The sequence below is a fragment of the Streptosporangium sp. NPDC001681 genome (assembly GCF_040298085.1).
In the GTDB taxonomy this organism is placed as follows: domain Bacteria; phylum Actinomycetota; class Actinomycetes; order Streptosporangiales; family Streptosporangiaceae; genus Streptosporangium.
Genome location: NZ_JBEOZN010000077.1, coordinates 1 through 47,776 on the forward strand (window position 1 = coordinate 1; position 47,776 = coordinate 47,776).

Sequence of the window (47,776 nt, forward strand, 5' to 3'; positions counted from 1 at the left end):
AGTGGTCGGGGATCTTCTTCCTGGTCGCCTTCGCGATCATGTCCCTGGTCTGGGACGCCGGCGCCCGCCGGGCCATCGGCCTGCGCAGACCGTACGGCGGGGTCTTCGGCAAGGACCTGCCGAGCGCCCTGCCCGCGCTGGCCCTGCTGCCGGCCCTCACCTACATCGCCTCCTGGGCCGGCTGGTTCGCCTCCCCCGGCGGCTGGGGCCGCAACTGGGCGCAGGCGACCTCGCAGGGCCCGGTGTTCTTCGTCTTCGACTCCTTCCGCTCCTGGCTGAGCTACCACTTCCAGGTGCTGAGCTTCCACACCGGGCTGGCGACCCCGCACAACTACCAGTCGGACCCCTGGTCCTGGCCGCTGCTGCTCCGCCCCGTGGCGTTCTTCTACGAGAGCCCCAAGGGCGCCTGCGGCACCGACAACTGCTCGCAGGCGGTCCTGGGGGTCGGCACCCCGGTCATCTGGTACGGCGGCCTGGCCGCCCTCATCGCCATGGTCGCCTGGTACGTCGCCACCCGCGACTGGCGCGCCGGGGCCGTGCTCCTCGGCTACGTCGCGGGCTGGCTCCCCTGGTTCTACTGGGCGATCGCCGACAACCGGACCATGTTCCTGTTCTACGCGATCCCCATGGTCCCGTTCATGATCCTGGCGATCGTGCTCGCGGCCGGAATGATCATCGGCCCGTCCGGCGCCCCGCCCGGACGGCGGATGACCGGTGCCGCGATCGTGGGGGCCTTCACCCTGCTGGCGCTGGTCAACTTCTGGTGGCTCTACCCGGTGCTCACCGCCGAGATCATCCCCTACGCCGAGTGGAGTTCACGAATGCTTTTCAAGAAAGGCTGGATCTGACAGCTCGCATATGAGCCACTTAGAAGACATTTCCTAGGGTAGGCACCGTGCAGGATCCATTACGTCACGTTCATCGTCAGAGCAGGCCCGCATACGGCAGACTTCGAGGCATGCCTGCACCGGACGTGGCCGCACTCCTGTCGGAGCTGGAGCGTTCCGAACCCGCCTCCGCCGAGCACGCACGCAGCGCGATCGACTGGCTGACCGGTGGCGAGCCACTGGAGACGATCACCGAGCTCAACGTGTGCGAGTTCCTCTGGTACACGTTGCCCTCCAAGGTCACCGGAGACCGCACCGTGATCGCCCACGCGCTGGGCCGGCTGCTGCGGCTGGGCGGCCTGGAGCGCTACGCCGCCCTCTGCTCCTCCCCCACCACCGCCCACATCCTGCGCACCTACGCCCGCCTGGGCGAGGACGCGGGCATGGCGGCCTACCAGAGCGCCCTGGACGCCACGGGCGTGCTCCCGCCCGACGTTCCCGAGCTGCACTGGAGCTCGATCATGGGCCCCGAGGAGCTGGGCGCGCACGGCGCCTGCTCGGCCGCGCTGGAGCTGGCCATCGTCTCGGGAAGGCTCACCCCCGACTCCGCCGAACGGCAGACGCTCACCAGCCACTGGCTCACCGCGCCCCGTCCGGAGCTGGGCGGCGACAACTGGCTCCACCGGGTCCAGGGCGAGCGGCTCAACCGCTGGGTCCTCGGCCGGGGCACCGCCTGGCGCGAGCTCGCCCAGCCCTTCGAGGTGCGCCTGCACGCCCCCATCCCGGCCCCCGACGAGGCTCACCTGGGCGCGCTGCGCTGGCTGCTGACCGTGGGCCGCCGCCCGGGAGGCATCCCGCTGACCCAGCGGGACAACCTCGCCCGTTCCGTGCTCGCGGAGAGCACCTGGAGCGGCGCGGAGCTGGCCGCGGTCCGCGAGGTGGCCCAGGGCCACATGGGCGCGCTGCGCCAGAGTGGCAGGCGCCTGGTGACCACCCCGGCGGGTGAGCGCCTGCTCGGCGACGCCGACCTGCTCTGGGAGACCGCCGCCTCCGCGCTGCTGGCCCCCGTCTCGGGGGAGAGCGGCTTCCGTACCTCGGCCAGGGAGGTGGCGCTGATGCTGCTCGCCGACGGCGCCCCCGCCGACCGCGACCACGTCACGGCGGTGATCGACTGCTCGGAGTGGCAGACCGTGGAGGTCGACGCCTCGCTCACCGAGCTGAACAGGCGCCTGGACGCCTTCGGCCTGCGCGTCGACGGCAGCCTCACCCCCGCCGGACGCTCAGCCGCCCTGGCCGCCCTCCGCAGTCACGCCCTCCGGCCCCGCCAGTACGTCAACCTGACCTGATCTCCCTTCGCGTGCTCCGGCGCCGCGGCCGACCGGAGCCGTACGAGGGACACGGGCGGGCGTGGCGCCGGAGCCCTGCCCAGTGGCGCGCTGCCGGGCATCCCGATCGCCGCGGCCGTCCTGCTCATCCTGCGGGAGGTGGTCCTGCCCCGGCAGGAACGCACCCGAGGGCACCCGAGAGCAGCGGTCACCGGCGCTCGCTACATCGCGCCGGGCTGTGCGGCGCCGCGAAAATTTATCACTTCTTCGCCACGAAATCTCATAGATCACAACAACATGCGATAGAAGATCACATGCACCTATTGTCTCCTCTTGGGGTACACGTGAAGAAGCACCTTCGACTCCTCGCGGCCCAACTGTTCGCCGCGGCCCTTGTCATCACCGCCTTCTCCAGCCCCGCCAGCGCCGACACTCCGGCGAGCGACGCCCAGCTCGCCGCCGAGTGGCAGACCGCATGGGACACCCAGAAGTTCTACGACACCACGCCTCCCGCCGCCGGCTCCGGCCGGAGCCGGGCCCAGAGCAGCATCTCGATCACGATCAACGCCCCCGTCACCAAGGTGTTCGCGGCATATTCCAACATCAACAACCACGTCGGCATGCACTCGTTCCTGAAGCGGGTCGTCACCCACAAGGACTGGTTCAAGTACGGCAAGCGCCACATCAACTTCACCGCCGTCGAGGAGATCCCCTACGAGGGCGCGATCGTCACCAGCAACACGCACGCGCAGCAGCGCATCCACGCCGACGCCCTCTACTACGAGACGGACACCTGGTCGCTGCCCGGCGTCGTCACGCACCAGAAGATCGTCTTCACGAAGCTGACCGGCGGGAAGACCAAGGTCACCGAGTACCTCACCTTCGACGCCGACACCTCACTGATCGACTTCGTCGTCGCGAACGGCGTCGCCTCCCACGAGGTGACCCAGGCGGGCCTGAAGCAGGCGATCGAAAGCGGCTCCATCTGATCCACCCCCCGGCCGGGGCCCGCTTCCACGGCGCGCCCCGGCCGGCTCACCACGCCGGCCCTGCATTCCACACATGACCCCGATCGACCTGCGTTGATCCCCGGCGGCTCGCGGGTGTGGCCCGCGCCGTCCCTCACCCACCCCACGAAGACGCCGTCCTCCGGCTGCCCGGTGTCGGCGAGCCCACCGGCGGTCAGGTCGCTCACGACCGTACGGCCGCTCGTCCACCTCACGGTGCCGATGACCCCGGCCGTGCGGAAGACGGCGACGCTCGCCGCGATCTCCGCCTCAGGCAGGATGATCTCCCCATGCCGCGCCCAGGTTGTCTCCGCTCCCTTGACCAGTGCCGGAGAACACCGGCATTCCGCCCATTCTCGGACTGGCGCACAAGTTTCCACATCCCCGGTAGCCCCGGGAACCTCGCAGGTCACGAACGGGATGCGGGCCGGCGAGACCCCACCCGGCGATCACATTCGGGGGATGACCTTCTTGACGTAAAAAATTACAAATGTCAAAGTCTCCCTCAAGAGAGCGCTCTCACGCCTCGTCCACCCCCCAACCTCAGAGGACCTGCCGTGAGATTCACCGTGCTGACCGGCGCGGCGGTGGTCGCCGCCGCGTTGGTCTTCCCAGCAGCCCCCGCACAGGCCGCCCCGCCCGGCCCGAACCCGTCCGCGTCCGCCTCCCCCGAGCAGGCGCTACAGCGAGATCTCGGCCTGACCCCCACCCAGGCCCGCATCCGGCAGGCCCACGAGGCCGGGGCATCGGTGGTGGAGCGGAACCTTCGCAAACGCCTCGCCGACCGGTTCGCCGGCGCCTGGTTCACCCCCGCCGAGGGACGGCTCTCCGTCGGCGTTCTGAACGGCCAGGACGCCGAGCTCGTCCGCAGGGCGGGCGCGCTGCCGGTGATCGTGCCACGCAGCGAGAAGCAGCTGGACGCCACGAAGGCCACCCTCGACAAGGCCGCCGAGGCCGCCGGCAAGAACATCTACAGCTGGCACGTGGACCTGGCCGCGAACACCGTGGTGGTGTCGGCCGCCGACCGCGACGCGGCCCAGAGCTTCGTCAGGAGCAGCGCCGTCGACTCCGACGCGGTGAAGATCGCCGTCGGCCAGACCCCCAGGCCGCTCTACGACATCCGCGGCGGCGACCAGTACGTCATCAACGGCAACACGCTCTGCTCGGTCGGCTTCTCGGTCAACAACGGCGGCTTCGTCACCGCCGGGCACTGCGGTGGCACCGGCAGCCCCACCCTCGGCTACAACAACGTCAGCCAGGGCACCTTCGCCGGTTCGTCGTTCCCCGGCAACGACTACGCCTGGGTCCGTACCAACGGAAACTGGACACCCCGCCCGTGGGTCAACAACTACGGCGGCGGCAACGTCTCGGTGGCGGGCTCCCAGGAGGCCGTGGTCGGCGCCTCCATCTGCCGGTCCGGGCGCACCACCGGCTGGCGCTGCGGCGTCATCCAGGCCAAGAACGTGACCGTCAACTACTCGGGATCGCTGGTCTACGGGCTCACCCAGACCACCGCCTGCGCCGAGGGCGGCGACTCGGGCGGCGCCTGGATCACCGGTGACCAGGCCCAGGGCATCACCTCCGGCGGCTCCGGCAACTGCTCGACCGGCGGCAACACCTTCTACCAGCCGGTCAACGAGGTCCTCGGCGCGTACGGCCTGACCCTGACCACCACCGGCGGCGGGAACACCAGCCGGCTCATCGGCTGGCAGGACAAGTGCATCGACGTGCCCAACAGCAACGGCGCCGACGGCCAGCGCCTGCAGCTGTGGGACTGCAACAACACCAACGCCCAGAACTGGACCTTCCCCGGCGACGGCACCGTCCGCGCCTTCGGCCTCTGCATGGACGTGGCCTGGGGCTCCACCGCCAACGGCGCCGCCATCCAGCTCGCCAACTGCAGCGGCAACCCGGCACAGCAGTTCGTCCTGAGCGGCGCGGGCGACCTGGTCAACCCGCAGGCCAACAAGTGCGTGGACGTCACCGGCTGGGGCGGTGGCGGCACCCCGCTCCAGCTCTGGGAGTGCAACGGCGGCGCCAACCAGAAGTGGCGCCGCGGCTGACCCGCACCTTCACATGACCCCGTCGGGGCGGTGAGCACCCACCGCCCCGACACCGACTCAGGCCCACCGGCCGGCCGCCGGGGAGCGCGGTCTCCCGGCAGCCGGCCGGTGGGCCGGCTGCCGTTCACCGCGACCGCCATCCGCACCGGGCGACAGGAGATCACCCAGGCCCTGGCCCCCCTACAACGGAGAGGGCCGCGGCCGCCCTCACCCCCGGCACGCCGTCCCGGCTCCGGGACATCAAGCGGCGCCGTGACCCCCGGAGGGGTGTGCCGCGGTGACTTCCCGGTGCTCGACCGATCACGTCGACGGAGCGCGGCTCGCCTGGATGCCGTCGAGGAGCCAGGTGAGGCCGAGGGCGAAGCCGGTGTCCCAGTCGCCGTCCACGACGAGGGGGCCATGGGCGGCGAGCGCGGGATAGCGCTCGCGGTTGGCACGCAGGTGCTCTCCGGCCGCCTGCCGCACCGCCGGCTCCTCCTTGGTAAGCCAGGTGGCCTGCATCAGGGCGGAGCCGATGACGTAGTTGGAGAGCCCGTACGCCGCGGCGGTGAGGTGGGGCTCGACGACCCCGGCTCCCAGCAGGGTGGCGTACAGGAACTCGCTGCGGGCGAGCACGTTGGGGCCCAGCATCGGCCGGCCCAGCAGCGCCGCCGACCAGGGGTGCTCCAGGAGCGTGGCGCGCCAACCTCCGATCAGCGCGGTGATGCCGGCACGCCAGTCGCGCTCCCCCTCCTTCGGGATCTCGACCTCCGCGAAGATCGCGTCGAGCGCGAGGTCGAGGACGTCGTCCTTGGTCTTGACGTGCCAGTACAGCGTGGTGGAGCCGGTACCGAGCCGCTCGGCGAGCCGTCGCATGGTCAGGCGGCCGGCGCCCTCCTCGTCCAGCAGGGCCACGGCCTCCTCGACGATCCGGTCCCGGCTGAGCGGGGGGACGTCGCGCCCCGCGCCCCCGGACGATCGCAGCCACACGTTTCCCGCCTTGCTCTTCTCCACGAGGGCGAGTCTAGTATGTTGATCGAGCACCGGATCATTGATCCGGTCACTGGAATAACGATCCGGCACCCGTACCAAGCCAAAGGGGGCGGCAGTGGCGGGACATATCGAGGTGGACCGGCTGACCTACGTGCTGCCGGACGGACGCCTGCTCCTGAATGAGGTGTCGTTCCGGATCGGCGACGGGGTCAAGGCCGGTCTGGTGGGACCGAACGGCGCGGGCAAGACCACCCTGCTGCGGCTGATCGCCCAAGATGTGCAGCCGGACGACGGCCGCGTGGTCCACTCCGGCGGGCTGGGGGTGATGCGGCAGTTCATCGGCAGCGTCCGCGACGGCCGGACCCTGCACGACCTGCTGCTCTCGGTGGCACCCGACCGGGTCCGCACGGCCACCGCGAGCCTGGAGCGGGCGGAGTCGGCGCTGGCCGCTCACGACGACGAGAAGACCCAACTGGCCTACGCGCAGGCGATCACCGACTACACCGACGCCGGCGGCTACGACATGGAGGTCGTCTGGGACACCTGCACCACCGCGGCCCTGGGCCTGCCCTACGACACCGTTCGGGACCGTCCGGTGAACACCCTGTCGGGAGGTGAGCAGAAACGACTGGTCCTGGAGGCCCTGCTACGCGGCCCGGACCAGGTCCTGCTGCTGGACGAACCGGACAACTACCTGGACGTACCGGGCAAGCAGTGGCTGGAGGACCAGCTCCGGGCCAGCACCAAGACCGTGCTGCTGGTCTCCCATGACCGGCAGCTGCTGGCCGGCGCCACCGACCGCATCGTGACCGTGGAGTCACGTGGCGTCTGGGTGCACGGCGGGGGCTTCGCCACCTACGCCCAGGGCCGCGAGGCCCGTATCGCCCGGCTGGAGGAGCGACTCCGGCGCTGGGACGAGGAACACGCCAAGCTCAAACACCTGGTGCGCACCCTGCGGCAGACCGCCGCCAACAACGACGCGGTCTCCTCGGCCTACCGCGCCGCGCGCACCCGGCTGAGCAGGTTCGAGGAGGCCGGCCCACCGGAACGCCCGCCCAGGAAGCAGAACGTGCGGATGCGACTGCGCGGCGGCCGCACCGGCAAGCGTGCCGTCATCTGCGAGAACCTGGAGCTCACCGGCCTGATGCGGCCGTTCGACACCGAGATCTGGTACGGCGAGCGCATCGGGGTGCTCGGTTCGAACGGCTCGGGCAAGTCCCACTTCCTGCTCCTGCTCCAGGAGGCCGCGGGCGACACGGCGCCCACGGTGCGGCACACCGGCTCGGTGCGGCTGGGAGCGCGGGTGGTGCCCGGTCGTTTCGTACAGACCCACGCCCGCCCCGACCTGCACGGCCACACCCCGGTCGAACTGGTCCTGGCCGGTCACCCGCTCACTCTGAACGACGCGATGGCCGCCCTCGCCCGCTACGAACTCGCCCCCGCCGCGTCCCAGCGCTTCGAGACCCTGTCCGGCGGCCAGCAGGCCCGCCTGCAGATCCTGCTGCTGGAGCTGTCAGGCGCGACCCTGCTCCTGCTCGACGAGCCGACCGACAACCTGGACCTGGCCAGCGCCGAGGCCCTGCAACAGGGCCTGGCCGCCTTCTCCGGCACCGTCCTGGCCGTCACCCACGACCGCTGGTTCGCCGCCGACCTCGACCGCTTCCTGATCTTCGGCGCCGACGGAACCGTCTACGAGAGCCCCGAACCGGTCTGGCACGAGGGCCGAGTGGAGCGCTCCCGCTGAACTCGCCTACCGCAGGAGCTTGACGAGCAGGGCGCGGAGGTCCTGGGCACCTTCGGGGCCGAGGGTCTTCTCGATGTCGTGCTCGACGCCGCGCATCGCGTCGCGGACCGCGGGGAGGCGGACGCGGCCGAGGTCGGTGAGTTCCAGGGCGTAGCGGCGGCGGTCGTGCGGGTCCTGGCCGCGGACCACGATCCCGGCCTGGACGAGTTCCTCGACCAGCGACGCGGCGGCCGGTTCGGTGAGGTCCAGATACCGGGCGAGCTGCTGCTGGGGGCAGGGCCCGAGCCGGTCCAGGGCGGGCAGCAGGCCGAAGTGACGGGTGCGCAGGCCGTACTCCGCCAACCTGTGGTCGCCGAGCCGGCGCAGGTGGTAGTGGGCCTGGGCGATGAGGTGTTCGGTGCTCGCGACGGTGGACCGCTCGTCGTGGGCGACCAGCCTGCTCAGCAGCTCGGTGAGGCGCCGCCGTTCGGCCGGGGTCAGCGGGGCGGTAAGCCGGACGTCCCGGTCGGCGACGGCCTGACGCATGTCCTTCAGCGCGGTACGGCCCTCGTCGGTCAGTGACAGGACATAGGTACGGCGGTTGGCCGGGTTGCGGGTCCGGGTGACGTAACCGGCCTGCTGGAGCCGGTCGAGCAGCTTGACCATGATCGTCCGATTGATACCGAGGCGGTGCGCGAGGTCCTGCTGCGAGGGCGCGTCCTCGTCGGCCAGCACGTCGAGCACCACGAAGTCACGGGACTGCGGCCCGCCCCGTACGGCCTCGCCGGTGATGCCGGTGAAGACCCGCCGCAGTAGATGGCCGATGGTCACGCGCAACGGCCCGGACCCCTCGCCGACGGCCCCTCCCCGCTGATCGGACACGGCCACCACCTCCCCGAACAAGCCTAGCGGCGCTGATTGTTCAGCGAGTTGACGTATGGCACTGCTGACGGTTGAAGACCGTGCCGACCACCGGCAGGAGTCAGATCGCGGCCCTCGACACCGCCCTCCGTGACGGCCGGTACCCCCCTCGCGCGAGGGGTCTTGGGCCTCTTCCCCGCGGAACGAGACGAACGACAAGGCCGTTCGGATCCCATCGACTCCCGAAGACGTGCCACAGGGGAGGTCTCCGGAAAGTCCAGGGCTACTTGAAGGATTCGGACGATCGGTGTCATCCCAGGTCAGCAGGGGTAGGGACGAGAACTACCGCGGGTGCGCCGTAGACCGGAGGGACGACCGTCCGGGCTGGGTGCCCCTACCGCGGATGGGGCGGCGAGAGCGGTCGTGGCCACCGCTGGAGCGGCGGGAAGCCACCACCCAGGTGAGGAAGATCATGGTTGAAGAACACGAATACCCGACTCCCCCTCTCGTTCGCGCGCTGGGCTGGACCAGCCTGGGACTGGGCGTGGCGCAACTCGCCGCACCGGGTGCCGTCAGCCGCCTGGCCGGGATCGACGACTCGCCCAAGGCGTTCGGCGCGGTGGTGCTGGTGGGCGTACGGGAGTTGTTTCACGCGGCGACCCTGCTGAACAGCCGCGATCCCGCTCCCTGGGTGTGGGCCCGGGTCGCGGGTGATGCCCTGGACCTGGCTCTGCTGGGCCGGGCGATCGCCGGCCGCACCGGCCGGAGACGTGGCCGCGTCACAGCGGTGGCGGCGACGGCCGCCGTCGTCACGGCCGCCGACCTGTGCGCCGCGATACGCGCGAGCCGGCACCGTCCGGAGGAGGGGTCCGCGCGCTGGATGAGCCTGCACGCGGCCGTCACGATCAATCGCCCCCGCGAGGACGTGTACCGGTACTGGCGCGACTTCGAGAACCTTCCCCGCTTCATGGCGCACCTGGAGTCGGTGCGGACCATCGGTGATGGGCGATCGCACTGGAAGGTGAAGGGGCCCGCGAAGAAGGCCATCGAGTGGGAGGCCGTGATCGTCGAGGACCGCTCCGGCGAGGTGATCACCTGGCGCTCCACCGGGAAGGCCACCGTCGACAACAGCGGTTCCGTGCGTTTCACCGACGCGCCCGGCGGACGCGGCACGGAGGTGCGGGTGAACCTCAGGTACGCCCCTCCGGGCGGCAAGGTGGGCGCGGCCTTCGCCAGGCTGCTGGGCGAGCATCCCGAGCAGCAGGTACGAGACGACCTGCGCCGGTTCAAGCAGGTCATGGAGACCGGAGAGGTGGTCCGCTCCGAAGGGAGCCTGGAGGGCCCCCACGCCCTGCGGCACGCCGTACAACGCCCCGCCCAGCCCGTGATGTCAGGGAGTGCCTCATGAAAGCCAACTGCTGGATGGGTCGCAACACCGTCGAGGTCCTGGAGGTTCCCGACCCCACGATCCTGAACGCTCATGACGCTGTCGTCCGCATCACCTCGACCGCGATCTGCGGCTCCGACCTGCACCTCTACGACGGCTACATCCCGACCATGAAGAAGGGCGACATCCTCGGCCACGAGTTCATGGGCGAGGTGGTGGAAGTGGGCCCCGAGGTGCGAAAACTGCGGGTCGGCGATCGCGTGGTGGTGCCCTTCCCGATCGCCTGCGGCGCCTGTGGCGCCTGCGAGCACGGCATGTACTCGGTGTGCGAGAACTCCAATCCCAACGCCGGTATGGCGGAGAGGCTGATGGGTCACTCTCCGGCCGGGATCTTCGGTTACTCCCACATGCTCGGTGGCTACCCCGGAGGTCAGGCGGAGTACGCGCGGGTGCCGTTCGCCGATGTGGGGCCGATCAAGATCGAGGACGACCTACCGGACGAGCAGGTGCTGTTCCTGTCCGACATCCTGCCCACCGGCTGGATGGGCGCGGAGATGTGCGACATCAAGCCCGGGGACGTCATCGCCGTCTGGGGCGCCGGGCCGGTCGGCCAGTTCGCGATCGCCAGCGCGTTCCTGATGGGCGCTGAGCGGGTCATCTCCATCGACCGCTTCCCCTACCGGCTGCAGAAGGCCGAGCGCGCCGGTGCCGAGCCGCTCGACTACGAGAAGGTCGACGTCCTCGACGCGCTGCGGGACATGACCGCCGGCCGGGGTCCGGACGCCTGCATCGACGCGGTGGGCATGGAGGCCCATCACCCCGCCGGCGTCGCGCACGCCTACGACCGAGCCAGGCAGGCGACCCGGATGGAGACCGACCGGCCGTATGCCCTGCGCGAGGCGATCATGTCCTGTCGCAACGGTGGAGTCGTCTCCGTGGTCGGCGTCTACGGCGGCCTGATCGACAAGTTCCCGATGGGCTCGCTGATGAACCGGTCGCTGACGATGCGCAGCGGCCAGTGCCACGTGCAGCGCTATCTGAAACCCCTGCTGGGCAGGATCCGCAACGGCGACATCGATCCCAGTTTCGTCATCAGCCACCGCATGCGGCTGCAGGACGCCCCGCGGGCCTACGAGATGTTCAAGCACAAGCAGGACGAGTGCAACAAGATCGTCCTCACCCCCTAGCGGGGTCCTCCCCCCGGTTCCTGACGGACACCATCTGACCGCGATTGATCCTACGGTCGCGCTCATGACAGAGAACACATCCGTTGTCCCTTTCCGTATCGACGTCCCGCAGGCCGAACTCGATGCCCTGCGGGACCGTCTGGCCCGGACGCGCTGGCCCGGGGAACTGCCCGGTGTCGGCTGGAGCCGGGGCACGCCGGTGGCTTACGCCAGGGAGCTGGTCGAGCACTGGCTCACGGGCTTCGACTGGCGGGCACAGGAGCGCAGGCTGAACGAGCTGCCGCAGTTCACGACCGTCATCGACGGACAGACCATCCACTTCGCACACGTCCGTTCGGGTAATCCCGACGCGCTGCCGTTGCTGCTCCTGCACGGCTGGCCCGGCTCGTTCGTCGAGTTCCTCGATGTGATCGAACCGCTGACCAAGGAGTTCCATCTGGTGATCCCCTCGCTTCCCGGGTTCGCGTTCTCGACGCCGCTGGCCGAGCCCGGCTGGACGGCCGCCCGCATGGCCGGGGCGTTCGTCGAGCTCATGGCCGTGCTCGGCTATGAGCGGTATGGCGTTCAGGGCGGCGACACCGGCGCGTTCGTCGCCCCGGAGATGGGTCACCTCGCCCCCGAGCGCGTCGTCGGCATCCACCTCAACGGCGTCCTGTCATTCCCGGCGGGGGTCGAGGGAGAGGACGCGCGACTGTCCGAGGCGGAGCGGCAGCGCTCGGCCGAGCTGGAGGAGGCCACCGCCGGCTACGTCCCCATCCAGTCGCGATCGCCGCAGACGCTCGCGTTCGGCCTGACCGACTCGCCTGCCGGGCAGCTGGCATGGATCGCCGAGATCTTCCACCGGTGGGCCGGGACGCCCATCGACCGCGACCGGTTCCTGACCAATGTCAGCATCTACTGGTTGACGGGCACCGCGGGCTCCTCGGCCCAGATCTACTACGAGCAGGTGAACGACCCGATGGCGTGGGTGCCGAAGCCGCGCGGCACCGTGCCCACGGGCGTGCTGCTCGCCGGGTCACACGAGTACGGCATCCGGCCCTACGCGGAACGCGACCACAACATCGTGCACTGGTCGCAGAAGAACAACGGCGGGCACTTCTTCGCCATGGAGGAGCCGGAGGTGTTCGCCGAGGACGTGCGGCGGTTCTTCGGGAACCTCACGTAAGGGCGTTGGTATTCGCGGTCATCTCCTGACCGCGATCGGTGTCAGCATCATCGTGTGTTGGAAACCTCGGCCCGGCTGCTCCGTCTGCTCGGCCTGCTCCAGGTCCACCGCGACTGGTCGGGGACGGAGCTGGCCGAGCGTCTCGGGGTGAGCCCCCGGACCGTCCGTCGCGACGTCGACAAACTGCGGGTTCTGGGCTATCCGATCACCGCGATCGGCGGCGTCGGCGGCGGCTACCAGTTGGGGGTCGGCGCCTCGCTGCCCCCCTTGCTGCTCGACGACGAGGAGGCGGTCGCGGTGGCGGTCGGGCTGCGCACCGCGGCCGGCGGCGCGATCACGGGTATCGCCGAGACCTCGGTGCGGGCGCTGGCCAAGCTGGACCAGGTGCTGCCCTCGCGGCTACGCCACCAGGTGGACACGCTCAGCTCGGCCATGGTGATCATGCCGATGCCCGGTTCGACGGTCGATCCGTCGACGCTGATCGCGATCGCCTCGGCGGTGCGCAACCACGAACGGCTGCGCTTCGACTACATCTCGCACGACGGCTCGACGACCGTACGGGACGTGGAGCCGTACCGGCTGGTCCAGCACGGACGGCGTTGGTACCTCTTCGCCTGGGACACTGGCGTCTCGGACTGGCGGAGGTTCCGGGCCGACAGGTTGTCGATGCGCGTCCCCACCGGACCTCGGTTCGGCCCGAGACCGTTGCCCGCCGAGGATCTGGCCGACCACTTCGCCATGGGGCCGACTGCGAACGGCCACCGCTACCGGGCGGTGCTCACCATGTACGGCTCGGCTGCGGAGGTGGCCGAGGAGGTGCCGCCCACGCTCGGTGTGGTGGAACCCGTCGACGACCGCACCTGCACCCTGCGCATCGGCTCGGACAGCCTCGACCACCTCGCGGTGTGGGTCGCCGCGTTCGGCTTCGAGTTCGACGTCCGCGAGCCGCCCGAGCTGGTGGAGCACCTTCGCACACTGACCGCCCGCCTGCAGCGGGCCACCCGGCCGTAGAGAGAAGCTCCCAGACCTGTGGAAACCCTGACCCGCCGACATCTCAACCGGGCGACGCTGGAGCCGTCGTTCTCAAGTCCGGCCCCGAAGGCGCCGCCGATCATCGCGATGGAGACGGGTCACCGTGCTCCGGCGGAACGCAGGATCGCGGCGATCTCGCTCTGGCCCCTGTCGAGTGCGTGCTGGAGCGGGGTCGTGCCGTCCTTGTCGGCCAGGTTCACGTCGGCGCCTCCCGCGATGAGCAGACCCACGATCTCCCGGTACGGCGCGGAGCCGTCGCCGAGGATGACCGCCTCCAGCAGTCCGGTCCAGCCCAGGTCGTTGACGTGGTCGACGTTGATGTCCGTCTTGAGCACCTCGCGCACGTAGTCCACATGGCCGCGCTCACATGCCGGGATCAGCGAGACCCCGCCGTACCGGTTCCTGATGGTCAGGTCCGGCCTGGCCGGGAGCAGCGCGTGAAGCATGGCCACGCTGCCGGTCACCCCCGTCACCAGCCAGGGCGTGTCGTGCTGAAAATCCAGCGCGTTCGGGTCCGCGCCCGCGGCCACCAGGACCTTGGCGACCTCCACGTGGTCGGCCGCCGCGGCGAGCAGCAGGGCGGTACGGCGCTGCGGGTTCCGGGCCTCGATGTCGGCCCCGTTCGCGATCGCCTCGCGGACCTTGGCCACGTCGCCTTGGGCGGCGGCGGTCAGTGACTGTTCGTTGAGCACAGCGGATCCCTTCATGCCGGAGGGGCCGCACGCGGTGAGGGCCAGGGCGAGCCCGGCGAGCAGGAAACCACGGCGGTCCACGGTCACATCCTGCCAGTGCTGCCGAGGGCGTCAGCCGAGCTGCCCGGCGACGGCCTCGTCGATGGCGAGACCGGTGAGGACACCCACCCCTGACGACCGCTCCGCAGCGGGCCGCCGGGCGGGATTCCAGATCGCAGGACAGACCATGCTGAACGGCCCGCCGCCATTCATCTGAGATTTACCTGGTTGGGCCAGGGTGCCCAGGTAGCCGAGGCGAAGCCGCCCGGCGGGACGAAAGGCACGGCATGGGACACGACCACGGGCACGACCACTCGCACCCGCATCACCACGATGCGACCCACCCAGGCGATCAGGGCGAGATGGCCCCGGTCGTGGACATGTCGGTACCCGACGCGGAACTCTCGCCGGGACAGCTGTCGCGGCGCCAGATGTTCCGGCGTGCCGGACTGCTCGGCGCGGGTCTGGGCGCTGCCGGTGTCCTCGGGACGCCCGGCCTGGCCGCCGCGGAGGCGACGACGGCGCGCAGCCGCGGTGACCGCGAGCCTCGGGACGGTTACCTGTGGCTGGCCGGTGACCACCACATCCACACCCAGTACAGCTCGGACGGCATCTACCGGGTGATCGACCAGGTGCGGCACGCCACCGCCTACGGCCTGGACTGGATGGTCATCACCGACCACGGTGGCGCCACGCACGCCAAAATCGGCGTGGACAAGGTCAACCCCGACATCGTCGCCGCCCGCGCCCAGGTCAGGGATGCCCTCATCTTTCAGGGCCTGGAGTGGAACATCCCGGCCGCCGAGCACGGCACCGTCTTCGTCGCCCCGGGCCGGAACGAGGTGAGCACCCTCAAGGAGTTCGAGAACTCCTTCGACGGGTCGGTCAAGAGCGCCACCTCCAGCACCCCGCAGAACGAGGTCCTGGCCATCGCCGGCCTGAACTTCCTCGCCGACGCCGTCCGGCGCCGCCGCGTCGAGGACGCGCTCTTCCTGGCCAACCACCCGGCGCGCAAGGGCCTCGACTCCCCGCACGAGATCCGAGGGTGGCGCGACGCCCAGCCCTCCATCGCGGTCGGCATGGAAGGCGCCCCCGGCCACCAGGCGGCCGGCATCCCCAAGCCGCACGGCCCCGGCTCCGGACGCGGCTTCTACGACAGCACTCCCGGTGCCGACTCCTGGCCCGGCTATCCTGCCGAGAGCTACAAGACCTTCGGCGGCTTCGACTGGATGACCGCCACCGTGGGCGGTCTGTGGGACAGCCTCCTGGCGGAGGGCAAGGGCTGGTGGATCACCGCCAACTCCGACTCCCACACGGTCTACGCCGACACCAGCGAACGCGGCCCGAACAGCGACTTCAACGCCAACGGCAAGTACGAGGACCCGATCTACAAGGGCGTCCAGAACCTGACCGCGGGTGACTTCTGGCCCGGCTACTACAGCCGCACGCACGTTGGGTCGCAGGGATTCTCCTACGGCGCGGTGATGGACGGCATCCGGCAGGGCCGCGTCTGGGTCGACCACGGTGGCCTGATCAGCGGCCTGGTCGTGCGTGCCCGGATCTCCGGCCGGGGGCAGCGCGGCGTCACCCTTGGTGACACGCTGCACGTACGGCGGGGCGACCAGGTAGAGCTCGCCATCGAGATCACGTTGGCCAACCAGCCGAACTGGGCGCAGTTCGTCCCCACCCTGGCCCGGGTGGATGTCATCCAGGGAGATATGACGGGCCCGGCCGCCGACAAGGACGCCTTCACGACGCCCGCCACCAAGGTCGTGCAGTCCTTCGAGGTCGGCAAGAACAGCGGCACCGTCACCTTCACCTACCGGCTCGGCGCCGTCGACCGCCCGGTCTACCTGCGGCTGCGCGGCACCGACGGCAACCGCAGCGCCCCCGGCCTGCTCGGCGCCTCCATCGACCCGCACGGCCCGCAGATCGACGTCTTCGGTGACGCCGACCCGTGGAAGGACCTGTGGTTCTACAGCAACCCGATCTGGGTTCTGCCGCGCCGATGACGATCCTCGGTCTCGACGCGGGATCCTCCACCCTCGGCGAGGCCGAGCACCTTCTCCACCAGGTGGTGAAGGTGCTCGGCCTGCCGGGGGGCACGGTCGGCTGCACACACTTCGTGCGGACCGGCCGGCCACATGTCGCCTGCTCCCTCGCCGTCTCCGGACCGGTCGATCCGGCCGGGCTGCCCGAAGGGGTGTCGGCCGCGATCGGCGAGAGCCGTACCGGTCCGGAGTCGGAGGGCGCCGCGCTCGCGGCGGCCGAGCACGCCACCGGGGCGAGCGGACGGCTCATCACCTATGCCGGCCGGGAGGCGCTGACCGGCACCCTCAGCGTCGGCGAGATGCTGGAGCGGTCCGCGATCGAGCGGGTGATGGTGCTGGCCCAGACCCGGGAACCCGCGCATGACATGCTCATCGTGACCAATGACCACGTCCGGCCGGTCTGGCGCGACGGGCTGATAACCCTGCTGTGCATGCCCGCCGCGGGTGGACGCCTGATGCCGGCCGAAGTGCCGAACCCGACGCCATGCTGCGCGGATCACAGCTGAGTGCGGTGAACCGCGCTCATGGTCTGCATGGCCGACCAGCGCATCCCGCTCATCCGGCGACAGGTCCACGACCGTCCCGAACCCGCGCCGCAGGACACCACAGCGCCTCCCTTTGATGGGCGGCCGTTTCACCGGTCGGCATAAAGGAGGCTCGGGAGCACAGCTGGGGCATTGAGAGACTTCCACTGACCTGCGCCCGAGCGATCATCCTTCGGCCCGGCAGGTGGCTGAGACCGCTGACCGGGTCTCTCTTGCCTGTGGCCGGATGTGGTGGCGGCCGATGGGGAGCATCAGGGGGCGGCCGGAGACGGGGTCTTCGATGATGCGGCTGTCGAGGCCGAAGACGGTGCGGACGCTGTCTTCGGTGAGGACCTCGGCCGGGGTGCCGGAGGCGTGGAGGCGGCCGTCTGCCAGGGCGATGAGGTTGTCGGCGTAGCGGGCGGCGAGGTTGAGGTCGTGCAGGACCATCACGATGGTGGTGCCGCGGGTGTGGTTCAGGTCGGTCAGCAGGTCGAGGACTTCGACCTGGTGGCTGGCGTCGAGGAAGGTGGTGGGCTCGTCGAGGAGGAGCAGGTCGGTCTGCTGGGCCAGCGCCATGGCGATCCAGACCCGTTGGCGCTGGCCGCCGGACAGCTCGTCGACGGCGCGGTCGGCGAGGTCCGTCGTCCGCGTGGCCTCCAGGGCGGCCGCCACCGCGGCGTCGTCCTTGTCGTTCCACCGGGAGAAGATCCCCTGGTGGGGGTGGCGGCCGCGGCCGACCAGGTCGAGCACGGTGATGCCCTCGGGCGCGACCGGCGACTGGGGCAGCAGTCCGAGCGTGCGGGCCAGTTCCTTGGCCGGCATGCGGTGCACCTGTCTGCCGTCCAGGACCACATGGCCCTCGCGGGGGGCGAGCAGCCGGGACAGGGAGCGCAGGAGTGTCGACTTCCCGCAGGCGTTCGCGCCGACGATCACCGTGATCTCGCCGGGCGGCACGACCAGGTCGAGGGACTCGACGACGACGCGGTCGCCGTAGCCGAGCGTGAGGCCCTCGGCTACGAGGGAGTGGGACGTGGTCACAGCGAGCCTCCGGCCCGGTGGGTGCGGACGATCAGGTAGACGAGGTACGGCGCCCCGAGGACGCCGGTGACGACGCCGACCGGGTAGCGGACGTCGAACGCGAACTGGCCGGCGAAGTCGGCGACGAGGACCAGGAGGGCACCGACGAGCCCGGCGGGCACGAGCAGAGAGCCGCCGGGGCCGAGCAGCCGGGCCGCGATGGGGCCGGACAGGAACGCCACGAACGCGATCGGGCCGGCCGCCGCCGTGGCGAAGGCGATCAGGCCGACGGCGGTGACGATCACCATGACGCGGGTGCGTTCGACACGGACGCCGAGGGCGGAGGCGGTGTCCTCGCCGAGCTGCATCATCGACAGGTCGCGGGACAGGGACAGCAGGGCGGGGGTGAGGACGACCAGCGCGACGAGGGTGGGCAGGGCCTGCTCCCAGGTCACCCCGTTGAGGCTGCCGGTCAGCCAGCGTGTGGCCTCCTGGAGGTCCCATTCGGCGGCCTGGGACAGGACGTAGGAGGTGATGCTTTCGAGCATCGCGGAGATCCCGATGCCGATCAGGATGAGCCGCGTGCCGACGACGCCGTCCCGGAACGCCAGGATGTAGATCAGCAGGGCGACGGCGAGGGCGGAGACGATGGCGAGGAACGACACCTGGGTCCCGCCGAGGGACAGCGACACGATCGCGATGGCCGCCGCGGCGCTCGCGCCCCAGCTGATGCCGATGATGTCGGGGCTGGCCAGTGGGTTGCGGAGCATCGTCTGGAAGGTGACGCCAGCCAGGCCGAAGCTGAATCCCGCGACCACGGCGAGGACGGTCCGCGGCAGCCGGAGCCGCCCGACCGTGAAGGACGCGCCCGGCACCTGCTCGCCGAGGATGACGTTGATCACGTCGCGGGGCGGGTAGAAGGTCTGCCCGAACATCAGGGTCATGGCGAACCCGGCGACGACGAGCACCGCCAGCGTCAGGACGACGATGCGGCGCCGGGAGGCGCTCCGGCGACGGCCGCGGGCGACGGCCTCGACAACGGACGGCCGGGGGGCGGCGGGGGCGCCGCGGTGCTCGTTGGTCCGCGCGCGCACAGCCCCCTCCTTCGCCGGGACTGCGAGCGCAGCGCTGCTGTGTTTGTCGGTTCGCTCGCTACGCTCGCTCACAGCCCCTCCTTCGTCGGGACTGCGAGCGCAGCGCTGCTGTGCTTTTTGGTTCGCTCGCTACGCTCGCTCACAGCTCACGCACCTTCTGGCGACGGACGATGTGGATGAAGAACGGGGCGCCGATCAGCGCCGTCACGATGCCCACCTCGATGTCCGCGGGGCGCGCCACGATACGGCCGACGACATCGGCCGCGGTGAGCAGGGCCGCGCCGACCAGGGCGGAGAACGGCAGCAGCCAGCGGTGGTCCACGCCGACGAGCAGGCGGCACGCGTGCGGGACGACGAGCCCGACGAAGGCGATCGGCCCGGCGACGGCCGTCGACGCCCCGCACAGCACGACGGCGCCGAGGGCGGCCGTGGCCCGGACGACGGCCACGCGCTCGCCGAGCCCGGCGGCGAGTTCGTCGCCCAGAGCGAGCGAGTTCAGCGCCCGCGCGGACAGCAGGCATACGACGAGGCCGACGACGAGGAACGGCAGGACCTGCCCGATGCGCTCGTAGGACGCGCCGCCGACCCCGCCGATCTGCCAGAGCTTGAAGCCCCCGGCGATGTCATTGCGGGGCAGCACGACGGCGCTGACCAGGGACGCGAAGGCCGCCGACGTGGCGGCGCCGGCGAGCGCGAGTTTGAGGGGCGTGGCCCCGCCACGCCCGAGGGACCCGACGGTGTACACGAACACGGCCGAGACGGCGGCCCCCGCCATCGCGACCCAGATGTACCCGGTCGGCGACGTGAGCCCGAAGAACGCGACGGCGGTGACGACGGAGAGCGACGCGCCCATGTTGACGCCCAGGATCCCCGGGTCGGCCAGCGGGTTGCGGGTCACGCCCTGCATGACGCCGCCGGCGAGGCCGAGCGCGGCGCCGATCACCACCGCGAGCAGGGTGCGCGGTATCCGCTTGGCGACCGCCGCCTGTTCGAGGGAGTCCTCCGCGCCGCCGAGCGCGGCCCAGACGTCGGACCAGGCGACGTCGCGCGAGCCGAGGGCGACGGAGGCCACCATGAGCACGGCCAGGACACCGACCGCGACGAGCAGCCACAGAACCCGGACGCGCGCCGGACGCCGCACGAGGACGGTGTCCGGCAGGCGGTCGGTGTCGACCGACGTCACTTGACCTTGTCCGCGGCCTCGGCGAGCGCCTTGGCGTAGTCCTCCAGCACCCACGAGATCGACAGGGGGGTCGGGTTCGCGGCGGTGCCCAGGGGCGTGCTGCCGGGCAGGAGGTACACCGAGCCGCGCTTGACGGCGGGGATCTTCGACAGCAGCGGGTCCTTGCGGAGCGTCTCGAACAGCTCGCCCTTCTCGTCGCCGTATCCGGTGATGATGTCGACGTCGTCGAACAGGTCGATCTGCTCCGCGCTCCGGGTCAGGGCGAACTTGTCGGTGCCCTTGGACGCCTCGGCGATGCTGCCCGGGATCGTCAGCCCGAGGTCCTCGAAGAACAGCGTGCGGGTGTCGTGCGTCGTGTAGAAGCCGACCTCGCTCACGTCGTTGGGGTCGACATGTGTCATGAACATCGCCGACTTGCCCTTGAGCTGCGGGTACTTCGCGACGACCTGGCTGATGTCGCCCTCGATGTCGGTGATGAGCTTCTCGGCCTCGTCGGCGAGACCGATGGCCTTGCTGTTCATCCGGATGATCTCGCGCCACGGGGTCGCCCACGCGGCGTCCGGGTAGGCCACCACCGGAGCGATCTTGCTCAGGGTCTCGTAGCCCTGCTTGGTCAGGCCCGAGTAGGCGGCCAGGATCACGTCCGGCTTCGTGTCGGCGACGGCCTCGAAGTCGATGCCGTCGGTCTCGTCGAACAGGACGGGCTTCTCGGCCTTGAGTTCCTTCAGTCGCTCGTCCACCCAGGGCAGGAGCCCGTCGCCGTCGTCGTCGCCGAAGTTCGCGGCGGCCATGCCGACCGGGACGACGCCGAGGGCCAGCGGCGCTTCGTGGTTGGCCCAGTTGACCGTGGCCACCCGCTCCGGCTTCGCCTGGATGGTGGTCGTCCCCAGCGCGTGCTGGATCGTCATGGGGAAGGCGCTCGGGCTGCTGCTCGTGCTGCTGCTCGCGCTCTCGCTCTTGGTCTCCGACGAGCCGCCGCAGCCCGCGATGCCCAGCAGGATGGCCGTCACGGCGAGGATGCGAAGGCTGTATGGACGCTTCAATCCGTACTCCACTCTCAGAATTCCGCGGGTTCCGGCCCTCGCACGTCTGGATCGCGGTCCTGCGTTCGTGGAGCGGTACACCGTACTGCCACAAGCCCTCGACTTAGTTAGGTAAGGCTTGCCTTGTTCGGAACCCTAGGAGAAATGACCGAGTTGTCGCAATAGCCCTTTTGAGACAGCTGTTGTCGAGATCGGGACACGGAGACCGGGCGACGACCCCGCAGGCGGTGCGTGCACGAGACCTGCGCCGCGTCCGGAAGGCGGCCTTCGGCGTCCCGGAGTCTCAGCGCGCTCGGAACGCTCCCGGTGTCAGCCCGGTCGTCCGCCGGAAGGCCGCGCCGAACGCGCTCGCCGAACGGTAACCGACCTCCTCGGCCACGACGTCGACCTCCCAGCCCTGGGTGAGCAGCGCGACCGCGTGCTGGGCGCGCACCGCCGCGATCCAGCGCGCGAAGCTGGTGCCCGTCTCCGCGTTGAAGGCACGGGTGATCGTGCGGGCGCTCACGCCGAGGCAGGACGCCCAGTCCGCCAGCGTCCGCGGATCGCCCGGATCGTCCCGGACCGCGTCGGCGATCGGGCGCAGCAGGTCGGAGGTGGGCATGTGCAGGAGCAGTTCGCGCGAGGAGGGGGTGAGCACGTCGAGCACCATCGCCTCGGTCACCGCCCGCGAGTCGGAGGACAACTCCGTGTCGGCGAGCCGCTCCAGCAGCAGCCGGAGCAGCGGGGTGATCTCGACGCCGACGGGCGTGGGGAAGATCGGGGTCATGGTGCCGAAGCCGAAGAAGTTGGCTCGGCACCAGGTGCCCGCGATCGCCGAGCCGGAGTGCAGCGTGCCCGCGGGCATCCACAGGCCCAGGGCTGGGGTGACCGTCCAGACCCGCGCCCCCACCACGGCCGTGGACGCGCCCCGCTCGTTCCAGAGCAGTTCGTGGAAGGGATGGGAGTGCTCGTTCCAGGTGGTGTCGTGGGCGATGGTCTCGCTCCAGCCCAGGATCACGAACGGCACCTCGACCGGTCCCGCCGCGAGGGCGGGCAGCATGCGGGTCTCCCTGATCACGGGAGGACGCGATGGGACGCGAGCGGCATTCCCCCACCCTAGCCAGTGCGAGCCGCCCACACCCCTGCGGGCAGGCCGATGAGCGGGAAGGAGACTTTGGCGGCGGTCCGGGCCGTTTGTCTCCAGACTCATCCCAGCACTCGCAGGCCACGACGAGACGGGGGCGGTCAGCGGGCCGAACCAGGCGCCCGGCCGCCGTCCGCCGCCACCCCGTTCAGGTGCGGGGCAGCCGCAGGCCCGACATGCCGCCGTCGACGGCGAGCGACATCCCGGTGGTCGCACCGGCCGAGGGGTCGGCGAGGTAGGCGACGGCCGCGGCGACCTCCTCCGCGCGCACCAACCGGCCAGTGGGCTGGCGGGCCGCGAGGCGCGCCTTCTCCCCCTCCGGGTCGTCGGTCCGCGCGAGCAGCCGTGCCACCCATGGCGTGTCGACCGTGCCGGGGGCAACGCAGTTGACCCTGATGCCCTCGGCGACCAGGTCGGCCGCCATCGCCAGGGTCAGCGCATGCACCGCGCCCTTCGACGCCGAATACAGGGCCCGCTGCACCAGCCCGGCCGTCGCGGCGATCGACGAGGTGTTCACGATCGCGCCGTGCGCACTGTGACGCAGGTACGGCAGTGCGGCCTTGGTGGTGCGGACGACCCCGACGACGTTGATGTCGAGCACCCGGTGCCACTCCGCATCGTCGTTCGCCTCAACGGCGCCGACGGCGCTCACGCCCGCGTTGTTGACCAGGATGTCGATGCCGCCGAAGGCGGCGGCCACCTCGGCCATAGCCTTTTCCAGCGACACGGAGTCGGCGACGTCCGCGACGACGCCGAGCGTGGCACCGCCCTGCTCACCGGGGTCGAGGTCGAGCACGCCCACCTTCGCCCCACCCGCGACGAACGCCTCGACGCATGCCTTGCCGATTCCCGAGCCACCTCCGGTGACCACGGCGACCAATCCGTCAAAATTCCCCATATCGCTTCCTTTCACATGAACCCGAGCTCGCGGTGCAGCGCGGCCACCGCGGCCATGAACGCCTCCCGGTCGAGGACCGCACCGGCGTACCTTCCGGTGGCGACCGGCTCGGTGAAGAACCTGTCGGGGAGGGTGTCCGCCTCGAGACCGATGCGGAGCCGCCGGTTCACCTCCCGCTGCAGCCGCAGCCGCTCCGCGCCGAGCGACAGCACGTCGGGCCGCTCACCGGTGACCGCCTCAACCAGCGCCTCCACCTGCGCAAGCGTGAGCGGACGGGTGGGCGTCGCGGCGTACGGGCAGATGCCGAGCGCGTCGAGACCGCTCCACAGCCGCAGAAGCTGCGCGGTGCGGATCACATCGATCTCACCCCGCGGGCTCGGTACGCTCACCCCCAATCCCTCCATTTCCGGATAGCTGTGGGGCAGGCCCTCGTCCGGGTCGAAGTCGAGATCGTGCTCGATGATGTCGTAGCGCGGCCCGATCGGTGCGACCGCGTACCCGAGTCCGAGGTTCGGCTGCACCCGCGGGTCGAAGGGCGGCAACTCCACCCCCTTGCTCGCCATGGCATGGTCCGGGGCGATCCTGGCCGAACCCTCGCCGAGCGGGTCGCCTCCGGCCCCGATCCGCTCGATCACGGAAGGCACCTCGGCAGCCGGCACGCCCGCGGCCGCGAGCGTACCGGCTAGCGACACCGGGTCCAGCCCGAGCTGCATGCACCTCGCGTGCACGGCCCACGGATCGGCGACGCCAAGATTGGGCCCGAGCATGGCGAGCGCCTCCTGATGCAGCGCCGCTCCGGCATAGACCTTGATGCAGTCGGTCGGGCAGCCGGGACAGGCGGCGATCCGCTCCAGCGCAGGCGCAGTGCCGACACCGCCGCGCGAGGTGGTGTCGGCGAAATTGGCCACCGTCGCATAGCCGGGCTCGGCCGACCAGATCCCGAAACCCGGCTCGCCATGCTGCCAGGCGGTGAGCGGATTGCCGGGCAGCGCCGCCGCGTAGTCGGCGGCTACCCGGCCCAGCGCGTCGGAATCGACGACCGGCGGCGTAGATCCGCCGACGCAGACGACCGCCTTGACGTTCTTGGTGCCGAGCACCGCGCCCAGCCCGAGCCTGGGCAGCGGATGGTCCCCGCAGGTAACGATCGAGGCGTACCGCACGCCGTGCTCACCGGCCGGCCCGATCACCGCAACCGCGGCGCCGGCGCCGTACCTGGCGAGCAGGGCATCGGTGGCCGGGCCGGTCTCCAGTCCCCAGAACTCTCCGGCCGGGTCGAGCCTGGCCTGCCCCGCCTCGACCACCACGCAGACGGGTCCGGTCGCCCGGCCGTGCAGCACCACGCCGGTGACCCCGGCCGCCCGCAGCCCCGCGGCGTACGGACCTTCCGCCCGCGTCTCCGCGACACCGCCGGACAACGGCGAGAGCCCGACGGCGGCGCACCGTGCCAGCCCAGGCCCCGCCACCCCGGCGACACTGCTCGCCACGAGCGCCAGCGGCGCGTCGGCCGGCTCGACCGGGCCGTCGATGACGTCGAGAAGCACCCGCAGCGCGGCGACCGGCCCGCCGAAGTCACCGGCCGGGCGCATCTGCGCGTGCCCGGTGGCCAGCTCGACGTGGATCAACGCCACGCCGGGCCGTTCGGGTAGGAGAACACGGCCAGCGTCTCGGGCCGCAACTCCGCGGAGAAGCCGGGCGCGCTGGGCGGCATGTACGCACCGTTGGAGATCACCACCGGATCGACGAAGTGCTCGTGCAGGTGGTCGACGTACTCGATGACCCGGTCCTGCAGCGATCCGGAGACCGCGGCGTAGTCGAACATCGATAGGTGCTGGACCAGCTCACACAGCCCAACGCCGCCCGCGTGCGGGCAGACCGGCCTGCCGTACTTGGCGGCGAGCAGCAGGATCGCGATGTTCTCGTTGACCCCGGCGACCCGGCACGCGTCGATCTGCACGAAGTCGACCGCGTCGGCCTGCAGGAGCTGCTTGAAGACGATCCGGTTCTGCATGTGCTCGCCGGTGGCGACCTTGATCGGCTGCCTGCCCGGGCCCGCGGCGGCCAGGGCGCGCCTGATGGCGGCGTGCCCGAGCACGTCGTCGGGGCTGGTGGGCTCTTCGATCCACCACGGGTCGTACGGCGCGAGCGCGGTCATCCATTCGACCGCGTCGGCGACGTCCCAGCGTTGGTTCGCGTCAACGGCGATGCGAATCTCCGGGCCGACCGCCTCCCTGGCCAGGGCCATCCTGCGCAGGTCGTCATCGAGGTCGGCGCCGACCTTGAGCTTGATCTGCGTGTATCCGTCGGCGACGGCCTGCTTGGCGAGCCGTGCGAGCTTGGCGTCGTCGTAGCCGAGCCAGCCCGGCGACGTCGTGTACGCCGGGTACCCGTGCCGTTCGAGTTCGGCGATGCGTTCCTGCTTGCCCGGCCTGGCCGCGTTGAGGAGGTCGAGCGCCTCGGCAGGGGTGAGGGCGTCGGTGAGATAGCGCCAGTCGACGAGGTCGATGAGCTGCTCCGGACTCATGTCAGCGAGCAGCCGCCACACCGGCTTGCCCGCGACCCGCCCGGCCAGGTCCCACGCGGCGTTGACGACAGCCGCCGTCGCCAAGTGGATCACGCCCTTCTCCGGGCCGAGCCAGCGCAGCTGGGAATCACGGGTGAGGCGCCTGGCGAACTCCCCCAGGTCGTCCACCTGCTGGCCGACCACGAGCGGGGCAAGGGCGTCGATGGCGACCCGGCAGACGTCGTTGCCCCGGCCGATCGTGAACGTGAACCCATGCCCGTCCACGCCCGCATCCGTACGCAGGATCAGGTAGGCGGCGGAATAGTCCGGGTCGGGGTTCATCGCGTCGGAGCCGTCGAGCTGCCGCGAGGTCGGAAAGCGGATGTCGTGCGTCTCGACCGCGGTGATTTTCATTCCGCCGCCCGCAGGACCGAGCGCTGCCGGCCGAGACCATCGATCTCGACCTCCATCACGTCGCCTGGCTCGAGGTAGGGGAACCGACCGGACAGGGCCACACCCTGCGGCGTGCCCGTGTTGATGACATCGCCGGGTTCAAGCACCGTGTACTGCGACAGGTGCCAGATCAGGTAGGCGACATCGAAGATCATGTCAGCCGTGGTGGAATCCTGCCTGGGCTCGCCGTTCACCCAGGAACGCAGGCCGAAGGCGCGCGGGTCGCCCGCCTCGTCGGGAGTCACGAGCCACGGGCCGAGCGGGTTGAACGTCTCGCATGACTTGCCCTTGGACCACTGCCCGCCGGAGACGGCGAGCTGGAAATCCCGCTCGGAGACGTCGTTCGAGACGGCGTACCCCGCCACATAGTCGAGCGCCACCTCCGGCGACTCGATATAGCGGGCGACCCGACCGATGACGACGGCCAACTCGACTTCCCAGTCCGTCTTCTTCGAGCCGCGCGGGACGAGCACCTCGTCGTATGGCCCGACGACCGTGTTCGGCGCCTTGTAGAAGATGATCGGCACTTCGGGCGGCTCGCTGCCCGACTCGGCCGCGTGGGCGGCGTAGTTCTGGCCGATGCAGAGCACGACACCCGGCCGGGCGATCGGCGCACCGATCCGCTGCCCCGCGACGTCGATTTCCGGCAACCGGACAGCCTGGTCGGCGCTGACGCCGCCGGAGGCGAGAAATGCCCCGTCGATGTCCTTGGTGACGCCGGACAGGTCGAAGTATCGACCGTCGACGTGAGCCGCGGGGCGCTCGGCCCCCGCCGGGCCCACCCGCATGTACCTCATGAGATCTCCAACTGATAGACGCTGATCGCTGTGGTCGTGAAGATGTCGTCGGGTGTCCCGCCGAGGATCTCCTCGAACGCCGCGCGAACCTGGGTGTAGGAGGCCGCCACCTCGCAGACCGGCCAGTCGGACCCGAACATGAGCCGGCCGCCGCCGAACATGTCCACGGCGGTCTCGACAAAGGGACGCAGGTCTTCGACCGTCCAGTGGGACCAGTCGGCCTCGGCCACGAGGCCGGACATCTTCGCCACGACGTTCGGGCATGCGGCCACCGGGGCGATGAGGGCGCGCCATTCGTCCAGACCCTCCGCGCCGGCGGCGACCCTCGGCTTGCCGAGGTGGTCGAGGACGAACCGGGAGTCCGGCAGCGCCTGCGCCGCCCTGGCCACAGACGGCAGTTGCGGGCCACGCACGACCACCTCGTTGACGAGTCCGGCCGCGGCGACCGTGCGCAGACCCGCCCGCACATCGGGCTGGTCGAGGAAGTCGTCGGGATGGCCCTGCACCTGGTCCCGGATGCCGACGAGCAGGTGCCCCCCGGTCCCGGCCCGATGGCCGGCGATGACGTCGGCCAGGGTGGGGTCGGTGAGCGACGCCCAGCCGACGACACCGGCGATCTCCGGAGTCGCCGCCGCGGTCGCCAGGAACTCGGTGGTCTCGGCGGCGTCACACCGGCCGGCCTCGACCAGGACCGTCCGGTCGACGCCCGCGGCGCGCAGGTTCTTCCGCAGGTCCTCCACGCCGTAGTCGCGGCGGATCCGGTCGAGCGCCGGATCGGCCAGCCATGGGTAGTCGGCGGTCCAGAGATGCTGGTGGGAGTCGATGATCACGGCGTCGGCACCTCCTCGGGGAGCAGTCCTTCACGGCGCAGGTCCTGCCAGAGCCGGTCCGGGATGTGGTGGGAGAACATCGCCACGGCGTCGGCCACCTCAGCAGGCGAGCGGGCGCCGATGACGACGCTCACAACCGCCGGATGGCCGAGCGGGAACTGGATCGCGGCGGCCCGCAGCGGCACGTCATGCCGGGCGCAGATCTCTTGTACGGCGAGCGCCCGAGCCAGCAGGTCGACCGGGGCGGGGAGGTAGTCGTAGGTGGCGCCGGGCTTGGGGTCGGCGAGCAGCCCGGAGTTGTAGACACCCCCGGCGATGACGGAAACCCCCCGATCGGCGGCCAGCGGTAGCAGTTCGGCGAGGCCGGACTGGTCCAGCAGCGTGTACCGGCCGGCGAGCAGCACGCAGTCGACTTCACCGGTACGGACGAAGTCCGCCAGCACGTCGGCCTGGTTCATCCCGACCGAGACCGCCCCGATCCGGCCCTCGGCGCGGAGCCCTACCAGAGCCGGAAGGGCCCCGGCGAGCGCCTCGGGGTAATAGTCGTCGGGGTCGTGGATGTGCAGCACGTCGGCCCGCTCGAGGCCGAGCCGGTCCAGGCTCTCCGCGTAGGACCGCAGCACCCCCTCGGAGCTGAAGTCCCAGATTGGCGCGACGCCTGTTGGCTCGGCCCAGATGGTGTCGTTCCGGTCGCCGGGGTCCGGGGCGGCCTCCCGGCCACCGGACCGGACAAGCCGGCGACCGACCTTTGTGGAGACGGCGAACTCCGCGCGGGGTTTGCCGGCCAGGACCTGGCCCGCGCGCCGCTCGGAGAGTCCGCTGCCGTACAGCGGGGCGGTGTCGAAGTACCGGATGCCGAGTTCCCAGGCCTGCTCGACGGTGGCGTACGCCTGCCCGTCGCCGACCTCCCGGTAGAGCCCGGCTAGTGGGGCGAGCCCGAGGCCAAGCCGGGTCACCTGCACGTCCGTCCGGCCCAGCTGGACCCGATCAGCGGGATTCATGCCGCTTCACCCCCATCCGCGGGTGGCCGCGCAGGGCCGGACCCCGCGTGGATCAACCGTATGATCGCCTGGCTCATCCGGGCGTAGTCGTGGTCGTTGACCAGCTCACCGCGGAGGCTGAAGTCGTTCATCACCGCGATCCGGTCGGCGAGCGTGACGATCTCCGGCAGGTCTGACGAGATCAGCAGCAACGCCAGCCCGGAACCGGCCAGTTCGGCGATCAGCTCATGGAAGGCCGCCTTGGTGCGTACGTCGATGCCGACCGTCGGTTCGTCCACGATCAGGATCTCGCAGTTGGCGGCGAGCCACTTCGCGAGGCTGACCTTCTGCTGGTTGCCGCCGGAGAGCTGGCCCACGAGCTGGGACGGCGAAGAGATCCGGATGCCCAGCCGGTCGACGTACTGGGCCACCAGGCGACGTTCCGCCCTATCGGTCACCAGCCCGGCCCTGGCCAGGCCCCGCCACACGGTGACACCGACGTTGCGGGTGATCGGCTGGTCGAGGAAGAGGCCCTCTTCCTTGCGGTTCTCCGTCACGTAGCCGATCCGGTAGCGGCGAAGCGCATCACCGACATCGCGGATGCGCACCGGACGGCCCTGCACCTCCACCGTTCCCGACGTGATCCGGTCGAGCCCGAGCAGCGCCTTGGCCAGTTCGCTGCGGCCGGCCCCGACCAGGCCGTACAGTCCAAGGATCTCCCCCGGGCGTACGGACAGGGAGATGTCGCGGTGGCCCCGCGCGGTGCACACCTTGTCGAGCCGCAAGGCCGGCGCCGTCTCTGGGTCGACGTGCCGCTCGGCAAGGCGGACCGAGGAGTACGCCCGCCCGACCATGAGGTCGACGATCTGGTCCTGCGTATAGTCGGCGAGCGGCTTGGCCTCGGCCATGCTGCGTCCGTCGCGCAGCACGGTGACCGTGTCCGCGACCGCGAAGACCTCCTCCAGCTTGTGGCTCACCAGCACGATGGCGTGCCCGCTGTCGCGCAGCTTGCGCACGATCCCGTAGAGCCGGTCGGCCTCATCCCCGGTGAGCGACGCGGTCGGCTCGTCGAGCAGCAGCACCTTGCTGTCGACGCTCAGCGCCTTGGCGATCTCGACCAGTTGCGCCTGCGCCACGGACAGCCGGGAGACCGGGGTGTCCGGGTCGAGGTCCAGGTCGAGCAGGTCAAGGCAGCGGCGGGCCTCGGCACGCATCCGCGCCCGGTCGACCAGCCCGAAGCGCCGCGGCAGGTGGTGCAGCACGATGTTCTCCGCGATGGAGAACTCGGGGATCAGGTTGCGCTCCTGGTGGACCACGCCGATGCCGGCCCGCTGGGCGTCGAGCGGCCCGTTCATGTGCAACTCGGTGTCGTCGAGCAGGACCCTCCCGCCGTCCGGCCGGTACACGCCCGTAATGATCTTGATGAGCGTGCTCTTGCCTGCGCCGTTCTCGCCCAGGAGGGCGTGCACGCTGCCTGCGGCGAGCCGCAGGGTGGCACCGTCCAGCGCGCGCACTCCCGGGAACGTCTTTACCAGGCTCTCGGCGGTGAGCATCATGACGACCCCTTCGACAACTTCTGTCGTACGGTGCCGAGCAGCACCGCACCGAGGACGACCGCGCCGATGATCAGGTCGATCCAGCGCCGGTTGATGTCGAACTGCGCCTGCATGACGTCAACCAGCCGGACCAGGAACGCCGCAAGGCAGGTGCCGACGACGCTGACCACTCCGCCGGTGAGCGCCACCCCGCCAATGATCGGCGCGGCGAAGCTCGGCAGCAGCAGATCGCCGCCGATGCTGGAATTGACGGAGCCGGAAGCGGCGACCGTGATGATGGCGGCGACCCCGGCGAGCAGGCCGCTGAGCCCGTGCGCGATAACGATCGACCGGTCGTTGGAGACACCGGACAGCCGGGCGGCGAACGGGCTGCCGCCGGTTGCCAGCAACTGCCGGCCGGCGACCGTGCGGCCAAAGAACATGGCCACCAGGGCGGCCACCACCAGCGCGAGGATGAAGACGACCGGCAGACCGAACACTGAGGCGGTGCCGAGGTCGCGCAGCCCTTGCGAGTAGCCCTGGAAGGTGTCCGGGCCGTTCACCCCGTACCGCAACCCCTCGATGATCGTCATGGTGGCGAGGGTCACGATGAAGCCGTTGATCCGGGTGAACACGACGAGGAGCCCGTTGACGAGACCGGCGGCGAGGCCGACCCCGAGCGCGCCAAGCACGGCCAATGGGGCGGGCAGGCCGGCTTCGAGCATGAGCCATGCCGCGACCATGGCGCACAGGCCCGTGAGCGTGCCGACCGACAGGTTCATCTGTCCGATGGCCAGCACCACCATCTGGGAGAGCCCGATGACGATCGGGACGGCGAGGAACCGGAAGAACGCGTCCAGCGTGCCGCGGGAGAGCAGATTGCCGTCCGTGGCGACGGCAAGCGCGACGAAGCCGACGACGGCGAGCACAGCGAGGGTGAACTCCGGCCGGACGGTGACGTCCTTGAGCCTCCCGCCGAGAGCGGTACGGCCGACCGTCGTGGTGCCGGTACTCATACCCGCGCCCCCCTTCGTTCTGCGACGACGTGGCGCACCCGGTCCAGCGACAGTGCGACCAACAGCACCAGGCCGATGTAGAGGTGGAGCTGGTCGAGCTGGAACTGCAGCAGGTTCAGTCCCTTGTAGATGACCTGGGTGAGCGTCGCGCCCAGCACCGTGCCGAGAATGCTGACGGCGCCACCGGCCAGCAGCGTGCCGCCGAGCACCGGACCGAGGAACGACGGCAGCAGGAACGAGTCGCCGATGCTCGCCGAGAACGCTCCGTTGTTCGCGGCGAGCAGGAAACCCGCGAGCCCGGCGAGCAGCCCGCTGAGCGCGTGCGCCTGCACCACCCGGTTCCGGATGGGGATGCCGGACAACTCGGCGGCCTTTTCGTTGGCGCCGGTCATCAGGATCTCGCGGCCCGTCCTGCCGAAGCGGAACAGCAACCCCACCAGGAGCGCCGCGACAAGCGCGATCGGCACGACCAAGGGGATGTTGGGGCCGCAGATGTCGCCCGTGCAGTAGTCGGCGAACGTGTCGTTACGCAGGGCATCCATGCCGGCGGGCTGACCGCTGAAAGCGACGCCGTCGGTGAACCGGCTGTAGAGGATCGTGATGAGACCCACCAGGGCGAAGTCCATCGCCAGCGTGACCACGAACGAGTTCACCCCGGTACGCGAAATGATCAGCCCGGCAAGCGCGCCGAGCAACGTCCCGACGATCAGCCCGATCACCAGGCTGGTCAACAGCGACACGCCGAGCCGGTCATAGGCGAGCCCCATGGCGAACGCGCTCATCGCGGCCATGCGGCCGACGGCCATGTTCATGTGCCCGAGCGACAGGACCGCCAACTGGGAGAGGCCGACCACCGCGTACACGCTGATGTCCGACTGGAGCGGCACCAGCGTGAGCGTGGTGTCCATGAACGCGGGACGCAGCGTGGTGAAGAACGCGACGAGGGCGATCAGCAGGATGAGCAGGCCGATCCGCGGGTTGGCCCAGAGCGGCATCCTCGACGCCCTGCGCGGTTCCGGCGAGTCCGCCGCCGGCGCTTCGGACGGAGACGTGGTCTGCGTGCTCACCGGACTCTCCGGTCGTCGATCGCGTCACGGTCCCACTCGATGCCGAGCCCTGGAGTCGTAGGCGGCAGGGCGTGCCCGTCGACGATTTCGGTCTCCCGGCTGGTGATCGCCCTGAGCTGTGGGATGTGCTCCAGATAGCGGCTGTTCGGCACGGCGCAGCAGAGGCTCACGTGCAGCTCCATGAGGAAGTGCGGACAGATCGGGACGTTGTACGCCTCGGCCAGGTGCGCGACCTTGAGCCACGGGGTGATTCCGCCGATGCGCGCCACGTCCACCTGTACGATGCCGGCCGCCTGCCGGTGGAGATACTCGCGGAACTGCGCCACCGAGTAGAGCGACTCCCCGACCGCGACGGGGATCGAGGCGGACGCGGCCAGCGCCTGGTGTCCGGCGACGTCATCGCCCGGCAGCGGCTCCTCGAACCAGTAAGGGTCAGACGGTTCGAGGAGCCGGGCCCGCCTGATGGCTTCCGCAGCGGTGAGTGACTGGTTGGCGTCGAGCATCAGGTCGAAGTTCTGCCCGACGGCCGCGCGGACGGCGGCCAGCCGTTCCGCGTCCTCCACGGGAGAGCGACCGATCTTGATCTTCACCCCGGGCCAGCCCGCGGCCTGGCTGGCCTTCGCACCGGCGATGATCTCTTCGGTGGTGAGGTGCAGCCAGCCCCCCTCGGTGTCGTACAGCGGGATGCGGTCCTTCGCACCACCCGCGAGCACCCACAGGGGCTGTCCCGCGTCGCGGCACCGCCAGTCCCACAGGGCCGTGTCGATGGCGGCGAGGGCGAGGGAGGTGATCGCCCCGACCGTGGTCGCCCGGGTCGCGGCGAACAGGTCATGCCACACCGCCTCCACCCGACGAGCGTCCGCGCCCACCAGCCTCGGTATCAGGTAGTCGCGCAGCAGGGCGAGCACGGCCGTGCCACCGGTGCCGATCGTGTACGAGTAGCCGGTGCCGGTGCCACCGTCGTCGGTCTGGATCTCGACGAAGATGGTCTCCTGCTTGATGAACGACTGGACGGCGTCCGTGCGTACGGTCTCGACCTCCAGGTCGACGAGATACGCCTCGGCATGAGTGATCGCGGGCAAGGAAAGGCTCCTACTGGGCGTGGAGGACTACTTACAGGACAGGTACTGGCTGTCGAACGCCTTCTTCAGCTCGTCCGTCTTCCCCTGCCGGTCAGTGTCATAGGTGTCGATGTTGGCCTTGTCGACGACGAAGGAGCCGGAGTCGATGATCACTCCCGGCTGCGTCATCGTGCAGCCGCCCGCGAGCTTCGTCAGCGCATACGACCCGACGGACGCCTGCCCGACCGGGTTCTGCAGCACGGAGGCGGCGACCGATCCGTCGCGGATGTCGGCGAGGATGGTCTTGTCGTCGTCGATCGCGACGATCTTGATCGGCAGCTTGGCCTGCTTGACGGCCTCGGCGGAGGCGACCGCGGGGTTGTAGGCCGTGTTGACGATGCCCTGGATCTGGTCGCCCTTGGCGGCGAGAAGGTCGGCGACGGCCTTCTGCGCCGTCTGCAGGTCCTTGTCCACGTCGGTCACGGTCTGCAGGAGCTTGACCTTCCCGCCGGTCTCGTCGACCGCCTTCTGCACCCCGGCGACGCGGCGCTGGGTGTTGGAGTCCACCTTGTTGCCGGTCAGGTGTACGAGGTTGCCCTGGTCGCCCATGGCCTGGATCGCAGCCTGCGCCGCCTTGTAGGCGGCCAACTCGACGTCGGTGGACAGGCAGAAGTCCGCCCTGTTGACGCCGCCGGCCGGGCAGGACGCCAGCGAGGCGACCGGGAAGCCCTGCTTCTTGAGGTCATCGAAGGTGGCGTTGATGTTCTCCGGGGCGACGCCGAAGATGCCGAAGGCGTTGTAGCCCTGCGCGGCGAGGGACTTCAGCACGTCGTTCTGCTTGGTCTGGTCCCAGTTGGAGGTCTCGTTGAAGGTGGCGTCGCCGAGGCCCAGATCGGTCTTCACCTTGCCGGACTCGTCCTTCCACGGCTGGAAGTAAGGGTGTGCCCCACCGGGAACCAGGGCGATCTTGACCTGGTCAGGCGTTCGGGTGGTCGCACCGGCCGCCGCTGTGTCGTCGCTCTTCTTGGCGCAGCCGGCGGTGGCAGCGGCGGTGAGCACCACAGCGACAGCCAGCCCGCCGAGCCGAGTGAGGGGTAGATTCATGGCTGCGCCTCTCCGGGGAGATTGGATCCTATAGGATGTTTCCTAGAGATAGATAGCCCGCCCCGGGTGAGGTCGTCAAGTAATACCCGGACAATGTTCCGACTTCGTAGAAGATTGGGATCGATGACACCCTCCGAACGCATCCGATTCAGGCGGTCCACGCTCGGCGACGATGTGTATGACACGCTCAGGGCGCTGATCCTCGAGCACAGCATGCAGCCCGGCGACCGCGTCAACATCGACGCGCTGGCCCGCGAACTCGACGTCTCCCCCACACCCGTCCGCGAAGCCCTGGCCCGCCTCGAGTCCGACGGGCTGGTCCGCAAGCGCCCCCTCGTCGGCTACACCGTCAGCCCCCTGCTTACCCGCGCCGAGTTCACCCACATGTTCGAGTTGCGGCTGCTGCTCGAGTGCGCCGCTGCACGATGGGCCGCCGAGCGAGCCTCCTCCGAGCACCGCGAGGCGATCGCCGCGGAGGCCGTCACATCGATAGCGCAGGAGGATGACGACGCCAACGGCTGGCGCTGGCATGCGGCCTTCACCATGCACGACGCCCGGTTCCATAACCTCATCGCCGAGGCGTCGGGCAACCCGTTGCTCCGCGACGGCCTCGACCGCTTGCATGTCCATCTCCACCTGCACCGGCGGTACTTCCCCTACGCCCAGGCCGGCACGACAGGCGAGGAGCACCAGCGTGTCGCCGCCGCCATCCAGGCCGGCCGTCCCGACGACGCAGAAGAGGCCATGCGTGAGCATCTGACCAGGTCACGCGAGCGGCAGCTTCCGGCGTTCGACTGATTCCGGACAAGGCGCCGCGCCTGGGATAATCGCGCACCCGTTTGTCAGGGGGACGGGTGCCGCTGTCCAATCGTCCGTGGCGCACGGATGACGTGTACGAGGCCATCAAGGCCCTCATCATGACCATGTCATCCCCCCACAGGCCCGGTTGAGCATCGACCGGCAGGCCCGGGATATCTACGCGCGTCGTTCACCCCGATCCGCGAGACTCTGGTGCGGCTCGAGTCCGAGGGCCTGGCCCGCCAGGAGCAACTGCGCGGCTACTTCGCCACGCCGGTCCTGACACCCCAGCAGATCGCCGAGCTCGCCGGCAACAAGCAACTGTTTCAGGCGTTCGTCGGAACCAACTGCCTCCTGCATCTGTTCCGCCGGCGCTACAGCATGCGGCTCGGCACCGCGACCATCGCGGAACATCAGGCCATCGCAGCGGCCATCGCCGCAGGCGACGCGGATCTGACCACGCTCTCGGCAGCCTCTGGTCGGGCAAGGGCCGTCTGGCCGGCCCACCCGTGCGACAGCCGACCCCCTCGGCTGCCGCCACCGTTGCCGTCGCGCACTGCGAAGCGTCCGTGATGGCGCTGGTGCGCTGCGTCCAGTCGCAGCGTTTCGTGTCGCGAAGGGCGTCTTCATCGCGAGCCGCCACTGTGCGTGTCGCTAGGTAAACACCGGGTTTCATCTTGACTGCCGCACGCCGCCCCTACATGCTAGATCACATTTCCTATAGGCTTGAACAGACTGGGAGTCCCCCCGTGATCCGCCCCCCTACTTCACGAGCGCTCACAAGCCCTCCCGCAGCCAAGCGGTCCTCGTCCCCACCGCGATGCGCCCCGTCAGCCGGGCACGGCACCGGCACCCGGCGTGGTCTTTACCTCGGCACCATCGTCGCGATGGTGCTCAGCTTGGCAGCCGTCATGGTCGGTGCCCCGGGCTACGCTGCCGCCAAGGCGGCGAACCGTATCTCCATCTACGCGGCCCCGGACGGCACAGGCACTGCGTGCACCGCCGACAAGCCCTGCTCGATCCAGCAGGCGCAACTCTCCACCCGGACCGCTGCGGCCGACATGGACTCTGACATCCACGTGCTGCTGGCCGGAGGTACTTACTACCTCGCCGAACCGCTCACCTTCACCTCGGCCGACTCCGGCCGTAACGGGTTCCGGATCGTGTGGAAGCCCGCAGGTCAGCAGCGGCCTGTCCTTTCCGGCGGCATCCCGCTGAGCGGCTGGGCGCCGGCCACGGACGCCCCCAACCGCTGGAGCGTCGACGTCCCCGACGGGATCAGTACCCGCGGGCTCTATGCCAATGACGTCCGCGTGCCGCGCTCGCGGGGCACCAGCCCCGTGACGCTGACCCGCACGACGCCGACCTCGAACTTCGCCAGCGGCGGCTACACCGCAGCCAACTCCTCGCTCGCGTCATGGCGGAACCCCGACCAGATCGAGTTCGTCTACGACGACCACCAGGCCTGGGGCCAGAGCCGCTGCCTGGTCGGCGGCATCGTGGGCACCGCGGTGACGATGTCGCAGCCCTGCTGGCAGAACACCCAGCGCCGCTCCTCACCGATCGGCCAGGGCAACGACAACCCGTCCGGCGGCTTCCCAAGCTTGGCGGCGAACTCCCAGCCCAGCTGGATCGAGAACGCCTTCGAGCTCATGAAGGCGGGCGACTGGTACTACGACAAGTCCCTGCACAAGGTCTACTACTGGCCCAAGAGCGGTGAGGACCCCGCGTCCATGAGTTTCGTGCTCGCCGTCAAGGAGCACGTCGTCTACAGCGAGGCGAGTTGGGCCGATCCACTTGCCAACGTGACGTTCACGGGCCTCGAGTACGCGCACACCACCTGGTACCAGCCGAGCACCAACGTCGGTTTCTCCCAGATCCAGGCGAGCAATACCGTCACGCTGCCGAACGGCTACAACTTCCAGGGCCTCTGCCAGTACGTGACCAACCCGCCTGTCCTCCCACCGGCCGGCGAACTGCCCGGCCAGTGCCCCACCGAGAACTACACACCGCCGACCGCGACGGTGCAGCTGAGCGGCACGAAGAACGTCCAGTTCCTCAACAGCAAGTTCCACCACATCGGCAACGCCGGCTTGTGGCTCTACCACGGCGCCAACGGCGACCTCGTCGAGGGCAACGAGTTCACTGACATCTCCAGCAACGGCCTCGTGCTCGGTGCGATGGACGACCCGCTGCCGCTCGATGACGACCCGGACGAGATCGCGATCAACAACTCGATCCGCAACAACTACCTGTACAACGTGGCCGAGGAGTTCTCCGGCGGCGTGGGTATCTCGGTGTACTACACGAGAGGCACCGTCGTGGAGCACAACCAGCTGATGGACATGCCGTACACCGGCGTGAGCTTCGGCTGGGGCGGCCACCACATCGATATCAACCACCTGACTGCGGACCCGAGCATCAATCAGGACAACACGATCCGCAACAACGTCTTCATCAACACGATGCGTGACCGCAGCGATGGCGGGCCGATGTACAGCCAGGGCCACCAGTCGAACAACACCTGGGAACACGCGCTGCAGGTCACCGGAAACGTCGCGTTCAGCAACCCCGGCTCGCGGTACTTCTTCTACCACGACGAGGGCAGCAGCTACATCGTGCTCGACGGCAACGCCGAGTACGGCAACGGGGGCGGCTTCAACGGCGGCTGCACCACGCCCGGTCCGGTTCGGGTCACGAACAACTACCGGGTGGGCGCGATCAACAGCAACATCTGCAGCTTCAACGGCCCGGCGGCGAACTTCACGAGTCAGGGCAACGTCCAGATCTCCAGCAGCCCTAGCCCCGGCGTCATCCCGAACTCGCTGCTTTCCAACGCCGGCCTGCAGCCGGCCTACCAGCACCTGCTGTACCAGCAGCCGCCGCGGATCTACATCGTGAGCGACCCCAACTCCGCCACCGGCACGCTGATCTCCGGGTCCGGCTTCGGCCCGGACTCCCAGGTGGCCATCGGCGGCTATCCCGCGAAGCTCGTGCAGTACGTCTCGCCCAACTACCTCATCGCGCACTTCGCCCCTGGCAAGACCACGGGTGACCTCACCGTCACCAACGCGGCAGGCGCCGGGACCAAGCCTGGCCTGATTGGCGGTAACAACGTCGCCCTCGGCAAGCCGGCGTCCCAGATCTCCACGCTGACCGGCTACGGCGACCTCAGCGCGGGCAAGGGCGTGGACGGCAACACCAGCGGCGACTACACGCAGCAGGCGATGGCTCACACCAACTCCGCTGCCAACGCCTGGTGGCGAGTCGACCTGGGCCAGGTGTACAACCTCGACAAGATCCAGGTGTGGAACCGGACGGGCGCCCAGTCAGAGGTGGACCGCGACAAGGACTACTGGGTACTGGTGTCCAGCACCCCGTTCACCGACGACAAGTCGGCTGCGGCATGGGCGGCGACGCCCGGGGTGTGGTCGTTCCGCGACAGCGGCACCATGGGCCGACCCACCATCATCGACGGGCCGATGACCGGCCGCTACATCCAGGTACAGCTCAGCGGGACCAACTACCTGGTCGTGGCCGAGCTGATGGCCTTCATTACCGAGACGGCGCCGCCCCCGCCGGTCATCACGTCGCCGGCTGACGCCGCGGCGGGCAACGGCGCGGTCACGGTCACAGGCACCGCCGAACGGTGGTCGACCATCACCGTCAGGGACGGCGGCACAACGGTCTGCACCACCGAGGCCGACCTCACCGGCAGTTGGTCGTGCACACCCGAGTCGGGTCTCGCGGCCGGCTCGCACAGCCTGACCGCGACCGCGACCAACGCCGACAAGCAAACCTCCGAGCCCTCCACACCGATCTCGTACCTGGTGCTGAACGGCGCCGGCTTCACAACCGGCGGCGGCTGGGTGACCGAGCCGAGCCTTGGTACGAAGAGCGACTTCGGGTTCACCGTGAAGTACCTGAAGAACGGCAACATCCAGGGCAACAGCCAGTACACCTACCGGAAGACCCTGACCGCCAACCAGGTCGCCGACTCTGAGGGTAGCTACCTGCCCGCAGGTGACTACGACTGGACCATCAAGAGTAGCGTGATGACCGCTTTGGCACAGTCCTGCACGAGCACTACACCGAAGGTGTGCACCGCCACCTTCACCGGGAAGAGCGCGATCACTGCCGTCAACCAGGCAACTGAGATCGCCTACAGCCTAGGCGACGGCTACCAGTTCCAGGTGGACATCACCGACAACGGCGAGCCCGGCTCGGGCAACGCGACCACCAACCCGGACACCTACGCGATCCGAGTCTGGGACGCCGGCGGCACGTACTACCAGCTCGGCGCGCCCACAGCGCAGCGGCCGCTGAACGGAGGCAACATACAGGTTCGGCCGTAACCGCAACGGGGAGCGGCCCGAGACCCAGCGGTCTCGGGCCGCTGCTTTTCAACCGACGTAAAGGGGCATCGACTTTTTCGTCGTCAGGTCAGTGACGACGCACATCCCCTTCGTGGCCCTGGTTCCGGGACTGTAAGAACAACGGCTCTGTCTTTCTTTCGACTCTGTCTCTCTTTCGGTGGTGACCGAGAGTCAGGCCAAGAGGATGCGGTGGCGGAGCAACGCGAAGCCGACTCGGCCGTGCATCTGGCACATGATCCGCTTGGTCTTGGTGTTCACGCCTTCGGTGCCGCCGCTGTGGAACGGCAAGGTGACGGCCGCTCGGACGGCATCGCGGTCCTGGTCAAGGCCGCGGATGAAGGCGGGTAAATGAGGAAGATCGACTTTCGGATAAAACCAAGACAGATCTTGACGAGTATGGGGAGATTTACTAACTTCTAGGTTAAGCCGCTGAGGCGGCCGACCCCTCAAAAGGGTCGGCGGTCAGGCCCCTCAAAAGGGCCCGGCGGCGGGGAACCCCTCAAAAGGGTTCCGGGTCGGGTCTCTCAAAAAGACTCCACCCGGAGACACGGCCTCTCAAAAACGCCGGTGCCTCCAGAGTTTCAAGGGCCTCCGTCCCCATCATCGGGACGGAGGCCCTTCTCTGCCGACTGCACAAAGCAGAAAACCGCAGGGATTGGAGGCCGCGATGCCCGGCACCTACGAAGTACGCACATTCGGCTGCCAAATGAATGTGCACGACTCAGAACGCATCGCGGGCATGCTGGAGGCGTCCGGATACACACCGGCCCAGCCCGGAACGCCCCCCGACCTCCTCGTGTTCAACACCTGCGCCGTCCGCGAGAACGCCGACAACAAGCTCTACCGATCCCTCCGCGGATTACGCGACCACAAACACGACGGCATGCAGATCGCCGTCGGCGGATGCCTCGCGCAAAAGGACCGCGGCACCATCATCAAGCGCGCACCCTGGGTCGACGTCGTCTTCGGCACTCACAACATCGCCGCCCTTCCCACCCTCCTGCAACGCGCCCAAGTGGCCAGGACCGCCCAGATCGAAATCCGCGAGGCACTGGAAACCTTCCCCTCCACGCTCCCCACCCACCGGGAATCCCCCTACGCCGCCTGGATCGCGATCTCCGTCGGCTGCAACAACACCTGCACCTTCTGCATCGTGCCCTCCCTGCGCGGCAAGGAGACCGACCGCCGCCCCGGCGACATCCTCGCCGAGGCCCGAGCCATGGTCGACGACGGCGCGCTCGAAATCACCCTCCTCGGACAGAACGTCAACGCCTACGGCGTCGGCTTCGGAGACCGCCAAGCCTTCAGCAAGCTGCTACGCGCCTGTGGAGACATCTACGGCCTCGAACGGGTCCGCTTCACCAGCCCCCACCCGGCCGAATTCACCGACGACGTGATCATCGCCATGGCCGACACCCCCAACGTCATGCCGCAACTCCACATGCCGCTGCAGTCCGGGTCCGACCGTGTCCTCCGTGCCATGCGCCGGTCATACCGCCGCGACCGCTACCTGAAGATCCTCCAATACGCCCGCGACGTCCTGCCCGACCCCGCCATCACCACCGACGTCATCGTCGGCTTCCCCGGCGAGACCGAAGCCGACTTCCAGGACACCCTCGACCTCGTCCGCCAGGCACGGTTCGCCGGCGCCTACATGTTCCAGTACTCCAAACGTCCCGGCACCCCGGCGGCCGAACTCGACGACCAACTTCCCAAGGAGGTCGTGCAGGAGCGGTTCGACCGGCTCGTCGCCCTGCAGGACCAGATCAGCCTCCAAGAGAACCAGCGCCAGGTGGGCCGGACCCTCGAACTGATCATCGCCGACGGCCAGGGCCGCAAGAACGGCTCGACGGGCCGCCTGTCGGGACGGGCACCCGACGGTCGCCTCGTGCACTTCACACCATCGCCCCCGTCCGGCGAAACCCTCCACGCGACCCCACGTCCAGGAGACGCGGTCACCGCCACCATCACCCACGCGGCCCCGCACCACCTCCTCGCCGACGACGGCATCCTGCACCTGCGCCGGACCAACGCCGGCGACACCTGGGAAAGGCGCCAGGCCCACCCACCCACGCCCGCGAAAGCCCCACCGAACGTCACCATGCTGGGCATGCCCGGAATGCGAGGCGCCCGGCCTGCCACCGGGCACGGCTGCGGCACCTGCTGAAGGAATCGTCGGTGTGAAGCCGACCGCCAGACGGGAGTGGACATGATCCTGGTCACCGGCGGCACGGGCCGTATCGGCAGCGAACTGGTGCGACTGCTCGCCGCGAAGGCGGTCCCCGTGCGGGTGCTGACCCGCGACGCGTCCAAGGCGGAGAGCCTGGCGCGGCACGGTGTCGAGATCGCGGTCGGGAACATGAACGACCCGCGTGGCCTTGACGCCGCCATGAGCGGTGTCGGTCAGGTGTTCCTGCTCTCCAAGGAGGAGCCCGCTCAGGTGGAGCTCCAGCACAACGTCGTGGTCGCGGCCGTGTCGGCGGGTGTCCGTCGCCTGGTCAAGGTTTCCGCGATGGGCGCCGGCCCGGACTCACCGCTGAGAGAGGCGCGCTGGCACGCCCGGACCGAGGACGAGATCGCCGCCTCGGGGCTCGCCTACACCCACCTGCGGCCGAACTTCTTCATGCACAACCTCACCATCTACGCGGCCTCGCTGGGGGATGGCGTGCTCTCGGCACCCATGGGCGGGTCGCGTATCAGCATGATCGACCATCGGGATGTGGCGGCGGCGGCTGCCGCGGTCCTCACCGAGCCCGGGCACGAGCACAGGTCGTACACGCTGACCGGGCCGGAAGCGTTGTCCTTCGCCGAAGTGGCCGACCACCTGTCCCGGGCACTCGGCCATCCCATCCGTTATGTGAACGTCTCCCTGGAGGACGCGCGGAGGAAATGGCTGGCCCTGGGGATCCCCGTGTGGCGGGTCGACTCCTTCATCGACATACACCGGGAGTACCGGACGGACTGGGCCGCACCGGTGACCACTGACGTCGCGGACCTGGTCGGACGCCCAGCGCGCTCGCTTGCGGCAATCGCCGCCGACCTTCTCGGATCACGATGACCGAACCCGCGGCGGCCGACCTTCCGATTCGGACCGACGCCGGGGCACTCGACGCGGCTGCGGGCGATTTTGGAGGCTTGATCCGCTGCCGTCCCGCCGCGGCGCTCAAGGCCACCACTGCCGGCCAGGTCTCCGCTGCCGTGAACCTCGCCGTGGAACGGGGCTGGGGAATCGGCGTACAGGGCCGGCGGCACAGTACGGGCGGACAGGCTCAGATTTCCGGCGGGCTGGCGCTGTCGACCGCCGGACTGGACCACCTCTCCGTCGACGAGCGCACCCGGCAGGCCGACGTGGGCGCCGGCGTGCGCTGGGACATCCTGGTCCGGCACACGCTGAAGCACGGACTGATCCCTCCGGTGCTCACCGACTATCTGGGGCTCAGCGTCGGGGGGACTCTGTCGGCCGGCGGATTCGGGGGCTCCTCGTTCCACGCCGGCGGCCAGACCGACAACGTCGACGAACTGACTGTGGTGACGGGAACCGGTGAGGTGGTGACCTGCTCTGCTCGGCGGAATCAGCACCTCTTCGACGCGAGCCGAGCCGGTTTCGGACAGTTCGGCGTGATCGTCGCCGCACGGCTTCCCCTGGTTCCGGCATCGCCTGTCGTCCGTACCTGCAAGGCGCTCTATACGGACCTCCACCAGATGATCGAGGACCAGCGGATCCTGACCGCCGCCACGGGTGTCATCTCCGTTCAGGGCTTCGCGGTCCCGAACGAGCCGGAGCGGCTCGCGCGCACGTTCGGCCCCGACGCCAGGCTCCACCTGCCGTCGCCGGATGACCGGCCGTGGATCTACCAGATCAAGGTCGCCCATCCGGTGGGCGACCGGTGGACGCCCACCGCGACGTGTGATCCGTTGTCGGGCCTGTCCGTGCCGCCCGGCCAGTGGGTCGCGAAGGAGTGCGACGCGCTGGAGTTCGCCGACCGGATGGCCCCGGACGTCCGGCTGATGTCCGAGGCGGGGCTGTGGCAGGCCTCGCACCCGTATCTCAGTGTCTTCCTGCCCGCAGGCCGGTCGGCGGACGTGATCAGCGCCGCCCTCGACACGAGGTCGCCGGCAGATCAGCGGCACGGGCCCGTCATCATCCAGGTGCTGACGCGTCGCGCCCTGCGCACGCCGAACATGCTGCTGCCGGCCGGCGACCAGCCGGTGCTCTTCAGCCTGCTCCCCAACGCGTATCCATCCACTCCGGCGCGCGTCGCGGCCCTGCTGAACGACAACCGCCGCATCCACCACCTCGCCTGCCGGGCCGGGGGCACGCTTTATCCGTTCGGATCGCCGCCGACGGATCTGGAACGGCCTCGGCACCACGTGCTGCGTACTCCGCACCAGCGCGACATGAAGCGCCTGTTCGATCCGCATGGACTGTTCGGCCGCTGAGCACCGATGCCGGGGAACGCGTCAGTGGGCCGACACGGCCCACCTGCGGAACACCGAGCCTCCCCTGTAGGCCGGACACCGGCGATGTGACAGCGGGAGCGACCTGCTCCGACGCTGTTCCCGGATGGTCACCGCCACCCACTGGTAGATCGGGGTCGGATCGAAACCGTCGACTTCGGGGGGCGGCGTCAGGCGGAAGTCGTACGATTTGCCACTATGAGGTCGCGAGTGATGGCGCTGGCCGCCTGCTTGATCACGTTGGGCTGTGCCGCGCAGCCCCCGCTCGCCGCGCCGGCCCCCTCACCGTCGAGCACGCCCACCGTGCCGGCCCCTTCGGCATCGGCCACACCTACCACGGAGATCTCCGAGAGGTGGGTCCAAGTCCCCGGTCTGTCCACCGACACCGCGTGGGAGCGTGGCCTGCGCGACGTGACCGCTGTCGGTCCCGAGCTGGCGTGGGCGATCGGGTACACCGGCTGGGAGGACAGCGTGAGGACGTCGCTGCGTACCTGGGACGGGTCACGATGGCGCGCGGTGCCCGTCGAGGCTCTGGGCGGCCTGGCGAGCATCGACTCCGACGGGCCGCGCAACGCGTGGATGCTGGGCGGAGGTTTCGACGAGACCCTGGCCCAGCACTGGGACGGGCACGCCTGGCGGCGATACCGGCTCTCTGGGTACGGGCGGGACGTGGCTGTGGACGGCCGCCGGGTGGTCGTGATCTCGGACACTTCGGTACTGACCTGGAACGGCACCGCCTTCGTCACCGAAAAGGTGCTCGGCGGCGAGGAGACCAGGCTGGTCGCGGTGGACAGCGGCGCCGGTCACACCTGGGTCGCCGGGATACGGGACTCGGTGCGGCCCGTGATCTGGCACGGGCACAACGGCAGGTACGAGGAGACCACGCTGCCCGAGGGCTCCCTCACCACGATCTTGCAGATCAGCCCCGACGACGTCTGGGCGGTGGGCAACATCGGCGAGCGGCCCCTGGTGTTGCACTGGAACGGCCGATCCTGGGAGCGGCCCACCATCCCGCCGTGGAAGGCCGAGCTGCAGAGCGTGACCGCGTTCGGGCCTGACGACGTCTGGTTCGCGGGCAAGGACCACGACGAGCCCGGTGGGGTCTCGGTCCTGCACTGGGACGGCCGGAACTGGACGAAAGAGGTGCCCCCGCCGGACGGGGAGGGGCACCACGCACTGATCGAGCGAGTCCCCGGCACTTCCCAGCTGTGGCTGGTGGTCAACGTGGCCAACGGTGATTCCGAGTCGATCGTCACCTTCCGCCGGGAATAGCGGAGCCGGCCTGGTCGGGTGGCTGTCGGATCGGTGCCGCTCAGATCGTCCCGGAGCACGATCTCGCCGGTGGGGCTCTCGTAGCCGACCTCGGCGACGTAGTCCCACGCGGGTTCTGTGCGGGAAGGCTCGCTGTCGACGCGAACAGACGGTCATCTCGCCGAGCTCACCGCTGGATCCCGCCGTGAGACGGCCGATGAGGGCCGGCGCGCACGTGCGCACGTATCCCTTGCAGGCCGAACAGGATGAGAAGCTCGACCACGCCGCCGTCGGCGCTGCCCAGCCAGTGCGGCAAGGACGTGTCGAACTCGGCCGCCTCACCGGGCGGCAACGTCAGGTCGCGCTCGCCGAGCACCAGCCGCAGGCGACCGTTGAGCACGTACAGCCATTCGAAGCCTTCGTGAGTCTGTGGGGTCGGTTCGAGCGGTTCCGGCCGAGCGGGGATGATCATCTTGAACGCCTGCGTACCACCCGGCCGCCGGGACAACGGAACGAAGATCATTCCGAACCGCCGGATCGGCTTCAGGTGGATCCGGGGGTCGCCTGTGCGCGGGGCACCGACGAGGTCGTCCAACGGAACGTCGTAGGTACGGGCCAGCGGCAGCAGCAACTCCAGGGTCGCCCGGCGCTGCCCGCTCTCCAGCCGGGACAGGGTGCTCTCCGACACCCCGGTCGTCGCCGCGAGATCGGCGAGGGTGATGCCGCGGTTACGACGCAGCGCACGCAGCCGCGGCCCCACCGCGTCGAGCACGTCTTCCGTTTCATGGTCCACGAGACCATCTTGCCAAAACCGCAAGATTTCGTGCCAGATCGCGATGAGTCCGGCAAGACTGAGCGCATCCCGACAGAAGGAGCCTCGATGAGCACCACCGATGCGGTCACGTTCTGGGAGGGCGTCTACGCGGCCCGACCCGCGGCCACCGACCCGCAGCCGAACGACCGTCTCGCCGAGACGGTCACGGGCCTGCCGCCCGGCGACGTGTTGGACCTCGGATGCGGCGACGGCGACGACGCGCTGTGGCTCGCCCGCCGGGGGTGGCACGTCACCGCCGTCGACATCTCGGCCGTGGCGGTCGAGCGGCTCGCCGGCCTTGCCCGCTCACGCGGCCTGGGCGACCGGGTCATCGCCGAGCGGCATGACCTGCACGAGTCCTTCCCGCAGGGCGGGTTCGACCTGATCTGCGCCCACTACCTGCACACCCCCTTCGACCTGGACAGGGCAACCGTCCTGCGCGCGGCCGCGCACGCGCTGCGCCGGGGCGGGCGGCTGCTGGTCGTCGACCACGGCTCGACCGCGCCGTGGTCGTGGAACCAGGATCCCGACGTCCGGTACCCGACCCCGCAGGAGGTCGCCGCGGGTATCGATCTGGACCCGGCGACATGGACGGTCGAGCGGGCCGACGCACCCCGCCGGATCGCGACCGGACCGGGCGGGCGCACCGCCGAGGTCACCGACCACGTCCTGCTCATCCGCCGCACCGCCTGACCCGGCGCCGGCGCCGCTCCCCCATGAAGGCCACCATGCCCACCGCCTCCCGCCGCAACCGCCGCGGCGACACCCCGCCGCCCCGGACCGGAAGCAGCGAGATCGAGATCCTGCGCGGCTTCCTCGACTACCTCCGGACCTCGATTGCCGCGAAGGTCGACGATGCCCCCGAACCGCAGGTCCGAACAGCCGGAGTGCCGTCGGGCACGAACCTGCTCGGCCTGCTCAATCACCTTACTTTCGTCGAGCGCTCGACGTTCCTCGGGGACAACGTCACCGACTGGCAGGCGACGTTCCAGGCCGCACCAGCGGACAGCGTGGCCGACGTCGTCGCCCGCTACCGAAAGACGGTCGAGCGCGCGAACGAAGTTCTCGACGGGTGCACCGACCTCGGCGCACCGGTCCCCCGGCCGCGGCCGGAAAACCCCGCTCCCAGCATCCGCTGGGCACTCACCCACATGATCGAGGAGACCGGCCGCCACGCCGGCCACGTAGACATCCTCCGCGAACTGATCGACGGCGCGACCGGGCGCTGATCCACCTCCTCCAACGGCCGTTGTCGCGCCGCTTCCTCCGATCCGCGCGCACGGTGGCGACCGTTACGCTGCGGTGGTCGGGTGAGTCGTTGGCCGGCAGGCCCTCGACCGGGTAGACCGCCTCCCATACCCCGCAGGGCATGAACTCCGCGGGAGGAAGTGACGGGGGTGCGCGAGAGACGGGCCGCGCCGCACAGTTGTCGAGAAGAGCTTTGTGGCACGGCCGGCCGTGCCCAAAAGATGAACGCCGAGGGTAGAAAGGTTAAAAAAATAGCGCGCCCAAACACCGAT

Annotated in this window: 41 protein-coding genes and 1 pseudogene; 20 read left to right on the forward strand and 22 right to left on the reverse strand. The window is 69.7% G+C overall.

Annotated features, from left to right (window positions below):
• The 4 genes from ABT130_RS29685 to ABT130_RS29700 all read left to right on the forward strand — a co-directional run.
• On the forward strand, positions 1 to 848 hold an 848-nt coding region (locus tag ABT130_RS29685; protein ID WP_502992227.1), incomplete at its 5' end, for a dolichyl-phosphate-mannose--protein mannosyltransferase.
• Between the two features lie 110 nt (positions 849 to 958).
• The gene (locus tag ABT130_RS29690; protein ID WP_350928521.1) at positions 959 to 2,173 is read left to right on the forward strand and encodes a hypothetical protein; all 1,215 of its coding nucleotides are present in this window, start codon (positions 959 to 961) and stop codon (positions 2,171 to 2,173) included.
• Positions 2,174 to 2,496: 323 nt separating this feature from the next.
• Positions 2,497 to 3,141, forward strand: coding sequence for an SRPBCC family protein (locus ABT130_RS29695; protein ID WP_350960753.1), 645 nt, complete (start codon positions 2,497 to 2,499; stop codon positions 3,139 to 3,141).
• 575 nt (positions 3,142 to 3,716) lie between these two features.
• Positions 3,717 to 5,222 carry a ricin-type beta-trefoil lectin domain protein gene (locus ABT130_RS29700; RefSeq protein WP_350960756.1) on the forward strand — a complete coding sequence of 502 codons (1,506 nt, stop codon included), beginning with the start codon at positions 3,717 to 3,719 and terminating at the stop codon, positions 5,220 to 5,222.
• Between the two features lie 300 nt (positions 5,223 to 5,522).
• Here ABT130_RS29700 and ABT130_RS29705 read toward each other — a convergent pair whose 3' ends face one another.
• Positions 5,523 to 6,215: a TetR/AcrR family transcriptional regulator gene (locus tag ABT130_RS29705; RefSeq protein WP_350960759.1), complete on the reverse strand. Its 693-nt coding sequence runs from the start codon at positions 6,213 to 6,215 to the stop codon at positions 5,523 to 5,525.
• A 94-nt stretch (positions 6,216 to 6,309) separates the two neighbouring features.
• Here ABT130_RS29705 and ABT130_RS29710 point away from each other — a divergent pair, with 94 nt between their 5' ends.
• Positions 6,310 to 7,938, forward strand: coding sequence for an ABC-F family ATP-binding cassette domain-containing protein (locus tag ABT130_RS29710; RefSeq protein ID WP_350960762.1), 1,629 nt, complete (start codon positions 6,310 to 6,312; stop codon positions 7,936 to 7,938).
• 6 nt (positions 7,939 to 7,944) lie between these two features.
• On the opposite strand, the gene ABT130_RS29715 is transcribed toward ABT130_RS29710, so the two are convergent.
• Complete coding sequence (locus ABT130_RS29715) at positions 7,945 to 8,799, reverse strand: MarR family winged helix-turn-helix transcriptional regulator (RefSeq protein ID WP_350960764.1); 855 nt, start codon at positions 8,797 to 8,799, stop codon at positions 7,945 to 7,947.
• 451 nt (positions 8,800 to 9,250) lie between these two features.
• Between ABT130_RS29715 and ABT130_RS29720 the strand changes: the two genes are divergently transcribed.
• The 4 genes from ABT130_RS29720 to ABT130_RS29735 all read left to right on the forward strand — a co-directional run bounded on the left by ABT130_RS29720 (position 9,251) and on the right by ABT130_RS29735 (position 13,528).
• Entirely contained in the window at positions 9,251 to 10,186 is a 936-nt protein-coding gene (locus ABT130_RS29720; RefSeq protein ID WP_350960767.1) for an SRPBCC family protein, read from the forward strand.
• Positions 10,183 to 11,352: a zinc-dependent alcohol dehydrogenase gene (locus ABT130_RS29725; protein ID WP_350960770.1), complete on the forward strand. Its 1,170-nt coding sequence runs from the start codon at positions 10,183 to 10,185 to the stop codon at positions 11,350 to 11,352. Before ABT130_RS29720 ends, ABT130_RS29725 begins: the two co-directional genes overlap by 4 nt.
• A 64-nt stretch (positions 11,353 to 11,416) precedes the next feature.
• On the forward strand, positions 11,417 to 12,517 hold the full coding sequence (locus tag ABT130_RS29730; protein WP_350960772.1) for an epoxide hydrolase family protein: 1,101 nt from the start codon (positions 11,417 to 11,419) through the stop codon (positions 12,515 to 12,517).
• A 54-nt stretch (positions 12,518 to 12,571) separates the two neighbouring features.
• Positions 12,572 to 13,528 (forward strand): helix-turn-helix transcriptional regulator, encoded by a 957-nt coding sequence (locus ABT130_RS29735; protein WP_350960774.1) that lies wholly within the window; start codon positions 12,572 to 12,574, stop codon positions 13,526 to 13,528.
• A 119-nt stretch (positions 13,529 to 13,647) separates the two neighbouring features.
• Here ABT130_RS29735 and ABT130_RS29740 read toward each other — a convergent pair whose 3' ends face one another.
• Both ABT130_RS29740 and ABT130_RS29745 read right to left on the reverse strand, forming a co-directional pair.
• Positions 13,648 to 14,322, reverse strand: a complete 675-nt coding sequence (locus ABT130_RS29740) for an ankyrin repeat domain-containing protein (protein WP_350960777.1) — start codon at positions 14,320 to 14,322, stop codon at positions 13,648 to 13,650.
• A gap of 30 nt (positions 14,323 to 14,352) precedes the next feature.
• The gene (locus ABT130_RS29745) at positions 14,353 to 14,493 is read right to left on the reverse strand and encodes a hypothetical protein (RefSeq protein WP_350960780.1); all 141 of its coding nucleotides are present in this window, start codon (positions 14,491 to 14,493) and stop codon (positions 14,353 to 14,355) included.
• A gap of 74 nt (positions 14,494 to 14,567) precedes the next feature.
• On the opposite strand from ABT130_RS29745, the gene ABT130_RS29750 reads away from it, so the two are divergent.
• Together ABT130_RS29750 and ABT130_RS29755 are read left to right on the forward strand one after the other, a co-directional pair.
• Complete coding sequence (locus ABT130_RS29750) at positions 14,568 to 16,292, forward strand: PHP domain-containing protein (RefSeq protein ID WP_350960783.1); 1,725 nt, start codon at positions 14,568 to 14,570, stop codon at positions 16,290 to 16,292.
• Positions 16,289 to 16,837, forward strand: a complete 549-nt coding sequence (locus ABT130_RS29755) for a hypothetical protein (RefSeq protein ID WP_350960786.1) — start codon at positions 16,289 to 16,291, stop codon at positions 16,835 to 16,837. Before ABT130_RS29750 ends, ABT130_RS29755 begins: the two co-directional genes overlap by 4 nt.
• Positions 16,838 to 17,041: 204 nt before the next feature.
• Here ABT130_RS29755 and ABT130_RS29760 read toward each other — a convergent pair whose 3' ends face one another.
• From ABT130_RS29760 to ABT130_RS29835, 16 genes are all read right to left on the reverse strand, one after another.
• Positions 17,042 to 17,896, reverse strand: a complete 855-nt coding sequence (locus ABT130_RS29760) for an ABC transporter ATP-binding protein (protein WP_350960789.1) — start codon at positions 17,894 to 17,896, stop codon at positions 17,042 to 17,044.
• Complete coding sequence (locus tag ABT130_RS29765) at positions 17,893 to 18,969, reverse strand: FecCD family ABC transporter permease (protein WP_350960792.1); 1,077 nt, start codon at positions 18,967 to 18,969, stop codon at positions 17,893 to 17,895. The genes ABT130_RS29760 and ABT130_RS29765 overlap by 4 nt, the downstream gene beginning before the upstream one ends.
• Before the next feature lie 139 nt (positions 18,970 to 19,108).
• Complete coding sequence (locus tag ABT130_RS29770) at positions 19,109 to 20,152, reverse strand: FecCD family ABC transporter permease (protein WP_350960794.1); 1,044 nt, start codon at positions 20,150 to 20,152, stop codon at positions 19,109 to 19,111.
• Positions 20,149 to 21,195 carry an iron-siderophore ABC transporter substrate-binding protein gene (locus tag ABT130_RS29775; protein ID WP_350960797.1) on the reverse strand — a complete coding sequence of 349 codons (1,047 nt, stop codon included), beginning with the start codon at positions 21,193 to 21,195 and terminating at the stop codon, positions 20,149 to 20,151. The genes ABT130_RS29770 and ABT130_RS29775 overlap by 4 nt, the downstream gene beginning before the upstream one ends.
• 283 nt (positions 21,196 to 21,478) lie before the next feature.
• Positions 21,479 to 22,252 (reverse strand): helix-turn-helix transcriptional regulator, encoded by a 774-nt coding sequence (locus ABT130_RS29780; RefSeq protein WP_350960799.1) that lies wholly within the window; start codon positions 22,250 to 22,252, stop codon positions 21,479 to 21,481.
• Positions 22,253 to 22,466: 214 nt separating this feature from the next.
• Positions 22,467 to 23,216, reverse strand: a complete 750-nt coding sequence (locus ABT130_RS29785; RefSeq protein WP_350960802.1) for an SDR family NAD(P)-dependent oxidoreductase — start codon at positions 23,214 to 23,216, stop codon at positions 22,467 to 22,469.
• Between the two features lie 11 nt (positions 23,217 to 23,227).
• Positions 23,228 to 24,844, reverse strand: coding sequence for an aldehyde ferredoxin oxidoreductase N-terminal domain-containing protein (locus tag ABT130_RS29790; RefSeq protein ID WP_350960805.1), 1,617 nt, complete (start codon positions 24,842 to 24,844; stop codon positions 23,228 to 23,230).
• The gene (locus ABT130_RS29795) at positions 24,835 to 26,130 is read right to left on the reverse strand and encodes an L-fuconate dehydratase (protein ID WP_350960808.1); all 1,296 of its coding nucleotides are present in this window, start codon (positions 26,128 to 26,130) and stop codon (positions 24,835 to 24,837) included. The genes ABT130_RS29790 and ABT130_RS29795 overlap by 10 nt, the downstream gene beginning before the upstream one ends.
• Positions 26,127 to 26,966, reverse strand: a complete 840-nt coding sequence (locus ABT130_RS29800; protein WP_350960810.1) for a fumarylacetoacetate hydrolase family protein — start codon at positions 26,964 to 26,966, stop codon at positions 26,127 to 26,129. The genes ABT130_RS29795 and ABT130_RS29800 overlap by 4 nt, the downstream gene beginning before the upstream one ends.
• A complete protein-coding gene (locus ABT130_RS29805; protein ID WP_350960812.1) occupies positions 26,963 to 27,796 on the reverse strand; it encodes an amidohydrolase family protein in 834 nt (277 codons plus the stop codon). The genes ABT130_RS29800 and ABT130_RS29805 overlap by 4 nt, the downstream gene beginning before the upstream one ends.
• On the reverse strand, positions 27,793 to 28,797 hold the full coding sequence (locus tag ABT130_RS29810; RefSeq protein WP_350928472.1) for an aldo/keto reductase: 1,005 nt from the start codon (positions 28,795 to 28,797) through the stop codon (positions 27,793 to 27,795). The genes ABT130_RS29805 and ABT130_RS29810 overlap by 4 nt, the downstream gene beginning before the upstream one ends.
• Positions 28,794 to 30,332: a sugar ABC transporter ATP-binding protein gene (locus ABT130_RS29815; RefSeq protein ID WP_350960815.1), complete on the reverse strand. Its 1,539-nt coding sequence runs from the start codon at positions 30,330 to 30,332 to the stop codon at positions 28,794 to 28,796. Before ABT130_RS29815 ends, ABT130_RS29810 begins: the two co-directional genes overlap by 4 nt.
• Positions 30,329 to 31,327, reverse strand: a complete 999-nt coding sequence (locus ABT130_RS29820) for an ABC transporter permease (protein WP_350960818.1) — start codon at positions 31,325 to 31,327, stop codon at positions 30,329 to 30,331. Before ABT130_RS29820 ends, ABT130_RS29815 begins: the two co-directional genes overlap by 4 nt.
• Positions 31,324 to 32,394 (reverse strand): ABC transporter permease, encoded by a 1,071-nt coding sequence (locus ABT130_RS29825; RefSeq protein WP_350960821.1) that lies wholly within the window; start codon positions 32,392 to 32,394, stop codon positions 31,324 to 31,326. Before ABT130_RS29825 ends, ABT130_RS29820 begins: the two co-directional genes overlap by 4 nt.
• Positions 32,391 to 33,476: a mandelate racemase/muconate lactonizing enzyme family protein gene (locus ABT130_RS29830; protein WP_350960823.1), complete on the reverse strand. Its 1,086-nt coding sequence runs from the start codon at positions 33,474 to 33,476 to the stop codon at positions 32,391 to 32,393. Before ABT130_RS29830 ends, ABT130_RS29825 begins: the two co-directional genes overlap by 4 nt.
• A gap of 27 nt (positions 33,477 to 33,503) precedes the next feature.
• Positions 33,504 to 34,559 carry a sugar ABC transporter substrate-binding protein gene (locus tag ABT130_RS29835; protein WP_350928461.1) on the reverse strand — a complete coding sequence of 352 codons (1,056 nt, stop codon included), beginning with the start codon at positions 34,557 to 34,559 and terminating at the stop codon, positions 33,504 to 33,506.
• A 123-nt stretch (positions 34,560 to 34,682) separates the two neighbouring features.
• Between ABT130_RS29835 and ABT130_RS29840 the strand changes: the two genes are divergently transcribed.
• The 3 genes from ABT130_RS29840 (at position 34,683) to ABT130_RS29850 (ending at position 39,712) form a co-directional block, all read left to right on the forward strand.
• Positions 34,683 to 35,357 (forward strand): GntR family transcriptional regulator, encoded by a 675-nt coding sequence (locus ABT130_RS29840; RefSeq protein WP_350960825.1) that lies wholly within the window; start codon positions 34,683 to 34,685, stop codon positions 35,355 to 35,357.
• A gap of 213 nt (positions 35,358 to 35,570) precedes the next feature.
• On the forward strand, positions 35,571 to 35,930 hold the full coding sequence (locus ABT130_RS29845; RefSeq protein WP_350960828.1) for an FCD domain-containing protein: 360 nt from the start codon (positions 35,571 to 35,573) through the stop codon (positions 35,928 to 35,930).
• A gap of 314 nt (positions 35,931 to 36,244) precedes the next feature.
• Positions 36,245 to 39,712, forward strand: a complete 3,468-nt coding sequence (locus ABT130_RS29850; protein WP_350960830.1) for a galactose-binding domain-containing protein — start codon at positions 36,245 to 36,247, stop codon at positions 39,710 to 39,712.
• A 192-nt stretch (positions 39,713 to 39,904) separates the two neighbouring features.
• Here ABT130_RS29850 and ABT130_RS29855 read toward each other — a convergent pair.
• Positions 39,905 to 40,093, reverse strand: a pseudogene (locus ABT130_RS29855) (ISL3 family transposase); the annotation flags it as partial.
• A gap of 307 nt (positions 40,094 to 40,400) precedes the next feature.
• On the opposite strand from ABT130_RS29855, the gene miaB reads away from it, so the two are divergent.
• The 4 genes from miaB (at position 40,401) to ABT130_RS29875 (ending at position 45,463) form a co-directional block, all read left to right on the forward strand.
• Complete coding sequence (gene miaB, locus ABT130_RS29860; protein WP_350960832.1) at positions 40,401 to 41,900, forward strand: tRNA (N6-isopentenyl adenosine(37)-C2)-methylthiotransferase MiaB; 1,500 nt, start codon at positions 40,401 to 40,403, stop codon at positions 41,898 to 41,900.
• A gap of 42 nt (positions 41,901 to 41,942) precedes the next feature.
• Positions 41,943 to 42,791, forward strand: coding sequence for an SDR family oxidoreductase (locus tag ABT130_RS29865; protein ID WP_350960834.1), 849 nt, complete (start codon positions 41,943 to 41,945; stop codon positions 42,789 to 42,791).
• Positions 42,788 to 44,173, forward strand: coding sequence for an FAD-binding protein (locus ABT130_RS29870; protein WP_350960837.1), 1,386 nt, complete (start codon positions 42,788 to 42,790; stop codon positions 44,171 to 44,173). The genes ABT130_RS29865 and ABT130_RS29870 overlap by 4 nt, the downstream gene beginning before the upstream one ends.
• 216 nt (positions 44,174 to 44,389) lie before the next feature.
• The gene (locus ABT130_RS29875; protein WP_350960840.1) at positions 44,390 to 45,463 is read left to right on the forward strand and encodes a hypothetical protein; all 1,074 of its coding nucleotides are present in this window, start codon (positions 44,390 to 44,392) and stop codon (positions 45,461 to 45,463) included.
• Positions 45,464 to 45,629: 166 nt separating this feature from the next.
• On the opposite strand, the gene ABT130_RS29880 is transcribed toward ABT130_RS29875, so the two are convergent.
• On the reverse strand, positions 45,630 to 46,235 hold the full coding sequence (locus tag ABT130_RS29880) for a helix-turn-helix domain-containing protein (RefSeq protein WP_350928449.1): 606 nt from the start codon (positions 46,233 to 46,235) through the stop codon (positions 45,630 to 45,632).
• Between the two features lie 87 nt (positions 46,236 to 46,322).
• Between ABT130_RS29880 and ABT130_RS29885 the strand changes: the two genes are divergently transcribed.
• Both ABT130_RS29885 and ABT130_RS29890 read left to right on the forward strand, forming a co-directional pair.
• Positions 46,323 to 46,949 (forward strand): class I SAM-dependent methyltransferase, encoded by a 627-nt coding sequence (locus ABT130_RS29885; protein ID WP_350960843.1) that lies wholly within the window; start codon positions 46,323 to 46,325, stop codon positions 46,947 to 46,949.
• A 35-nt stretch (positions 46,950 to 46,984) separates the two neighbouring features.
• Positions 46,985 to 47,485, forward strand: coding sequence for a DinB family protein (locus ABT130_RS29890; protein WP_350960846.1), 501 nt, complete (start codon positions 46,985 to 46,987; stop codon positions 47,483 to 47,485).
• Positions 47,486 to 47,776 lie beyond the last annotated feature (291 nt).

Bases quoted from the DNA above. Each gene is read 5' to 3' on its own strand.
- ABT130_RS29835 (WP_350928461.1), bottom strand. From the start codon at position 34,559: ATGAATCTACCCCTCACTCGGCTCGGCGGGCTGGCTGTCGCTGTGGTG.
- ABT130_RS29750 (WP_350960783.1), top strand. From the start codon at position 14,568: ATGGGACACGACCACGGGCACGACCACTCGCACCCGCATCACCACGAT.
- ABT130_RS29745 (WP_350960780.1), bottom strand. From the start codon at position 14,493: ATGAATGGCGGCGGGCCGTTCAGCATGGTCTGTCCTGCGATCTGGAAT.
- ABT130_RS29865 (WP_350960834.1), top strand. From the start codon at position 41,943: ATGATCCTGGTCACCGGCGGCACGGGCCGTATCGGCAGCGAACTGGTG.
- ABT130_RS29840 (WP_350960825.1), top strand. From the start codon at position 34,683: ATGACACCCTCCGAACGCATCCGATTCAGGCGGTCCACGCTCGGCGAC.
- ABT130_RS29875 (WP_350960840.1), top strand. From the start codon at position 44,390: ATGAGGTCGCGAGTGATGGCGCTGGCCGCCTGCTTGATCACGTTGGGC.
- ABT130_RS29820 (WP_350960818.1), bottom strand. From the start codon at position 31,327: ATGAGTACCGGCACCACGACGGTCGGCCGTACCGCTCTCGGCGGGAGG.
- ABT130_RS29800 (WP_350960810.1), bottom strand. From the start codon at position 26,966: ATGAGGTACATGCGGGTGGGCCCGGCGGGGGCCGAGCGCCCCGCGGCT.
- ABT130_RS29815 (WP_350960815.1), bottom strand. From the start codon at position 30,332: ATGATGCTCACCGCCGAGAGCCTGGTAAAGACGTTCCCGGGAGTGCGC.
- ABT130_RS29725 (WP_350960770.1), top strand. From the start codon at position 10,183: ATGAAAGCCAACTGCTGGATGGGTCGCAACACCGTCGAGGTCCTGGAG.
- ABT130_RS29690 (WP_350928521.1), top strand. From the start codon at position 959: ATGCCTGCACCGGACGTGGCCGCACTCCTGTCGGAGCTGGAGCGTTCC.
- miaB (WP_350960832.1), top strand. From the start codon at position 40,401: ATGCCCGGCACCTACGAAGTACGCACATTCGGCTGCCAAATGAATGTG.
- ABT130_RS29795 (WP_350960808.1), bottom strand. From the start codon at position 26,130: ATGAAAATCACCGCGGTCGAGACGCACGACATCCGCTTTCCGACCTCG.
- ABT130_RS29755 (WP_350960786.1), top strand. From the start codon at position 16,289: ATGACGATCCTCGGTCTCGACGCGGGATCCTCCACCCTCGGCGAGGCC.
- ABT130_RS29850 (WP_350960830.1), top strand. From the start codon at position 36,245: ATGGTGCTCAGCTTGGCAGCCGTCATGGTCGGTGCCCCGGGCTACGCT.
- ABT130_RS29885 (WP_350960843.1), top strand. From the start codon at position 46,323: ATGAGCACCACCGATGCGGTCACGTTCTGGGAGGGCGTCTACGCGGCC.
- ABT130_RS29810 (WP_350928472.1), bottom strand. From the start codon at position 28,797: ATGAATCCCGCTGATCGGGTCCAGCTGGGCCGGACGGACGTGCAGGTG.
- ABT130_RS29785 (WP_350960802.1), bottom strand. From the start codon at position 23,216: ATGGGGAATTTTGACGGATTGGTCGCCGTGGTCACCGGAGGTGGCTCG.
- ABT130_RS29890 (WP_350960846.1), top strand. From the start codon at position 46,985: ATGCCCACCGCCTCCCGCCGCAACCGCCGCGGCGACACCCCGCCGCCC.
- ABT130_RS29870 (WP_350960837.1), top strand. From the start codon at position 42,788: ATGACCGAACCCGCGGCGGCCGACCTTCCGATTCGGACCGACGCCGGG.
- ABT130_RS29720 (WP_350960767.1), top strand. From the start codon at position 9,251: ATGGTTGAAGAACACGAATACCCGACTCCCCCTCTCGTTCGCGCGCTG.
- ABT130_RS29730 (WP_350960772.1), top strand. From the start codon at position 11,417: ATGACAGAGAACACATCCGTTGTCCCTTTCCGTATCGACGTCCCGCAG.